This window comes from Hymenobacter setariae, assembly GCF_007713685.1.
Classification (GTDB): domain Bacteria; phylum Bacteroidota; class Bacteroidia; order Cytophagales; family Hymenobacteraceae; genus Hymenobacter; species Hymenobacter setariae.
In genome coordinates, this window is record NZ_VMRJ01000002.1 from 57672 (window position 1) to 115342 (window position 57671).

48 protein-coding genes and 1 tRNA gene (2 of these 49 cut by a window edge) are annotated in these 57671 nt (G+C 60.2%); 32 read left to right on the top strand and 17 right to left on the bottom strand.

The genetic code is table 11. The features are described from left to right. A protein-coding gene (locus FNT36_RS06790; protein WP_144845765.1) for a S41 family peptidase crosses the window boundary here: on the top strand, window positions 1–2256 show its 3' portion. 1083 nt of this gene lie to the left of the window's left edge; 2256 of the gene's 3339 nt are visible here — the last part of the coding sequence; its start codon lies off the left edge, out of view; the stop codon is at window positions 2254–2256. Window positions 2257–2400: 144 nt separating this feature from the next. On the opposite strand, the gene FNT36_RS06795 is transcribed toward FNT36_RS06790, so the two are convergent. Continuing rightward, entirely contained in the window at window positions 2401–3303 is a 903-nt protein-coding gene (locus FNT36_RS06795; RefSeq protein ID WP_144845767.1) for a DUF5694 domain-containing protein, read from the bottom strand. Window positions 3304–3514: 211 nt separating this feature from the next. Between FNT36_RS06795 and FNT36_RS06800 the strand changes: the two genes are divergently transcribed. Beyond that, window positions 3515–4573: a sensor histidine kinase gene (locus FNT36_RS06800; protein WP_144845769.1), complete on the top strand. Its 1059-nt coding sequence runs from the start codon at window positions 3515–3517 to the stop codon at window positions 4571–4573. Here FNT36_RS06800 and FNT36_RS06805 read toward each other — a convergent pair. After that, window positions 4556–5053, bottom strand: a complete 498-nt coding sequence (locus FNT36_RS06805) for a hypothetical protein (RefSeq protein WP_144845770.1) — start codon at window positions 5051–5053, stop codon at window positions 4556–4558. The two genes, FNT36_RS06800 and FNT36_RS06805, sit on opposite strands and share 18 nt — an antisense overlap. Window positions 5054–5339: 286 nt before the next feature. Between FNT36_RS06805 and FNT36_RS06810 the strand changes: the two genes are divergently transcribed. The 7 genes from FNT36_RS06810 to FNT36_RS06840 all read left to right on the top strand — a co-directional run bounded on the left by FNT36_RS06810 (window position 5340) and on the right by FNT36_RS06840 (window position 15170). Next, window positions 5340–6083: a LytR/AlgR family response regulator transcription factor gene (locus tag FNT36_RS06810; RefSeq protein ID WP_144845772.1), complete on the top strand. Its 744-nt coding sequence runs from the start codon at window positions 5340–5342 to the stop codon at window positions 6081–6083. Window positions 6084–6149: 66 nt separating this feature from the next. Beyond that, window positions 6150–6752, top strand: a complete 603-nt coding sequence (locus tag FNT36_RS06815) for a hypothetical protein (protein WP_144845774.1) — start codon at window positions 6150–6152, stop codon at window positions 6750–6752. Window positions 6753–6972: 220 nt separating this feature from the next. Further along, the gene (locus FNT36_RS06820; protein WP_144845776.1) at window positions 6973–8625 is read left to right on the top strand and encodes a TldD/PmbA family protein; all 1653 of its coding nucleotides are present in this window, start codon (window positions 6973–6975) and stop codon (window positions 8623–8625) included. A 263-nt stretch (window positions 8626–8888) separates the two neighbouring features. Then, the gene (locus FNT36_RS06825; RefSeq protein ID WP_144845778.1) at window positions 8889–10541 is read left to right on the top strand and encodes a TldD/PmbA family protein; all 1653 of its coding nucleotides are present in this window, start codon (window positions 8889–8891) and stop codon (window positions 10539–10541) included. 37 nt (window positions 10542–10578) lie between these two features. Then, complete coding sequence (locus tag FNT36_RS06830; RefSeq protein WP_144845780.1) at window positions 10579–11913, top strand: TldD/PmbA family protein; 1335 nt, start codon at window positions 10579–10581, stop codon at window positions 11911–11913. A gap of 248 nt (window positions 11914–12161) precedes the next feature. After that, on the top strand, window positions 12162–13811 hold the full coding sequence (locus FNT36_RS06835; protein WP_144845782.1) for a TldD/PmbA family protein: 1650 nt from the start codon (window positions 12162–12164) through the stop codon (window positions 13809–13811). Window positions 13812–13844: 33 nt separating this feature from the next. Next, a complete protein-coding gene (locus FNT36_RS06840; protein ID WP_144845784.1) occupies window positions 13845–15170 on the top strand; it encodes a TldD/PmbA family protein in 1326 nt (441 codons plus the stop codon). A 141-nt stretch (window positions 15171–15311) separates the two neighbouring features. Here FNT36_RS06840 and FNT36_RS06845 read toward each other — a convergent pair whose 3' ends face one another. Further along, complete coding sequence (locus FNT36_RS06845) at window positions 15312–15935, bottom strand: porin family protein (protein ID WP_144845786.1); 624 nt, start codon at window positions 15933–15935, stop codon at window positions 15312–15314. A 216-nt stretch (window positions 15936–16151) separates the two neighbouring features. On the opposite strand from FNT36_RS06845, the gene FNT36_RS06850 reads away from it, so the two are divergent. The 10 genes from FNT36_RS06850 to FNT36_RS06895 all read left to right on the top strand — a co-directional run bounded on the left by FNT36_RS06850 (window position 16152) and on the right by FNT36_RS06895 (window position 31045). After that, complete coding sequence (locus FNT36_RS06850) at window positions 16152–16775, top strand: DUF4159 domain-containing protein (protein ID WP_144845788.1); 624 nt, start codon at window positions 16152–16154, stop codon at window positions 16773–16775. A 50-nt stretch (window positions 16776–16825) separates the two neighbouring features. Continuing rightward, entirely contained in the window at window positions 16826–17803 is a 978-nt protein-coding gene (locus FNT36_RS06855) for an AAA family ATPase (protein WP_144845790.1), read from the top strand. A 131-nt stretch (window positions 17804–17934) separates the two neighbouring features. Further along, window positions 17935–18810 (top strand): DUF58 domain-containing protein, encoded by an 876-nt coding sequence (locus FNT36_RS06860; RefSeq protein WP_144845792.1) that lies wholly within the window; start codon window positions 17935–17937, stop codon window positions 18808–18810. Window positions 18811–18945: 135 nt separating this feature from the next. Beyond that, the gene (locus tag FNT36_RS06865; RefSeq protein WP_144845794.1) at window positions 18946–20544 is read left to right on the top strand and encodes a BatA domain-containing protein; all 1599 of its coding nucleotides are present in this window, start codon (window positions 18946–18948) and stop codon (window positions 20542–20544) included. Continuing rightward, entirely contained in the window at window positions 20544–22829 is a 2286-nt protein-coding gene (locus tag FNT36_RS06870) for a DUF4175 domain-containing protein (RefSeq protein ID WP_144845796.1), read from the top strand. The genes FNT36_RS06865 and FNT36_RS06870 overlap by 1 nt, the downstream gene beginning before the upstream one ends. 97 nt (window positions 22830–22926) lie before the next feature. After that, window positions 22927–24723 carry a hypothetical protein gene (locus tag FNT36_RS06875; RefSeq protein WP_144845798.1) on the top strand — a complete coding sequence of 599 codons (1797 nt, stop codon included), beginning with the start codon at window positions 22927–22929 and terminating at the stop codon, window positions 24721–24723. A 243-nt stretch (window positions 24724–24966) separates the two neighbouring features. Beyond that, entirely contained in the window at window positions 24967–25545 is a 579-nt protein-coding gene (locus tag FNT36_RS06880) for an RNA polymerase sigma factor (protein WP_144845800.1), read from the top strand. Further along, window positions 25542–27299 (top strand): PorT family protein, encoded by a 1758-nt coding sequence (locus FNT36_RS06885; RefSeq protein WP_144845802.1) that lies wholly within the window; start codon window positions 25542–25544, stop codon window positions 27297–27299. The genes FNT36_RS06880 and FNT36_RS06885 overlap by 4 nt, the downstream gene beginning before the upstream one ends. A 71-nt stretch (window positions 27300–27370) precedes the next feature. Continuing rightward, window positions 27371–28336 (top strand): hypothetical protein, encoded by a 966-nt coding sequence (locus FNT36_RS06890; protein ID WP_144845804.1) that lies wholly within the window; start codon window positions 27371–27373, stop codon window positions 28334–28336. 144 nt (window positions 28337–28480) lie between these two features. Further along, window positions 28481–31045, top strand: a complete 2565-nt coding sequence (locus FNT36_RS06895; protein ID WP_144845806.1) for a T9SS type A sorting domain-containing protein — start codon at window positions 28481–28483, stop codon at window positions 31043–31045. An 88-nt stretch (window positions 31046–31133) separates the two neighbouring features. Here the strand turns inward: FNT36_RS06895 and proS are convergent, their stop codons facing one another. Then, window positions 31134–32609, bottom strand: coding sequence for a proline--tRNA ligase (gene proS, locus FNT36_RS06900; protein ID WP_144845815.1), 1476 nt, complete (start codon window positions 32607–32609; stop codon window positions 31134–31136). Window positions 32610–32870: 261 nt separating this feature from the next. Here proS and FNT36_RS06905 point away from each other — a divergent pair, with 261 nt between their 5' ends. Beyond that, entirely contained in the window at window positions 32871–34319 is a 1449-nt protein-coding gene (locus FNT36_RS06905) for a hypothetical protein (protein ID WP_144845817.1), read from the top strand. 90 nt (window positions 34320–34409) lie between these two features. Continuing rightward, window positions 34410–35978 (top strand): OmpP1/FadL family transporter, encoded by a 1569-nt coding sequence (locus tag FNT36_RS06910; protein ID WP_144845819.1) that lies wholly within the window; start codon window positions 34410–34412, stop codon window positions 35976–35978. A gap of 153 nt (window positions 35979–36131) precedes the next feature. Here the strand turns inward: FNT36_RS06910 and FNT36_RS06915 are convergent, their stop codons facing one another. Then, window positions 36132–37166 (bottom strand): hypothetical protein, encoded by a 1035-nt coding sequence (locus FNT36_RS06915; protein ID WP_144845821.1) that lies wholly within the window; start codon window positions 37164–37166, stop codon window positions 36132–36134. A 166-nt stretch (window positions 37167–37332) separates the two neighbouring features. Here FNT36_RS06915 and FNT36_RS06920 point away from each other — a divergent pair, with 166 nt between their 5' ends. The 3 genes from FNT36_RS06920 (at window position 37333) to FNT36_RS06930 (ending at window position 38650) form a co-directional block, all read left to right on the top strand. Continuing rightward, window positions 37333–37743 carry a hypothetical protein gene (locus FNT36_RS06920; RefSeq protein WP_144845823.1) on the top strand — a complete coding sequence of 137 codons (411 nt, stop codon included), beginning with the start codon at window positions 37333–37335 and terminating at the stop codon, window positions 37741–37743. Window positions 37744–37796: 53 nt separating this feature from the next. After that, a complete protein-coding gene (locus FNT36_RS06925) occupies window positions 37797–38213 on the top strand; it encodes a hypothetical protein (protein ID WP_144845825.1) in 417 nt (138 codons plus the stop codon). Between the two features lie 77 nt (window positions 38214–38290). Further along, the gene (locus tag FNT36_RS06930; RefSeq protein ID WP_144845827.1) at window positions 38291–38650 is read left to right on the top strand and encodes a winged helix-turn-helix domain-containing protein; all 360 of its coding nucleotides are present in this window, start codon (window positions 38291–38293) and stop codon (window positions 38648–38650) included. Between the two features lie 270 nt (window positions 38651–38920). On the opposite strand, the gene FNT36_RS06935 is transcribed toward FNT36_RS06930, so the two are convergent. From FNT36_RS06935 to FNT36_RS06945, 3 genes are all read right to left on the bottom strand, one after another. Continuing rightward, window positions 38921–39508 (bottom strand): YdeI/OmpD-associated family protein, encoded by a 588-nt coding sequence (locus FNT36_RS06935; RefSeq protein WP_144845829.1) that lies wholly within the window; start codon window positions 39506–39508, stop codon window positions 38921–38923. Window positions 39509–39525: 17 nt separating this feature from the next. Further along, entirely contained in the window at window positions 39526–39948 is a 423-nt protein-coding gene (locus FNT36_RS06940) for a DUF1761 domain-containing protein (RefSeq protein ID WP_144845831.1), read from the bottom strand. A 90-nt stretch (window positions 39949–40038) separates the two neighbouring features. Next, the gene (locus FNT36_RS06945) at window positions 40039–41007 is read right to left on the bottom strand and encodes a helix-turn-helix transcriptional regulator (protein ID WP_144845833.1); all 969 of its coding nucleotides are present in this window, start codon (window positions 41005–41007) and stop codon (window positions 40039–40041) included. Window positions 41008–41223: 216 nt separating this feature from the next. On the opposite strand from FNT36_RS06945, the gene FNT36_RS06950 reads away from it, so the two are divergent. From FNT36_RS06950 to FNT36_RS06970, 5 genes are all read left to right on the top strand, one after another. Further along, on the top strand, window positions 41224–43896 hold the full coding sequence (locus FNT36_RS06950; RefSeq protein ID WP_233635741.1) for a TonB-dependent receptor: 2673 nt from the start codon (window positions 41224–41226) through the stop codon (window positions 43894–43896). A gap of 144 nt (window positions 43897–44040) precedes the next feature. Then, complete coding sequence (moeB, locus tag FNT36_RS06955) at window positions 44041–45129, top strand: HesA/MoeB/ThiF family protein (protein WP_144845837.1); 1089 nt, start codon at window positions 44041–44043, stop codon at window positions 45127–45129. A 321-nt stretch (window positions 45130–45450) separates the two neighbouring features. Then, window positions 45451–46470 (top strand): GTP 3',8-cyclase MoaA, encoded by a 1020-nt coding sequence (gene moaA / locus FNT36_RS06960; protein WP_144845839.1) that lies wholly within the window; start codon window positions 45451–45453, stop codon window positions 46468–46470. 27 nt (window positions 46471–46497) lie between these two features. Then, entirely contained in the window at window positions 46498–46740 is a 243-nt protein-coding gene (locus FNT36_RS06965) for a MoaD/ThiS family protein (protein WP_144845841.1), read from the top strand. 134 nt (window positions 46741–46874) lie between these two features. Beyond that, window positions 46875–47291, top strand: coding sequence for a molybdenum cofactor biosynthesis protein MoaE (locus FNT36_RS06970; protein WP_144845843.1), 417 nt, complete (start codon window positions 46875–46877; stop codon window positions 47289–47291). A 5-nt stretch (window positions 47292–47296) separates the two neighbouring features. On the opposite strand, the gene FNT36_RS06975 is transcribed toward FNT36_RS06970, so the two are convergent. From FNT36_RS06975 to FNT36_RS07015, 9 genes are all read right to left on the bottom strand, one after another. After that, a complete protein-coding gene (locus FNT36_RS06975) occupies window positions 47297–48124 on the bottom strand; it encodes an SDR family oxidoreductase (protein WP_144845845.1) in 828 nt (275 codons plus the stop codon). 114 nt (window positions 48125–48238) lie between these two features. Further along, on the bottom strand, window positions 48239–49144 hold the full coding sequence (locus FNT36_RS06980; RefSeq protein ID WP_144845847.1) for a helix-turn-helix transcriptional regulator: 906 nt from the start codon (window positions 49142–49144) through the stop codon (window positions 48239–48241). Window positions 49145–49180: 36 nt separating this feature from the next. Next, window positions 49181–49672, bottom strand: a complete 492-nt coding sequence (gene moaC / locus FNT36_RS06985) for a cyclic pyranopterin monophosphate synthase MoaC (RefSeq protein WP_144845849.1) — start codon at window positions 49670–49672, stop codon at window positions 49181–49183. Between the two features lie 48 nt (window positions 49673–49720). After that, window positions 49721–50989, bottom strand: coding sequence for a sensor histidine kinase (locus FNT36_RS06990; RefSeq protein ID WP_144845851.1), 1269 nt, complete (start codon window positions 50987–50989; stop codon window positions 49721–49723). Window positions 50990–51056: 67 nt separating this feature from the next. Further along, a complete protein-coding gene (locus tag FNT36_RS06995; protein ID WP_144845853.1) occupies window positions 51057–51734 on the bottom strand; it encodes a response regulator transcription factor in 678 nt (225 codons plus the stop codon). A 118-nt stretch (window positions 51735–51852) separates the two neighbouring features. Beyond that, on the bottom strand, window positions 51853–52707 hold the full coding sequence (locus FNT36_RS07000; protein ID WP_144845855.1) for a phosphatase PAP2 family protein: 855 nt from the start codon (window positions 52705–52707) through the stop codon (window positions 51853–51855). 145 nt (window positions 52708–52852) lie between these two features. Next, window positions 52853–53941, bottom strand: a complete 1089-nt coding sequence (locus tag FNT36_RS07005) for an acyltransferase family protein (RefSeq protein ID WP_144845857.1) — start codon at window positions 53939–53941, stop codon at window positions 52853–52855. A 325-nt stretch (window positions 53942–54266) separates the two neighbouring features. After that, window positions 54267–54339, bottom strand: a tRNA-Met gene (locus FNT36_RS07010). Between the two features lie 130 nt (window positions 54340–54469). After that, a complete protein-coding gene (locus FNT36_RS07015; protein WP_144845859.1) occupies window positions 54470–54664 on the bottom strand; it encodes a hypothetical protein in 195 nt (64 codons plus the stop codon). Between the two features lie 255 nt (window positions 54665–54919). Here FNT36_RS07015 and FNT36_RS07020 point away from each other — a divergent pair, with 255 nt between their 5' ends. The 3 genes from FNT36_RS07020 to FNT36_RS07030 all read left to right on the top strand — a co-directional run. Then, window positions 54920–56176 (top strand): TCR/Tet family MFS transporter, encoded by a 1257-nt coding sequence (locus FNT36_RS07020; RefSeq protein ID WP_144845861.1) that lies wholly within the window; start codon window positions 54920–54922, stop codon window positions 56174–56176. Window positions 56177–56321: 145 nt separating this feature from the next. Further along, window positions 56322–56687, top strand: coding sequence for a BlaI/MecI/CopY family transcriptional regulator (locus tag FNT36_RS07025; protein WP_144845863.1), 366 nt, complete (start codon window positions 56322–56324; stop codon window positions 56685–56687). Between the two features lie 2 nt (window positions 56688–56689). Next, window positions 56690–57671, top strand: partial view of a M56 family metallopeptidase gene (locus FNT36_RS07030; protein ID WP_144845865.1) — the 5' portion only. 389 nt of this gene lie beyond the right edge of the window; the window shows 982 of its 1371 coding nt (coding positions 1–982); it begins with the start codon at window positions 56690–56692; its stop codon lies beyond the right edge, outside the window.

Here is a 57671-nt window from a genome sequence, read left to right on the forward strand (position 1 = left end):
GCCGCCGAAAGCGACCTAGCCTGGGCGCCCGACAGCCGCCGGCTGGTATACGTGTCGGCCCGCGACGGCGCCAAGCACCTCTACAGCTACACCTTCGCCACCGGCAAGGAGACGCGCCTGACCAACGCGGCCACCAACGACGCTGCCCCGCGCTTCTCGCCCGATGGAAAGCTGCTGGCGTTTCAGCGCGATGCTAAAGAGCTGCGTGTGCTCGACCTAGGCAGCAACCAAGAGCGCATAGTGGGCACCGGCCGCCTCGACCGGCCGCCGCTGGCTGCCGAGCGCTCGGCCGTGTGGAGCCCCGATGGCAAGTGGCTGGCCTTTGCCCCGGCCGGCGCCCGCGGCTTTACCAACGTGCAGGTGGTGCCCGCCGCGGGTGGCGCGGCCCGGCCAGTGAGCTTCCTGGCCAACTCCAACAGCAACACCCTGTCGTGGAGCCCCGATGGCAAATACCTGCTCTTCGACACCGGCCAACGCACCGAAGACGCCGAAGTAGCCCGCGTCGATTTGCAGCTGCGCACGCCGCGCTTCCGCGAGGACCAGTTCCGCGACTTGTTTAAGGAAACGACACCCGGCCCGGTGTCGCCCGACAAAAACCAGAACCCGCCACAAAAGCCCGCCTCCCCGGCCACGCCAGCACCACTGCCCGTAGCCGCCGCCGACTCGGTCCGCACTAAAACGCGCACGACGGCCAAAACCAAGAAGTCGGGCAAAGGCAAAAAGGGGACTGACACTGCTGCCACCGCTACAGCGGCCAAGCCGCCGGTCAACATCAACTTCGAGGATATTCGGCGGCGCCTGAGCTTGGTGCCGGTGGGCATCGACGTGCGCGCCCAAACCATCAGCCCCGATGGCAAGTGGCTGCTGCTCACTGGCAGCGTCTTGAATCAGACTAACTTGTACATCTACCCGCTCGATGAGCTGAGCAAGGACCCCGCTACCGCCCGGCAGATTACCTCCACGTCGGGTGCCAAGCGCGAAGCCCAGTTTTCGCCCGATAGCAAGGAAGTGTATTTCCTCGACCAAGGCCGCATTCAGGTGATGCCGGTAGAGGCGGGCAAGGGTGCCTCGCGTAGCGTACCCGTGGCCGCCGAGCTCGACGTAGACTTCGAGCAGGAGAAGATGGTAGTCTTCGACGAAGCCTGGGCCTACCTGCGCGACTTCTTCAACGACCCTACCTTCAATGGTGCCGACTGGCCGGCCCAGCACGACAAATTTGCGCCCTACATCGCCGGCGCCCGCACCCCCGACGAAGCCCGCCGCCTCACTAACCTCATGATTGGCGAGCTCAACGCCTCGCACTCGGGCATGGGCCCGGCGCCCACCACCAATGGCACGGTGGCACCCTCCACGGGCCGCCTAGGTGTGCGCTTCGACCCCATCGAATACGAGCAAAAGGGCCGCCTGCGCGTGACCTCGGTGCTGCCCCTAGGCGCCGGCGCGCTGGCCGGCCTCAAGCCCGGCGATGTGCTGCTGGCCGTAGATGGCCGCCCCATCAACGGCAGCACCAACCTCGACGAGGTGCTGCAATACAAGGTGGGCCGCCGCACCACGCTCCGCGTTTCTTCTGATACCAGGGAGCGCGAGGTAGTGGTGCGTCCCCTCAGCCGCGACACCGAAAAGGCCCTCGACTACCGCCAGTGGGTAGAGGAGCGCCGTGCCTACGTGGCCAAGGCCAGCGGTGGCAAGCTCGGCTACGTGCATATGTTCGACATGTCGGCCGCCTCGCTCTCACAGCTTTACCTCGACCTTGACGCCGAAAACATGAGCCGCGACGGCGTGGTAGTAGACGTGCGCAACAACAACGGCGGCTTCGTAAACGTGTACGCCATCGACGTGCTGGCCCGCCGCAGCTACCTCACTATGGCCGACCGCGGCACGCCCACTCCGGTACCCGCCCGCAGCGCCCTAGGTCAGCGCAGCCTCGAAATCCCGACGGTGCTCGTCACCAACCAGCATTCGCTCTCCGATGCCGAAGACTTTAGCGAAGGCTATCGCGCCTCCAAGCTCGGCAAAATAGTGGGTGAGCCCACCGGCGGCTGGATTATCTTCACCTCAGGCACCACCCTGCTCGACGGCTCCAGCCTGCGCCTGCCCACCAGCACCATCCGCTCGACCCGCGACGGCAAGGTGATGGAGATGAACCCCCGCCCCGTGGACGTACCCGTGACGCGCCCCATCGGCGAGAGCTACACCGACCGCGACATCCAGCTCGACACCGCCGTGAAGGAGCTACTGGGGCAGCTAGGCAAGTAGCCTGTAGTACCGTTATAAAACGGTTATAAAAAGGCCCATCTAAACCGGCTGTCATGCTGACGAAGGAAGCATCTTATCCGGTCAGAACAACCTTGATAAGATGCTTCCTCCGTCAGCATGACAGCCGGTTTTTTTATATGTTCTTTATTTAGACTCTAGCAGCGGCAGCACCTCGGCTACTTCAAACAATGAGTTGTAGCGCAGGATAGATTTTAGCAAGGATAAGTGCCCTTGCCCGATGATGAGCACGATGGATTTGTCATGCTGCACATCCACGGCACGCAGCAAGTTGGTGTAGATGCGCACGTTGCGTTTGAAATAATCGCCACCTAGGTCAGCGCCGGCGTAGTCGGTGCCACTACCTACGCGGTTCAGGTAGAGCAGGTAAGAGTCCATGTTGCCACGGTCGGAGGCTTCGGTATTCATTCGCTTAAAATGAGTTAATAAGCTCTCGCCGCTATACTTGGGTGCTGGGGCTTGGCGGGCGCTGATGGCTTTGGTGCGCGCCTTGATGAGCAGGCCCATGCTGTCGCTAACCGGCGCTTCGAAGCCGCCCTTCAGAATGGCTTCCTGGCCGTGCTGCTTGGCCGAGGCCTGCGCGGCCTCGTAGTCGAATACGCCGTCGGCATCGGCGCAGTACACTTTGGGGCGGTTCAGCTTTTTGGACAAGCGGTAGCCTACTTGCACTACCTCGTTGTTGTTGTCGCGCTGGTTGCCCACCTCGCGCTGCCCCTTGCGGTAGAGCGCATACGTGCTATCCACGAAGCGCTGGCGGTACTCCTGCTTCCACTCCACAAATACCTTGTCGGCCTGGGTTTTCTGGAGCTTGCTCACCAGCTCGTCGAGCTCGCGCTGTTTGTCGGGCGTGCTCATGTCCACCTTAGTACCTTTTATAACGTCGCTGTCCGAGGCATTGAAGTGGAACGTGCCCACCAGATACACCTTGATTTTAGTGTTGAGCGGAGCAGCCGTTTGGGCCACGGCGGGGCGGGCGGCGGCAAGGAGCCCTAGGGCGAGCAGGGAGCGGAAGTAGGTGGCGAGCGACATGGCGGTGCGGTGGTTGAGAAGTGATGTTGCAAAGGTGCCCGACCCACTTAGGGCCCGAAATTTTATTATCCCAACCCTTCAGGCTTTTATCCCAACCCGCGGACTGCGCCACCGGCCGGGTCGTCCGGGCCTGGGCGGCGTTGGCCCCGCCTAGGTGGGGGTTGGGATAATAGGTTAGCACTGGCGCAGACCCCGCGCCTACTTTTAGCGCATGAACCGCAACCGCATTCACTTGTACCAGGGCTTGGCCTGGGGACTGATTATTGGCTACCAGCTGCTTTTTATCAGCCTCAACTACAGCCCTTCCGACAAGGTCAGCCTCGACAAGCAGCTCTTATTACAGCTTACGTTTATGCTGGCCAATATGAGCCTGTTTTACTACTGCTTCCTAGGGGTGTTTCCGCTGAGCCTACGGCGCAAAAGCTGGCCGCTGCTCGTGCTGGGGCTGCTGGGCACGCCACTGGTATTTGCGGGCAGCCGCTATGTGCTGCAAGAAATGCTGCTGCCGCTACTGTTCGGGTTTCGCAATTATTATCCCGGCACCACGCTGCTCTATTATTTACAGGACAACGCCTACTTTCTGCCGCCCACTATTGTGCTGGCGGGCGCGGCTGTGCTAGTGCGCGACGCCTTTGTGCGCGAAAAGGAGCGCGAAAACCAATTGCTCGTGCAGGTGCTAGAACAGCAAAAAACCCAGGCCGAGCTGGCCTTTCTGCGCACCCAGATAAACCCGCACTTTCTTTATAACACCCTCAACTACCTCTACGCCCAGGCCTACCCCGTGTCGGAGCCGCTGGCCGAGGCCGTGCTGCGCCTCTCCGACCTCATGCGCTACCTGCTGCACGACAGCCACGATGGCCAGATAGACCTAGGCCGCGAGGCGGAGTACGTGGAGAACTACCTTGCCATTCACCGGCTGCGCTTCGAAGAGAATTTCTGCGTCGAATTTGCCCAGACCGGCCAGCCGGTGGGCGGGCAGCGCGTGGCCACGCTGCTACTCATCCCGTTTGTGGAGAATGCGCTGAAGCACGGCGTCGTGAACCAAGCCGCGCACCCCGTGCGTATTCGACTGCACCTGCCGGCACCTAATCAACTAGAGTTCAGCGTCGAAAACCGCATCAGCCAGCATCACAAGGATGCTACTACCGGCGTGGGCCTACCCAATATCAGGCGGCGGCTGGCGCTGCTCTACCCCGACCGCCACACCCTGCACGTGCACGACGATGGACACACCTATCGCACCCAGCTTACGCTATTGCTCGGTGCTTAGGCTGAGCGCTTTGCTATCGAGGGCCGGCAGCTGCACCTCAAAATCGACCTTGGCTGTGGGCAAGATTTTGGGCACCACCACGTAGTACACCACACTGGCGGCTTTGTGGCCGCTGGCTGCCTCCAGCTTCACAGTGTAGGTATAGCCAGTGCAGGTTTGCAATACCTCCTGGGCTAGCACGCGGGTAGCGGTAGCAGTTTTAGTTTTGCCAGCCAGCAGCGTGTGGGTCATGAAGTTAACCATGGTTGGCGGCGCACAGTCAAACAGCTCGCGGTACTCGCTGATGGAGTTGACGATATAGTGGTTGGACTGCCCCACGTTGGGGATGGGCTCGGTGATGTGCGCTTGCAAGCCGGGTACTTGGGCCGTTTCTACCGGACTAGGGCCTGGGCAGGGCACCGTATCATCCTCTTTTTTGCAGCTATTGTTCATCGCCAGCAAGCCGCCGGCCACGATAGTGAGTAAACGAGTAAAACGCATTCAGAGAGCAGGTTGGGTGGGAAAGGAGGAGTGGCCGAACAGACTGGCAAAGAGTTGCTCAGCCAGCACCGACCTAGGGTAAGTAGCGCAGCGCAGCCCGAAAACCGCTGCTTCATTGAGCGCCCGCATTAGGTCGTGGCAACGACCTAGGAGCGCCCTTAGCAAACTTAGCTGTAATTCTTTGAAAATCATAGGGCCGCGCCTCGCTTTTGAGCGCCCGCCGGCCGTTTCGCCTAGTAGCCCGCGCTTTTGAGGCTACATTTCCACTTTCTCTACTTCCTTTTCTATGCTCCGCTGCATTGCCGTTGATGACGAGGCGTTTGCTACTCGGCTGCTTGCCAGCTACATCCAGAAGATTCCGACCCTAGAGCTAGTTGGCACCACTACCAACCCGCTCGAAGCCTTACAATGGGTGCAGGAGGGCCGCGCCGACCTAGTATTTCTTGACATCCAGATGCCCGAGCTCACGGGCCTACAGTTCCTCAAGATTTGTGGTACCCGCTGCAAGGTGGTGCTCACCACCGCCTACCCCGAGTACGCCCTCGACGGCTACGAGCACGACGTGGTAGACTACCTGCTCAAGCCCATTGCGTTCGACCGGTTTTTGCGCGCCGTGCAGAAAGCGCAGGCGCTTTTTCCAAGTCCCGCGCCCGCGGCGCTGTCCCCGCCGCCTGCCCCAGTAGCAAGTGCGCCGCTGGTCGCGGCCAGCGCGGACTACCTCTTTGTAAAGGGTGAGAGCAAGAATAAGTATCTCAAGCTCAACTACGCTGATATTCTGTACATTCAGGGTCTCAAGAACTACGTTTCTATCTACGTACCTGGCCAGCGCGTGGTCACGTACCAGACCCTACGCGACCTAGAAGCGCAGCTGCCACAGCCGCCCTTCGTGCGGGTGCACAAGTCGTTTATTATCTCGCTCGACCACCTGCGCATGGTGGAGGGCAATACGCTGCTCGTGGGCACTGAAAGCATCACGGTAGGCGAAACGTACCGCGAGGACTTCTTCAAGCTAATTCGGGAGAAAGGATAGGCGTGCTGCAACGCTGGCGCTGTTATTGCCACCTTCTTGCACCATCCTTCATTCTTGTTGCTTTTGATGAAACTGACTACCTCCCCTCTTCCTTACCTGGGCCTGGCCCTAGGTCTATTAACCGGCTGCGGCCGCGATGAAACGCCGGCCCCTGCTGCCGAAGCCACCTATAGCCGCACCGTCACTTATTCAGATACGGCCAGCCCAAGCCGGCTCGATTCTACTTTTAAGTCGCCTGTTATCAAGACTTTCGTGCTGCAAAATCCTACTTATTTTACGGTGTTCTTGCAGCGCCAGCCCGACCGCGAAGCTGTTACCTTCAGTTTTTTACGGGCCAAGCTACCGGCTAATCCAGTTGGCACTTACAGCTTTAAGACTAGGCAGGATGACACCCCTGACGTAAGCTTCGCGTACCAAATCGAGATACTAGACTACCGGAGCTCCAGTACTTGGGGCTATCATCTCTACGACAAGACTATCTATAGTCCAACGGGCTCCTTGACTATTACCGCGTATGATGCGGAGCGCCGCCTAGTAAGCGGACGTTTTGAGGTCACTGTCCCTAATGCGGCGGACCCCTTCGCGTTATACAGCACCAGTGTGCCACGCCGCAGCAACCTGAGCTTGCAAGGCACCTTTACGAACGCGCCCGTGCAGGACAGAGAGTAGCGACGCTGGCTGCTTCCGGGTCTACTTAGCGAGACCTAGGACAGTGCTAGCAAGCAGGCCAGGAGGATGCGGCAACTAATACCGCGCCCTCTTAGCCACTTACTTTCAAACCATTGCTGGCTTCATCGCTGCAACTTGGTGCTAGGCAGTATGTCTTTTTTGTGAAAAAGCTGCCATCTTACCGGCTGCATTTCACCTTGACATAATTTAATCCGCTGCTTTGAAACGACGCGACTTCGTCGGCCTCACTGGTTTAGCCACCGGGGCCCTGTTTTTACCCAGCTTTCCTAGCTTGGCTGGCAATCCGGTTGATGCCGCCCGCCTGCTAGAGCCCGGCCTTGATGTGCTGCAGAAAAAGCGCTTCGCCGACGCGGCCCTTAACACGGCCAAAGGGGCCGGCGCCAGCTACGCCGACGTGCGCATCGGGCGCTACCTCAATCAGAGCATTTTCACCCGCGAAAAGCAGGTGCAGAATATTGCCAACGGCGAGAGCTTCGGGGCCGGCGTGCGCGTGATAGCCAACGGCAGTTGGGGCTTTGCCTCTACCAACGATGTATCGGACAAGGGCTTAGCCAAGGCCGCTCAACTGGCAGTAGCCATGGCCAAGGCCAATGCCAAAACCCAGAAGGAGCCTGTGAAGCTAGCCGCCCAGCGCGGCTACGGCGACGTGAGTTGGAAGACCCCCATCAAAACCAATGCCTTTGAAGTACCAGTGGCCCAAAAGGTAGAGCTACTGCTGGCGGCTAATGCCAAAGCCACTGAAAACGGCGCCAACTTCGTTAATTCATCGCTCTTTCAAATCAATGAGCAGAAGTACTTTGCCAGCACTGACGGCTCGTACATCGACCAAGACGTGCACCGCATCTGGCCCACGTTTTCGGTCACTGCCATCGACCGGGCCAGTGGTAAGTTTAAGACTCGCGACGCGCTGAGCGCGCCCATGGGCCTAGGGTATGAATACCTCTCGCCCCAGGCCGCCGATAAAATTGTGGGCCCGCAAGGCACCGGCCTTATTGGCTACCGCAACAGCTACGACATTTTGGAAGACGCCGCCCTGGCCGCCCGCCAGGCCAAGGCCAAGCTCACGGCGCAGTCGGTTATCCCGGGCAAGTATGACCTCGTGCTGGAGCCCAACCACCTAGGGCTCACCATTCACGAGAGCATCGGCCACGCACTAGAGCTCGACCGCGTGCTGGGCTACGAATCCAATTACGCTGGTACTAGCTTCGCCACGCTGGAATGGAAGGCGAAGAACATTCCGTACGGCTCAAAGCAAGTCAACATTGTGGCTGACAAGCTACAACCCGGCTCCCTAGGTGCCGTGGGCTACGACGATGAGGGTGTGAAGTGTAAGGAGTGGACGCTCATCGACCAAGGCAAGCTCGTGAACTATGAGAAAATCCGCGACCAGGCGCATATTGTGGGCCAGACCGAATCGGACGGCTGCTGCTACGCCGACTCCTGGAGCTCGGTACAGTTTCAGCGCATGCCCAACGTGAGCTTGCGCCCCGGCACCGCCAAGCTTAGTGCCGACCAGCTCATCAGTCAGGTAGACAAGGGTATCTACATTGCGGGTCGCGGCTCCTACTCCATTGACCAGCAGCGCTATAACTTCCAGTTTGGTGGCCAGGTATTCTATGCCATCGAGAAAGGCAAAATCACAGGCATGCTCGATGATGTAGCTTATCAAGCCAACACGCAAGAGTTTTGGAACTCGTGCGCGGCGGTGTGCGATGCCTCCGAATACCGGCTGTTCGGCACCTTCAACGATGGCAAAGGCCAGCCCTCACAGAGCTCGGCTGTAAGCCACGGCTCGGCCACTACGCGGTTTAACGGTGTGAATGTGATTAATACGGCGCGGAAGCTGGGGTAAAACCTACTTAGCCGTTTAACCCCACCCCCGGCCCCTCCCCTCCGGGAGAGGGGAGTCAACCGCTCGCTCACGTTAAATGACGTCAGGCTCCCCTCTCTCGGAGGGGAGGGGCAGGGGGTGGGGTCATGCGTTGGCGGAATAGCCATTTCGAAAAAAGAACCCTGCGCTACGCAACTTCTCCCTGGAAGGTTAGTCCTTTTTCAAGAAAAAATCCCCATCTTGCCCCACCTCTTCACTCCTATTTCACTAAATCTACCCACATTTTGAACAGACGCGACTTCGTAGGACTAGCTGGCCTAGGGGCCGGGGCCCTGCTGCTCCCCAATTTTCCGAGCCTCGCCGGCGAGCTGGTAGACCCGGCGCGCCTGCTAGAGCCCGGCCTTGACATAGCCCAGAAAAAACGCTTGGCCGACGTAGCCCTCAACGCCGCCAAAAGCGCGGGCGCCAGCTACGCCGACGTGCGCATTCAGCGGACCCTCAACCAAGGTATTTTCACTCGCGAAAAGCAGGTGCAGAACATTGGCAGCACCGAGACCATGGGCGTGGGCATCCGGGTGATTGCCAACGGTACCTGGGGCTTTGCCGCCACCAACCAAATGACCGATGCGGGCATTGCCAAGGCCGCCCAGCAAGCGGTGGCCATCGCCAAAGCCAACTCGAAGGTGCAGAAAGAGCCCGTGCAGCTGGCCCCGCAGCGCGGCTACGGCGATGTAAGCTGGAAGACCCCCATTCAGCAGAATGCGCTGGAAGTGCCCATCAAGCAGAAGGTAGACCTGCTGCTGAACGCTAATGCGGTAGCCCTCGATAACGGCGCCTCGTTCGTGAACTCGGCGCTGTTTCAAATCAATGAGCAGAAGTACTTTGCCAGCACCGATGGCTCGTACATCGACCAAGACGTGCACCGCATTTATCCCAACTTTGGCGTAACGGTGGTAGACCGCGCCAGCGGCAAATTCCGCTCGCGGCAGTCGCTGAGCCAGCCCATGGGCCTAGGCTACGAATACCTCACGCCCAAGGCCGCCGACAAAATCGCGGGTCCGGCTGGCTCTGATGTGATTGGCTACAAGAACAGCTACGACATCTTGGAAGACGCCGCACGCGCCGCCAAGCAAACCAAGCAAAAGCTTACCTGCAAGTCGGTTATCCCAGGCAAATATGACCTAGTGCTCGACCCTGGCCACCTAGGGCTCACCATCCACGAGAGCGTGGGCCACCCGCTGGAGCTCGACCGCGTGCTGGGCTACGAGGCCAACTACGCCGGCACCAGCTTCGCCACCCTAGAGTGGAAAGCAAAGAACCTACCCTACGGCTCGAAGCAGGTTAATATCGTGGCTGACAAGCTACAACCCGGCTCCCTAGGTGCCGTGGGCTACGACGACGAGGGCGTGAAGTGCAAGGAGTGGGACCTCATCAAAGAAGGCAAGCTCGTGAACTATGAGAAGATTCGCGACCAGGCGCACATCGTGGGCCAGAAGGAATCGGATGGCTGCTGCTACTCGCAGTCGTGGCAGGATGTGCAGTTCCAGCGCATGCCCAACGTGAGCCTGCGCCCCGGCACCGCCAAAATGAGCGTGGACGACCTTGTGAAAGGAGTAGATAAAGGCATTTACATTGCTGGCAATGGTTCGTTTTCTATTGACCAGCAGCGCTATAACTTTCAGTTTGGCGGCCAGGTGTTTTACGCTATCGAGAAAGGCAAAATCACGGAGATGCTGGAAGATGTGGCGTATCAGGCCAACACCCAAGAATTCTGGGGTGCCTGCGCTGGCTCGTGCGATGCCTCGGACTACCGCCTGTTCGGCGCCTTCAACGACGGCAAGGGCCAGCCCTCGCAGAGCTCGGCCGTGAGCCACGGCTCGGCCACGACCCGCTTCAACGGCGTGAACGTGATTAATACGGCGCGCAAAATCGGGTAGCGCGCACTTTAGTATCTACGAAATAATCTCAGCTATAATGGCAATTCTTTCTCAAACCGAAGCGCAAGACATTCTTAAGAAGGTTATTAGCTTCAGCACCGCCGACGAGTGCGAGGCCAACATGCAGGGCAGCTTGCAGGGCAACGTGCGCTCGGCGCGCAACTCCATCAGCACCGCCGGCGCTACCGACAACGTGTCGCTGGCCGTGACCTCGTACTTTGGCAAGCGCTCGGGCACGGCTACGTGCAACCAGTTTGACGAGGCCACGCTGCGCCGCTGCGTGCAGCGCGCCGAAGAAATCGCGCGCCTGGCCCCCGAGAGCCCCGAATACATGCCCCTCCTAGGTCCGCAGACCTACCCGGCGTCGCCGCAGTCGTACGCGGCCAGCACGGCAGGCATCACGCCCGACTACCGTGCCACCCAAATGGCGACCAGCATGCAGTATTGCGACAGCAAGAAGCTGACCTCGGCGGGCTTCCTGAACGACTCGACCAGCTTCGTAGCCAAGCGTAATTCGAAAGGCTTGGAGGCCTACCAGCGCCTGACGAACCTCGATTTCAGCATCACGGTGCGCACGCCCGACGGGCAGGGCTCGGGCTACGCCTCGACCGACTTTACCGACATCAGCAAGTTTGACGCGGCCCGCCTCACGCGCACGGCTGCCGACAAAGCAGCTTCGTCGGTGGGTGCCCGGGCCATCGAGCCAGGCAAGTACACCGTTATTCTGGAGCCTAACGCGCTGCTATCGAACTCCGACGCCTCGCTCCTAGGTGCCCTGATGCGGTCGTTCGACGCCCGTTCGGCCGACGAGGGCCGCAGCTTTTTGAGCAAGAAAGGCGGCGGCAATCGCAAGGGCGAGAAGATGTTTGACGAGCGCGTTACCATCTACTCGGACCCCACCAACCCCGAGATACCCGACCTTACGTTCTCGGGCGATGGCCGCCCGCAGCAGCGCACGACCTGGATTGAAAAGGGTGTGGTGAAGAATTTGTACTCGTCGCGCTACTGGGCGCAGAAGACGGGCATTCCGTCTTTACCCGGCCCCGGCGGCTTCATTATGGAAGGCGGTACCCAAAGCACCGCCGACCTCATCAAGAGCACCAAAAAAGGCATCTTGGTGACGCGCCTGTGGTACATCCGCCCCGTTGACCCCCAGACGCTGCTGTACACGGGCCTTACTCGCGACGGAACGTTCTACATCGAGAACGGCGCTATCAAGTTCCCGGTTAAGAACTTCCGCTTCAACGAGAGCCCGATTATCATGCTCAATAACCTGGAAGCCATCGGCCGCCCCGTGCGTCTGTCCGGCAACCTAGTGCCGCCGCTGAAGATTCGTGACTTCACGTTCACGAGCTTGTCCGACGCAGTGTAGCGCGTGGACCCCACCCCCGGCCCCTCCCCTCCAGGAGAGGGGAGCCTGACGACCTGAATGACGTAAGCTCACGCCTGCTGACGGTCGGCTCCCCTCTCCCAGAGGGGAGGGGCCGGGGGTGGGGTCCCACACCTGACGAGCAACATACAAAAGCCTAAAAACCGTCCTGCTTAGCGTGCCTTCGCAGGGCGGTTTTTGCTTTTCATTTATTCCTGATTAAATAGCGCTTTATACATAAAACTCTACCCATGAACCGACGTGACTTTGTGGGCCTCACCGGCCTAGGTGCCACGGCCCTGCTGCTGCCCACGCTACCCGGCTTTGGGGCTAAGCGCGTGGACCCCGCCCGCCTGCTGGAGCCCGGCGCCGACACCGTGCTGAAGAAGCGCCTGGCCGACGCCGCCCTCAACGCCGCCAAAAGCGCGGGCGCCAGCTACGCCGACGTGCGCATCGGACGCTCGCTCAACCAGTACGTGTTTGCTCGCGAGAAGCAGATTCAGAATATCGTGAGCACCGAGAGCTACGGCGTGGGCATCCGGGTGCTGGTGAACGGCTGCTGGGGCTTTGCCTCCACGAGCGTGGTCACCGAAGCCAGCTTGGCTGCCACTGCCCGCCTTGCTGCCGACATTGCCAAAGCCAACAAGCTGGTGCTGAAAGAGCCCGTGCAGCTAGCGCCGCAGCAAGGCTTCGGGGAAGTGAGCTGGAAGACGCCCCTCGTGCAAAGCGCCTTTGAGGTACCGGTGAAGCAAAAGGCCGACCTATTGCTGGCCGCCAACGCCGCAGCCATGGCCAACGGCGCCAATTACATCAATTCGGCGCTATTCCAAGTAAATGAGCAGAAGTACTTTGCCAGTACCGACGGCTCGTATATCGACCAGGACGTGCACCGCCTCTGGCCCACCTTCAATGCCACAGCAGTGGATACTAAGTCGGGCAAGTTTCGCTCGCGGGAGGCGCTGAGCGCGCCCGTGGGCATGGGCTACGAGTACCTCACGCCGAGCGCCGCCGAGCAGGTGCGTGGCCCCCAGGGCACCGATACCATCGGCTACAAGTTGCGCTACGACCTGCTGGCCGACGCCGCCCTAGCCGGCAAGCAAGCTAAGGCCAAGCTGACCATGAAGTCGGTTATTCCGGGTAAATACGACCTAGTGCTCGACCCCGGCCACCTAGGACTGACCATCCACGAGAGCGTGGGCCACCCCACTGAGCTCGACCGCGTGCTGGGCTACGAGGCCAACTTTGCGGGCACCAGCTTCGCTACGCTGGAGTGGAAAGCTAAGAACCTGCCCTATGGCTCGAAGCAGGTTAACATCGTGGCCGACAAGCTGCAGCCGGGCGCGGTGGGCACCGTGGGCTACGACGATGAGGGCGTGAAAACTAAGCAGTGGGACATTATTAAGGAGGGCAAGCTGGTAGACTACCAGAAAATTCGAGACCAAGCGCACATCGTGGGCCAGAAGGAATCGGATGGCTGCTGCTACGCGCAGTCTTGGGACGACGTGCAGTTTCAGCGCATGGCCAATATTAGCCTCAAGCCCAGCCCCACCAAGATGAGCGTGGACGAGATGGTAAGCAAGGTTGATAAGGGTATTTACATTGCCGGCGCGGGCTCGTTTAGCATTGACCAGCAGCGTTATAACTTCCAGTTTGGTGGGCAGCTGTTTTTCGCCATCGAGAAGGGCAAAATCACGGAGCCGATTGAGGACGTGGCGTACCAGTCGAACACCCAAGAGTTTTGGGGCGCTTGCGCCGGCTCGTGCGACCAGTCGGACTACCGCCTGTTCGGCACTTTCTTCGACGGCAAGGGCCAGCCCACGCAAAGCTCGTCGGTGAGCCACGGCTCGGCTACGACGCGCTTTAATGGGGTGAACGTGATTAACACGGCCCGGAAAGTTTAGCGCCCGCATCTCTTACTATCAGCAACTTATCCAATGGCTATTCTCTCTAAAGACGAAGCCCAGGCTTTACTAAAAAAGGTGCTGTCCTACAGCACCGCCGACGAGTGCGCCGTCGGACTTGACGGGCGCACCACTGGCAACATTCGCTACGCCCGCAACAGCGTGAGCACGGCCGGCGCCTCCGATACGGTGTCGCTCTCCGTCGAGTCGCGCTTCGGCAAGCGCTCGGGCATTGCCACCTGCAACGAGTTTGACGAGGCTACGCTGCGCCGCTGCGTGCAGCGCGCCGAAGAAATCGCGCGCCTCGCCCCCGAGAGCCCCGAGTACATGCCGCTCCTAGGTCCCCAAACCTACCTCAACCCGCCCTCGACGGCGGCTACGCTGCTCACGCCGGCCACTCGCGCCCAGGCTGCGGCCGACAGCATTGGGCTGTGCTCGGCGAAGAACCTCACGGCGGCGGGCTTTCTGGATGGCGGCGCCCGCTTCACGGCGCTGCGCAACTCGAAGGGCCTGGAAAGCTACCAGCAATCAACCAGCACCGACTTTTCGGTGACGGTGCGCACCGCCGATGGGCGTGGCTCGGGCTACGCCATTGCTGATGCCACGGACCCTAGCAAGCTCAATTTTAAATCGTTGACCCAGCGGGCCGCTGACAAGGCAGCTTCGTCGGTAACAGCCAAGGCCATCGAGCCGGGCAAGTACACCGTTATTCTGGAGCCGGCCGCGCTGATGGCGGGCGATGACCTCTCGCTCCTAGGTGGCTTGGTGTACAACATGGGTGCCCGCGAGGCCGACGAGGGCCGCAGCTTCCTGACCAAGAAAGGCGGCGGCAACCGCAAGGGCGAAAAGCTTTTCGATGAGCGGGTCAACATCTACTCCGACCCGCTGAATGCCGAGGTACCGGGTAATGCCTTCGATGGCGAGGGCCTGCCCACCAAGCGCATGAGTTGGGTGGAAAAAGGCGTGGTAAAAAACATGTTTTACTCGCGCTTTTGGGCTCAGAAGAACAACGTGGCGCCTACGGCTTTCCCGAGCAGCTTTATCATGACGGGCGGCACCCAAAGCACCGCCGAGCTCATCAAGAGCACCGCCAAGGGCATTCTGGTCACGCGCCTGTGGTACATCCGCGAGGTAGACCCGCAAACGCTGTTGTATACGGGCCTGACGCGTGATGGCACGTTCTACATCGAAAACGGCGCCATCAAGTTCCCTATCAAGAACATGCGCTTCAACGAAAGCCCTATCATCATGCTCAACAACGTGGAGGCCATCGGCCGGCCCCAACGCTTGGCCAACTGCCTAGTGCCGCCGCTGAAAATCCGCGATTTCACCTTCACGAGTCTGTCCGACGCCGTGTAGCAACCACAAAAAACCCGCCTGTCATGCTGAGCTTGCGAAGCATCTTCTCACGTTGGAGTTACCAATCCTAGCGTGAGAAGATGCTTCGCAAGCTCAGCATGACAGGCGGTTGAGGAGCCTGATTTAGCTGTTTTTTAGCTCTTACTTGCCGAATTGGATGGCGGCGTAGAGCTGAAACACGCGGTTTTGCAACCTAGGGTCGTTCACGCCGCTGAGGTTCTTCACGTCGTTGATGTCGTTGAGGCCGGCTACGTAGCGGGCACCGATGGAGAGGGCGCTGAATTTCAGGCCCGCGCCAGCGGCTAGGCTGAAATCGCCACGCTTGTAGTTGCCGGTCGAGGACTGGTCGACCTGGCCGTAGCTAGCCGAGCCGTTGGTGTTGCTAACCTGCACTTGACCCTTCTCATTGGCGCTCACGAGGTAGCCAAACTGTGGGCCAGCCTCTACGAAAATGGGGCCTAGGGTTACTTTAGCCAGCACGGGCACCGTGAAGTAATGTAGCTTGGTTTCGTAATCGGTAAAGGCGCCTTTGAGGTCGCTGCCCTGCACCGAGTATTGCAGCTCGGGCTGAATGGACAACGGCCCTAGGATGTTGGCCTGGTACAAGATACCCACGTGGTAGAAGGTCTTGTAGCTGGCATCTTCACCCGAGCGGCCTTGCAGCTGGGCGAAGTTGACGCCACCTTTCACCCCGAACTGGGCGTGAGCTTTGGGGGCAAGGGCTAAAGTGAGCAGCGCGGCTACCGGAAGGACGAGAGCTTTCATGAGGATAATTTTTTAGTGGTAGAATACCAAAAGGGCTAACGGGATACCAGCCGAAATAGTACGGCCGCTTGCACTAACGGGCCCTCAACCAATGGAGTTATGGTGAGCTTCGGCCAGAATAACTAGAGAAAAAATGCGCTACCGCGCAACCAACCGCGTCGCTTTGTTTCATTTAGGTGCCCCGGCTGCCTTTATTTGCTAGCTTAACTTTTACGTATGCCCGCTGCTCCTTTCACGTTTGTGCGCCTCAGCTACCACTCCGGCGACTGGGACGCGGTAGACGAGCGCATGCCGGCCAACCTGCTGCACTCGCTGGTGCAATACACTACTGTGCCCGTCGAGCCCAAGGAGAAGGTGGTGGCCCTCGACAGCCCCGAGCTGTTCAACTACCCTTTTTGCTACCTCAGCGGCCACCGGCTGGTGCAGTTTTCGGCCCAGGAAAAGAAGAATTTCACGCAGTACGTGCGCAACGGCGGCTTCGTATTCGTGGACGACTGCAACCACGACATCGACGGCCTATTTGCCCGCTCCTTCGAGGAGCAGATGCGCGCCTGCTTCGGCGCCACGGCGCTAAAGAAAATCCCGAAGACCCACCCCATCTACAGCCAGTTCTTCAAATTCAAGGACGGCCCACCCAATACGGGCTTCGAGCTCAATGGCTGGGGCGACGACCTGGTGCACGATTACCTGAAAGGCGTGGAGATAAACGGCCGCCTAGGTGTCCTTTATTCCAACAAAGACTACGGCTGCGAGTGGGACTACGACTTTAGAAACAAACGCTTCTTGGCCGAGGACAACACCAAGTTCGGGGTCAACATCCTGCTATACGCACTGAGCTAGGAGCTTTTATCAAACACATTACGAAGCATTTGCATTAGAAATCTCTACGAATGACCGAACAAGACGTTAAAACGCTCCTCGCTAAGCTGCCCGTCCTCAAGGCGGAGATTGGCAAAATCATCGTAGGCCAGGAATCGGTGCTCGACGAAGTACTAGTGGCGCTGCTGGCTGGCGGCCACGCCCTGCTAGAGGGCGTGCCAGGCCTAGCCAAAACGCTGCTGGTCCGCACGCTGGCTTCGGCCACCGACTTGCCGTTTCGCCGCATCCAGTTCACGCCCGACCTGATGCCGACCGACATCCTAGGTACCGAAGTGCTGGAGGAAGACCATGGCACGGGGCACCGCTCGTTCAAGTTCAACCAGGGGCCCATTTTCGCTAGCCTCGTCCTGGCTGATGAGATAAACCGCACGCCACCCAAAACCCAAGCAGCGCTGCTGGAGGCCATGCAGGAAGGCCATGTCACCTACGCTGGCCAGGAGCACGCACTGCCCAAGCCGTTCTTCTTGCTGGCTACGCAAAACCCTATCGAGCAGAGCGGTACCTACCCACTGCCCGAGGCGCAGCTCGACCGTTTTTTGCTGTACGTGCGCATTGGCTACCCCACCGAGCAGGAAGAAATGGCGGTGCTAAGCGGCACCACTGGCGGCGCCCGCGCCGAGGTAAAGCCTATTCTGGGCGGGGCAGATATTCGGCAACTGCAACAGTTGGTACGCCAAGTCAGCCTGAGCCCCGAGCTGCTGAGCTTCGTGAACCGACTGGTACGGGCCACGCGCCCAGCCACATCCACCGTCAAGTTCATTCAGGACTACGGGCGCTGGGGAGCGGGACCTAGGGCCGGCCAGGCGCTCATTTTGTGCGCCAAAGCACGCGCACTGCTGCAAGGCCGCTTCGCTGCCACGCTCGATGATATCAAGGCGCTGGCGCCACCAGTATTGCGCCACCGGGTGCTGCTGAATTTCAACGCCGAAGCCGAAAACCTGACGCCGGACGACGCGGTGCGCGAGTTGCTGAAGGCTGTAGCGGTATAGTCAAACTGGTTGTCATTGCGAGGAGGAACGACGAAGCAATCTTTCCTTTTCGCTTAGGTCCAGTTGCTAACCTCTGAGTACTCCGAAGGAACGATTGCTTCGTCGTTCCTCCTCGCAATGACAACGGTATTATGCTCACCCCCGAACTTCTCTTTGCCCTGCGCAACCTGCCCCTCGCCGCCAAGCGAGCGGCCGAAGGCTTTTTGGCCGGTGCCCACGCCAGCCGGCGGCATGGGGTGGGCATGGAGTTCAGCCAATACCGCCCCTACCTGCCCGGCGACGACCTGCGCCGCCTCGATTGGCGCCTAGCCGCGCGCTCGGACCGCTACTACATCCGGGAATCGGAGGTAGATACTAGCCTCACGGTAAACCTCCTGCTCGACGCCAGCGCCAGCATGAACCACCGCGACGACAACGGCCTCCGCAAGCTCGACTACGCCCGGCTGCTGCTGGCCGCGCTGGCTTACTTGGCTCAAAAGCAGGGCGACGCGGTGGGCCTGAGCATCCTGAGTCCGGCCGGTTTGCAGCACCTAGGTGCCCTTTCGGATACGCGCCAGCTGCCGCGCATTTACCACGCCCTCGAAACTACCGAGGCCACCGGCGCCTTCCCGAGCACAACTACGCTAGCGCCCCTCACGGCCCGCCGCCAGCGGGCGCTCACGGTATGCGTGAGCGACTTGTACGAGGAAGACGGGGAAATAACCCGCCTCCTAGGTCGGCTGCGGGCCACCAGTGGCGACGTGTTACTGCTGCACCTGGTGGCTGGCAACGAACTAAATTTTAGCTATAAAGGCCCCGTCACGTTTCGCGACCTGGAAACTGGCCAAACCGTTCAGCTCGACGCTGACCAGCAGCGTGGGACCTACCAGCAGCAGCTACAAGCGTGGCTGCGCGACACGGCCCAACAGGCGCGGCGGCAGGGGCTCGATTACCATTTGCTGAATACCGCCGAGCCGCTGGATGGAGCACTGCGCGAGTTTCTGAAACGCCGACAACAAATGGGATAGCAGCATACAGCTGCCTGTCCTGGCGAGGAGGAACGACGAAGCAATTTTTCCTTCACGTATACCTGACGTTTACTCACGATAAGGAAAGATTGCTTCGTCGTCCTCCTTGCCATGACAGTTTTTAATTGATTTAACTTGTTCACCCTCACCTCTCCTTCTGCGCTGTTTGCCTTGCTTGGCCTGCTGGTGCCGCTGGCCATCCACCTCTGGAACCGCCGGCCGGGGCAGGAGGTAGCAGTGGGCAGCCTGCGCTGGCTAACGGCCGGCGCCAACCGCCGCCTGCGCAACCTGCGCCTCGAGCAAGTGCTGCTGCTCTTGCTGCGAGCCGCGCTGCTGGCTGTGCTGGCCGTGGCGGTGGCGGGCCCGGTGTGGCGGCAGGTGCTGCCAGGTGGCCGGGGGCAGGTGCTGGTGAGCCCCGAACTAGCGGGCACTCGCTCGCTGGCCGCCGTGCGGCCAAGCATCGACTCGCTGCGGCGGCGCGGCTACGCCCTGCGCTGGCTGGGCCAGGGGCTGCCCAAAATTTCGGGTGCCGCTTGGCGGGCCGATTCCCTAGGTCGGCTACCGGATAGTGTAGTGGCCCTACGGCGGGCTGCTACAGCGGGCTTTTATTGGGAGCGCATCAGGCAGGCAGCTGACACCTTTGCCGGCCAGCCGCTATATGTGCTGACGCCGGCCACGCTGCGTGGCGCGCAGGGCACCCACAGCAAGCTCCCCGCTAATCTGACCTGGCAGACGTTGCCACTAACCACCGAAACCACTTGGCTGCAAGCCACCAACAGTAGCCGCGACAGCTTACGCCTACTCTTAGGTAGCAGCACCGAGCGGCAAACCACTTTCCGCACGGTAGCTGTGGCGCGGCCCGCGGCGGGGCAACAGCTCGCCGGCGCCAACCTACCACCCCTGCGCTACGAAACGCCTGGCAACGGCCAGCCGCAGGTGCAACCGCTACCCGCCACGGCCGCCGATTCGGGCCGCGCGCTAGCCGCCGTGCCGGTGCAGCCCGCCGCCCTGCGCGTGTGGGTGTACACCACACCCGCTTATGTCCAGGATGCACGCTACCTGCGGGCCGCGCTGCGGGCGGCCAGCGCCGGCTTGCCCGGCCCGCTGGCCCTGACGATAGCTTCTACCTTACCCGACCCGGCGAGCGCGCCCGACTGGCTATTCTGGCTATCGGCGGCGCCGATGCCCGCGGCTTGGCGCGGGCGCGTGGGCCAAGGGCTGCACCTCTGGCAAAGTGCGGCCGGGCCGGGCGTGGCCGATACGAGCGCGCTCGCCGCACTCAGCCCCGAGGTAGCGGCCCCGGTCAGCCTTTGGCGGCGGGCTAGTCAGCAGGCTAGCGCTACCGCCGAGCCGCTGTGGACCGACGGCCTAGGTCGCCCCGTGCTCACCCGCCAGGCCCAAGGCCAGGGGGCGTCTTATTACTTTGCTACCCGCCTCCACCCCACCTGGAGCGAGCTACCCGACAGCCCAGCGCTACCCGCGCTGCTGCTCGGCGTGCTGCGGCCCGAGCCAACGGGCGCCGCCCTAGCGCGCCTGACCGTCCACGACCAGCGCCGCCTCGACCCCGCCCAGCTACCCGCCCCCGCCACCAGAGTAGCCGGGCCGCCCGCTCCCACGGCCTTCCGGCTGCTCGATTTACGGCCGTGGCTGGTGCTGGCGGCGGGCTTGCTTTTGGCCCTAGAGCGTTGGTTGGCCAGCCGTCGGGCGGCCCTTACTTTATCATCTCCGGTATAATGCAGACCGTCGATTTCGCAGCAACGACTGACCTAGGGCAGGCCCGGCAGCACATTCAGGAAGTGGGCCGGCATTATGCTTGGCGCTACGCGGCGGCAGTGTTGCTGCCTACGCTGGCGGCCGGTGTGCTACTCGGTGTACTGGCACAAGCGTGGCCAACTGGGCGGCCCTGGCTAGTTGCGGCCGGCGTGGGCGTGGTCCTTATCGCGGTGTGGCAACTGTGGCCGCTGCGGCACCTAGGGCCAGCGGCAGTGGCACGGCGGCTCGACCGGCAGTTTGCTGAGCTCGAAGACAGCACCGGTCTGCTATTGGCACCCGCCGAGCCTAATCTGCTGGGCCAGTTGCAGCAGGCGCACGTAGCGCAGCAGCTAAGTCAGCTCCTGGCGAACGGTGCGGGACTGCTGCCCTTTTCGTTTAAGAAATCACTACTCATAACCGGGTTGCTACTCGCCAGCGCGGGACTACTCACATTGGTGCACCCCGCCCAGCAAGCGGTTGCGCCCGCCAGCGTAGCCGTGCACTTCACCCCTGACCCCACCCAGAAGCCAACTGCGGCGGGCCCAGCGCGCATCACAAACGTGCGATTGCTCGTGACGCCGCCGGCCTACACGCGGCGGGCGGCGTTTGTGCCCGCGCAGGCGTCGTTTCAGTGCCCGCAGGGGTCGCGGGTACGCTGGGTAGTGGAGGTAAATCGCGCTGTGCAGTCCGCTCCCATACTAGAAATAGGGAAGCAGCGCCAGCCGCTACAGCCGGTGGCGGGACAACCCAGGGCCTATTTTACGGAGCAAACCTTGGCCGCCCCGGCTCTGTATCGGCTGCGCTACGCCGGCCAGGTGTCTGACGACTATGCCATTGATGTGCGGCCCGACCAAGTGCCGGTGGTGCGCATCCAAACCCCGAAGCCGTACACGCTTATCGCGGCTATTGGCACCAAGCCCGAGGTGCCAGTGCGCGCCACCCTGCGCGACGACTACGGCCTGAGCCACGCTGAACTAGTCATTACGGTGGCGCAGGGGCAGGGCGAGGCGGTGAAATTCAAGGAAGTGCGCCGCGACCTGAGCGCGGCCCTAGGTGGCCAGCCCACGCAGGGTACGCTCAGCAACCTGCTTAGCCTGCCCAAACTGGGCATGACCTACGGCGATGAGCTATACTTCTACATCCAAGCTCGCGATACTCACGGCCAAAGCGCCCGCTCCGACACTTACTTGGTGCAGTGGCAAGACACGGCCGCCGCTACTAGTGCCCTCGACATGGGCATGGGCGTGAATACCGCCCCCGCTTACTTCCGCAGTGAGCGCCAGATAATTATCGATACCGAAAAGCTGATTGCCGAGCGCAAAAAGCTCACGCATGCCGAGTTTACGAACCGGGCCAATGCCCTAGGCTTCGACCAGCAATCGCTACGGCTGCGCTACGGCAAGTTTTTAGGGGAAGAATCGGAAAAAGGTCTGGGCGTAACGGCTGGCCCCTCGCACTCGCCCATTGCCGAAGACGACGATGCACCAACGGCCGAGCCTGCCACCCACGCCCCCATTGCGGAGGATGACCACGACGACCATGACCACGACCACAGCCACACGGCGGCCCCGCCCCGCCCCGGCACCCTAGGCTCACAAACCGCTGAAACCGACGCGCTGATGGACCCCTACATCCATAAGCACGACGACGCCGAAACCGCCGACTTCCTGGAACCCGCCGTGAAGGCCAAGCTGCACGCCGTGCTCGACGAGATGTGGGCCGCCGAGCTGCGCCTGCGCACCGGTCAGCCCGAGGCCGCGCGCCCCTACGAGTACCGCGCCCTGCGCCTGCTAAAAGAAGTGCAGCAGCAAACTCGCGCCTACGTTAAGAAAGCCGGCGTTACGCCCCAGCCTTTCCCGGAGGCTACCCTGCGCCTCACTGGCGAGTTGAAAGGTGCCGCCGCGCCGCACCTCACCGGCACCGTGCTGGCCCCCGCCGCCCAGCCCGCCGTGCGCGGGGCCTTGCGCTGGCTGGCGACTGCCCAAGCCGGCCAGCCCGGCCGCGCCGCCGATGCCACCACCCTCGACCAGGCTAGCCAAGTGCTGGCGCAAGCCGCTCTTCAAAAGCCCGGCGCCTATCTACCCGCCTTACGTGCCCTACGCACGCTAGCCACCGATGCACGCGCTGGCCGCATGCCCTGTGCCAGCTGCCTATCGGTAGCCGAGCGCGCCCTTGCCGACCTGCTCCCCTCTCCTACCCCCACCGCCGCCCCAGCCGTGGCACCCAACCGCCTGGCGCGTCGCTACTTCCAAGAGCTAGGCCAATAAGTGTACTACTGTGGACTCGTAAAGTCCACCGCTACGCTATTAACTATAAGAAGCACGGCCTTACTGCTTATTTGACACATCATTTTCTTATCGCGTATTGATTTCTCTTTTAGCTCATTATTTGCTACTGAGTGGCTGTATACTGCTCGGCGTGTGGCTAGTAGTAGCCGCTTGGCGGCGCCCCAACCCGCGGCGGCGCCTGCTACGCGTATTAGCTAGTGCGCTGGTGCCTCTAGGGCTTTGGTTCAGCGCCTATCCACCTACGCGGGCGGTGCCGACCACACAGTCGGCCGCCATCTTGCTTACCGAAGGCTACCAGCCCGACAGTCTGCGCCAGTTGCAGCGGCGGCTCGGGATGGGCACGCCGGTGTGGAGCTACGGCGTGCCCGCGCCCGCTGGCACCCGGCCCCTAGGTAGCCTGCTAAGCCTGGCTGAGCAGCGCCCAGCTCTGCGCCAACTGCACGTGCTAGGCTATGGCCTGCCTGCCGCTGACCTAGGCGCCTTGGGTAATGTACCCTTGCAAGCGCACGGGGCACCGGCCATCGAGGGCTTTCGGCAGGCGCACTGGAACCCTCAGCTGCGCCTAGGTCAGACACTAGTAGTAGAAGGTGCAGTAGCCCCATCTAAGGCGGTGGCTTGGGTGAGCCTGCGCGCCGTTGGCACCGGGCGCGACTCGGTACGGCTGACTAAGAGCGGCACCTTTCGGCTACGCTACTTGCCCAAAGTCGCAGGGCGGCAATTGCCTAAGCTAGTGCTGCGCCAAGCTGGCCGCGTGGTAGCCACCGAGCCCGTGCCGATTGAAGTAACGACCACTGAGCAGCCGCCCGTGCTACTGCTGGCCGCTGTGCCTTCGTTCGAATTTAAATTTCTAAAAAATAACCTCGCGGCACAGGGCCGGGCCGTAGGTTTGCGCAGCACCGTGAGCAAAGGCTTGGTTCAAACTGAGTTTCTTAACCAGCCCGCCCAAGCGCTCGACCATCTTACGCCGGCCCTGCTCAATCGGTACGCCGTGGTAGTGGCCGATGCCGCCACGCTGGCCGCCCTACCTCCCACCGAAAGCCAAGCGCTGCGCGCCGCCACCCAGGCTGGCCGCCTAGGTCTGGTAGTACTGGCCGATGTGGCGCCGCTACCCACTGCCGCGCCCGCTCGCGCCGACTTCAGCATCGTGGCCCAGCCCACTACCGGCCCCAGCGCCAACCCGCAGCCGGTAACCTGGCCCGGCGGCCCGGCTGGTCTGCGCACTACCTTACCTGCCCACTTGCGGCCCATGGCCACGCTGAAGCCGCTGGTGAGTGGCCCCAACGCGGCTCTGGTAGCTGCCAGCCGGCGCTATGGCCTAGGTACCATGGTAGTCTCGGTAGTTCCTAACACGTTTCGGTGGGCGCTACAAGGCCAAGAAACGGCCTACGGCGCCTTCTGGAGCCAACTGCTTGGTGCGGCCACGCCACCACCCGCGCTGGCTGCTACCTGGCAGCTGAGTAACCGCTGGCCCCGGCCGCACCAGCCGCTGACCCTACGCCTGAGTGGGGCCATGCCCGCTCCCACTGCGCTGCCTACCGTGCACCCGTTAGCGGGCGGAGCGGCCGTGCAATTAGCCCTGGGGCAGGACACCCGCCTACCTGAGTGGAGCGCGGCGCAGTTTTGGCCAAGCGCGGCGGGCTGGCACCAAGTGCAAGGGCCCGGCCGTACGGCTTACAACTTCTTCGTTTATGACTCGGCTGCTTGGCGTGGGCCCGAATTGGCTGAGCGCCAGCAGGCACTGGCGCGGCACCTAGGGGATTTCAAGGCTGGCAGTAACGCACCTGGTGCCGTGCAGGAGCCGTGGCCCACCGGCTGGTTTTTCGGGCTGCTCCTGCTAGCTGCTGGCTTTTTGTGGCTAGAGGAGAAGCTATAATGCTGTAAAAATAGGCTTTAAGCTGCTGACTCTTGAAGAGGCGCTGTGTTTTGCACGGCGCCTCTTTAGTTATGAGCTTTCTTAAAAGGTCTTAGTCGCTGCTACTGCCTAAGGCGCGCTTTAGTCGCGGTTAGCAGACTAACTCAGAATTTTTTCTTAGCCTACGCAACCGTTAGCGCAGCCTGACGGTCAAGCCCCCGATGCCGCTGCTATCAGGTCAGGCGTCCGCTTCTATTTCTGCTTATGCCAGTTGCTACTGCTATCTCCGACTCCCTGCTCGCGGCCTGTCGCCGGGGCGAGGAGGCCGCGCAGTTTCAGCTATATAATCAGCTTTCCTACAGTCTCATGGGCGTTTGCCTACGCTACTGTTCGAGTCGAGCCGAGGCCGAAGACGCCTTGCAAAACACCTTCGTCAAACTATTTACGCGCCTCGACCAATACCGGGGCGATGGCCCTTTCGAAGCATGGGCGCGGCGGGTGGCGGTGCACACCGCGCTGCACGCCGTGGCGCAGCACCGCCTGCGCCACCCCACCAGCACCGGCGCCGACGAGCTCGACGACTACGCGGCCGACCTGCCCAGCCTAGAGCCCTCCGCTCTGGACACCCTGGCGGCCGATGACCTACTGCGCCACCTAGCGGCGCTGCCTACCGGCTACCGCACGGTACTCAATCTCTACGCCATTGAAGGCTATTCTCACTCCGAAATCGCGCAGTTGCTGGGTATTTCTGAGGGCACCAGCAAGTCGCAGCTCGCCCGTGCGCGCCAACTCCTAGCTCAGCGCCTACGCTTAGCCAACTACAAAAATCTTTATCAAGCATGAACGCAGGCCCGACCCCGCCCCGCCCCGATGACGACGCCAGCGACCCGCTGCTGGCGGCGCTGCGGCAGCGCCTGGGCGACTACGGCCAGGCCCCGCCCCCTAGCGCCTGGGCCGCTATTAGAGAGCAGCTACCACCGCCGCGCCCTTGGTGGCAACGCACACGGCCGCTGCTGCTACTCTTGCTGCTGGGAGTAGTGGCCGTTACCACCACTGCTGTTCTGCGTGGGCAGATGGGTCAGCGAGGCCATGCAACTACTGCTGAGCGGCAGCTGGCGGGCAAGATGTTAAAGCATGATTTCATCGCCCCTAACCCACCTAGGAACGCAGGTCCAAAAATAGCTCCTGCTAAATCGGGGGCCGTAGCAACTGCTAGCTCTTCTACTTCTTCACCAGTAGCTGCCTCTCCTTTTTCTGCTACCACTGCCACGGCGACAACACTTGCTGCGACCAACACCCTAGCCCAGCCAACTGTCTCTCCTAATGCTTCAGCTCACTCACCAACCGGGCGCCCTTCGCGCATCGGCAAAACAGCTTCCGCAGATGCGAGCGGACTGCCTCTCACGGCAGATATAACTGGCGACCGTGCCTATAGTGAGCGGATACTGAAGCAGCCATCATTAACACCCACTAGCACACGCCGACGTAAAACTTCCATTACTTCGACTGGGCTTTCGGCCGCGCCGGAGTCGCGGGTTAAGAAGTCAGTAAAAGCAGTAAGCCCTGATGCAGCTTTCTCGATAGAAGCCGGCCGGTCGGTCACGGCTCGCGGCAAAAGGCACCGTACTCGGGCTGAAGGTTTTCTCACTCCGCAAAGCCCCTCCAAGCAGCACCGTTCGGTACCGTACGAAACTGCTCTTAACCGAGCTAGCCGCCAAGCCAAAACCTACTCAGCTACTCAGCGGGCTAGTGCTGGTACCCGGTTGCAGCCGCAGCCAGGTAGTACTGAGCTAGCTGCTGGGCCGCGTACCTCAGTGGGCCGGGCCAGCCAACTCGATTCCCTGGCACTACACACGGTAGCGCTAGAATTGCCACTGGCCTTGCCTCAGCCAGCACTTACCGCTCGGCCCGACTCCGTGCAGCCGGCCCTACCTAGGGTGGGGCGTTGGTCGGTGCTGGTGCTGGCCGGGCCTACCCTGAGCTATCGCACCCTAGGCCCGGCGCCCACGCTGGCGGCCCGGCATCCCGATTTTGCCCGCCTCGAGCGGCCGGCGCTAGGCCTCGGCACGCAGGTGCAAGTGCGGCGAGTGCTGTCGGGCCGCTGGGCGTTGGCCGCTGGCCTAGGATACCACGAGTACGCTACCCGGCTGGCCCTTGGTATTGTTGACACCAGCGGCCGTAGCCCTAGGTCGGTGCGGCAGCGCGATGTGTACCGCGTGCTTACTCTGCCGGTGCAGGTGAGCTACGCGCTGGGCGTGCCCCGCCAGCGGCTGGCCTGGGGTCTGCTGTTTGGCGTGGAGCCCAGCTGGTACCTAGGCGGCCGCAGCACCGAGGGTAGCGACTGTGGCTGCCAGCAGCGGGTATATCCAGCTGATTCAGCCAAGACCGGACCTTATCGCCCCTTGACGCTGGCGCTCAGCTTGGGGCTCGACTTACGCTACCGGCTCGGGGGGCCAGCTTCTCGCTGGCAATGGGTAGTGCAGCCCACCGCGCGCTACATCATTACCCCTTTTGTGCGCAGCGATGCCACTGGCTTCACGCGCCGTCAGCCCTTCAGCCTGGGGCTACTCACTGGTTTTTCCTGGGATTTGCACTAAGTACCGAAGTAGGCCGGCCGGCTGCTTCTACCTAGTGCTATTGTCCTCTTCCACCTTTTTTCCTGGCTTTTATGAATCGTTTGTTTCTCTTGCTCGGCTTGGCCGGGTTGCTGCTGGCGGCCGGCTGCCGCAAAGATGACCTAGTGGAGTGCGCCCCTACGCCTACCTCCAACCTATCGCTCTCCGAATTTACGCAGCGTAACGGGGCGCCCGTCCAATCTTTCAATATTACACTTAGCCCGGGTGGGGCGCCGCAGGTCATTACTACCACGGGCAGGGCTACGCTCACCTTCCCTGCCGATGGCTTTCTGCTGCCCACTGGCGCGGCAGCCACTGGCAGCGCGCAAGTGCGGGTACGTGAAATTTACTCAGTACCTGATATGATACTGAGCAATATGCCCACCCAAACCACCGGCGACCGGCGGGTGCTGATTTCGGGTGGTGAGTTTAGCATTCAGGTCTGGCAGAATGGCACTCGGTTGCGGCTGGCCAGCGGTTTCCGCGTGGTGGTAGCTTCACCACTGCCCGCAGGCGCGAGCGCCGGCCAGCAACTGCTCTGGCAGCAGCTAGCTACTCCAGTACCCGACTCGGCGGGCTGGGCACTGCCCGCGCAAGCTGGTAATGATAGCATCCGCCTCGGTGGCATTCAGCCTACTTTCTACACGCCCATCCCGCTAGACTCAGTTAGCTGGTGGAATATTGACCGCTTGTGGTCGCTCTATCAATCGGCTCCCATAAGAACCATTGCGGTGCAGGTACCTGCTATCCCAGCAGCTAGCACTGGTTCGACCCAGGTTTTTATACGAGTTACTAGCCTCAACGGCTTAGCTCGTTTATACCCTAGCAGAACAGTCAAAACCAACTGGATAGCCCAGTTGCCGACTGGCGCCAACATGGTGGCCGCGGTACTACAATCTGTCAATGGCCAACTCTACTTTGGCTCGCAACCACTTACCACTCAGAATGGCTTGGTCGTGACGCCCACCTTAACCGCCGTAAGCGAAGCCGATGCCGTGCGGCTAATCAGGCAGTTATGATAGTAACTTAAGCAGAATAGGATACACCTAACTTGCTTTTAATCAAGCATTCTTCTTTCGTAGCTTAGCAATTCTGACATTTACAGCGAGCTCGCCCTACTCTGACCTACAACAAGCTTATCCACTTCCTAACCTCTATTTGCCATGCGCGCTTCGTTACGCTACGTACTCTTTCTACTGGTAGGGTTAGTGGGGCTGCCGCACCTCGTGCCCGCCCAAACACTGGACCCCGCTTTTCATATTCCGGAAATCTACCAGCGAGCACCCGTAGCTGATGCCGCCCAGCAGCCCGATGGTCAGTACATAGTGGCTGGCTCCTTCACGCGTACTAATGGCCAAGCCAGCAATGTATTGGTTCGCCTAACTGCTGCGGGCGCAGTAGACCAAACCTTTCGCCAAAACTTGAGTGGTGCTGTCGTGCAGGCCCGGCAAGTATATCCCATGGCCAACGGCCAACTACTGGTGATAGGCAACTATCAGGCGGGGGCTGTGCAGCGCCGCTACCTGTTTCGGCTCAATGCCGATGGCACACTCGACCCTACGCTCACGCTCACCTTTCCGGGGTCCTACGCCTACCCGAGTGTCGTGCAAGCCTTAGTGCAGCCCGATGGACGCATCCTGCTCCTAGGCTACTTCAGCAGCAGCAATGCTGAGGTCTACCGCTTATTAAGCGACGGTTCGCGCGACCCCAGCTTTGCGGTGACGGTACGAACGGGCTCCCAAGACACGAAGATGCTATTACAACCCGATGGCAAAATAGTGTTGGGGGGCGATGTGCTACAGGTCAATGGTAATTCCACCCCCTTTATTGCGCGCCTCAATAGCGATGGCAGCACCGATGCGAGCTATCAGCCCGCGGCTTATACCAATGCGCGACTATACATCAATACCATTGCCCTCGATGCCAATGGAGCGCTGCTAGTGGGCGGCGAAGCGCTCAACGTAATAGGTGGCCGCAAGCAGGCCGTTTTTCGACTGCTTCCAAGCGGCGCCCTTGACCCGACTTTTACGCTCGATGCTAGCTTGCTGCCCCGCAGCTGCTCGCGCTTGGTGGTGCAGCCTGGCGGCCAAATCGTGGCGCTGTTCGCTACTTACGCATTCAGCGCTAATGGCACAACAACCAACTACCCCCTACGCGACCAGCTCGTGCGCCTGCTGCCCAGCGGGGCTTTAGACCCTGCTTTTCAACTGGGTAGCGGGCCCGACATGACGATAACCGATATTCGCAGCCAGGCCAATGGTTCTCTATTGACGTGGGGCGGCTTTCACAATTTTTCGGGTCAGCGCCGCACACTAGCGCTGCTTCAGCCCTCAGGCGCAGTCGACACTGGTTTTGCGCCCCTACTGCAAATGCCAGGCTCCGTGCAGAAAATACTACGCCAAGCCAATGGTAATATTCTACTCACTGGCAGCTTCAATACCATTGATGGTCACTTCACTGACTGCATAGCACGCCTGCTACCCACCGGGCAGCCGGATATAACCTTTTCGTGGCGGCAGCCCGCCAGCGCCACGCTCTCGCTTAAGGCTGCCGCTGTGCAGGCTAACGGGCAAGTACTATTGGCAGGTTCTACGCTCACTAGCAATAGCGCAGTTAGTACTCAACCCTTCTTTGTGCGGCTCGCCCTCGATGGCACGCCCGATGCCAGCTTTGCACCGACCCTAGCTATACCCGCCAACTTTTTGAGCGGCATTCGACTACTCGCTGAGCAAAGCAATGGGCTCATCCTGGTGGGAGGCAGCTTTGTGGATGCCACGGGCAAGGCCAATCTAACCCGCCTCACAGCCACGGGCAGCGTCGACAACTCTTTCTCACCGCCCCGTAATCAGCCAGTTGTTTACAGCGGGTTCGTGCAAGCCGACGGAGCTATTATGAGTGTGGGACCAGCTGCGCAGACTCCAAGCTATCAGTATCAGCAAACCGTTCAGCGATTGCTCGCCAGCGGGTCACCTGACGCCGCATTTACTTATTCGCCGCTTCCACCTTCATACGAAATTGGCCTAGCTGGCATTTTTGATGCGCCTGCGCTGCGTGGCTACGTCACCAGCGGTGTGTACGAGATAAACCGGACTACTCAGGTACTATCGCGCATATCGGCAACCGGCGCTCCCGTAGCTGATTTTGCCGCGCCATTTCAAGCTATTCCGGGCCCTGCGGAGTCTACACCAGGGGTAAGTAGCGTAGCAGTGCAGGCCGATGGCCGGCTGCTGGTAGGCGGCCGTATGCGCAGCCAGTCTGCGCCCGCTACCATCGCACTAGCACGATTAGAAAGCAATGGCCAGCTCGATACTTCCTTTTCTACTACATTTATTTCAAGCTCTGCCGCTTCAGTAAGTAGTGTAGTTATTCAGCCCGACGGTGCTACCCTTGTTGGCGGCGACTTTACGGAGGCCGGTGGCCAGGCTGCCACAGGGTTAGTTCGGTTACTAGCACCTACTCTGCTGGTTACCGTTCCTGCGGGCCAGCGCAGCAGTGCCCAGTTGGAGGCGTGGCCAGTACCGGCCCATGATGTATTGCATCTGTCTTTAGCAAGCGCCTCTTCCCCACAGCGCGTGGTACTACTCAATTTACTAGGCAAAACGATGCTTACCCAAGCAGCTTTGCAAACCGAGCTAACGCTGCCTGTTGCGACACTGCCGCGCGGCGTCTATGTGCTGCGTATAGAATACGCCGATGGCTCAGCTACCCGTTCGGTAGTGCTAGACTAAATTACAGCGTTTGCTAAGCCCAAAATAGAAAGGCCCTCTGTAATCATACAGGGGGCCTTTTTAATGGGTAACTTATCAACCTAGGAGCCTAGTACGCCCGCGCAAACCAGGCGCGGCGGGTGCTCGGCTTGCCGGTCACGATGCAAACGCCGTCCTCGTCGGGTTCGTTGAGGGGGAGGCAGCGCACGGTGGCTTTGGTTTGCTCCTTGATGAGCTCCTCGGTTTCGGAAGTGCCGTCGTAGTGGGCCACTACGAAGCCACCTTCGCCGTCGAGCACCGCCTTAAACTCGTCGTAGGTGTCGACGCGGGTGGTATGGGCATCGCGGTAGCTTTTGGCTTTGGTGTAGATATTGAGCTGAATGTCATTCAGCAGCTTATCTACGCTATCTACTACGTCGGCCAGGGGCAGTTGCAGCTTCTGCTTGGTGTCACGGCGGGCCGCTTCCACGGTGCCGGCATCGAGGTCGCGGGCGCCAATGGCCAGGCGTACAGGCACGCCTTTCATCTCCCACTCGGCGAACTTGAAGCCCGGGCGCTCAGTGTCGCGAGCATCCAGCTTTACCGAAATGCCGCGCTGCGCCAGGCCCTGCTGAATGGGCCGGATGCGCTCGATGAGCGCGTCGAGCTCACCGGTTTTGTAAATCGGGATAATGACGACTTGAATTGGCGCCAGCTTGGGCGGCAGCACCAGGCCCTCATCGTCGGAGTGGGCCATAATGAGCGCGCCCATTAGGCGGGTGCTCACGCCCCAGCTGGTGCCCCACACGTGCTCCAAGCCACCTTCTTTGTTGGCAAACTGTACGTCGAAAGCTTTGGCAAAATTCTGACCTAGGAAGTGGCTGGTGCCAGCTTGCAGGGCTTTGCCATCTTGCATTAGGGCCTCGATGCAATAGGTGTCTTCGGCGCCGGCAAAGCGCTCGTTGGGCGTCTTCACGCCCTTCACCACGGGCAGGGCAATGTGCTCTTCGGCAAACTCGGCGTACACGTCGAGCATCTGGCGGGTTTCGGCTACGGCCTCGGTCGCAGTGGCGTGGGCAGTGTGCCCCTCCTGCCACAAAAACTCGGCGGTGCGCAGGAACAAGCGCGTGCGCATTTCCCAGCGCACTACGTTGGCCCACTGGTTGATGAGCAGCGGCAGGTCACGGTAGCTCTGAATCCAGTTTTTGTAAGTGCTCCAGATGATGGCCTCCGAAGTGGGGCGCACAATCAGCTCTTCTTCGAGCTTGGCGTTGGGGTCTACGCGCAGCTTGCCCGGCTTATCAGGGTCGTTTTGGAGGCGGTAATGCGTTACCACGGCGCACTCTTTGGCGAAACCTTCGGCGTTCTTTTCCTCAGCCTCAAACAGGCTCTTGGGCACAAACAGCGGGAAGTAGGCATTTTCGTGGCCGGTGCGCTTGAACATGTCGTCCAGGGTGCGCTGCATTTTTTCCCAGATGGCGTAGCCGTAGGGCTTGATGACCATGCAGCCGCGCACGGCAGAGTTTTCGGCTAGGCCGGCGCGCTTCACCAGTTCGTTGTACCAGGCCGAATAATCTTCCTGGCGGGTAGGCAACTTCTTGCTCATATCGGGCATCTAGCGACCAGCTGGTCGACCTAGGCAACTGCTAGATCGAAACTGGTACAGGTTTTGTGTCAGTAACTTCGAAATAAAGGCACCGTTTTGGGGCGAAATTACGTTATAGTAACGTGCGCTGGGGCGGAATCTTCGTTGGTACTGTATCTTGTTCGGCCGGGCTCCGTTAGCAAGGCTTCACGTAGCTTCCATACGCGCGACATTTTTTTACTATCCCACTCAGCTGCAAGCTGATTTCGCCTTTTTTCAGCCATGAAAAAAATACTCACCGCTACGCTGCCGGCCCTGGCTGCGCTCGCACTTGGTGGCTGCGCCACCACAGGGGCTATCTCCTCCACGGAGGACGACGGGGTGTATTACTCCTCGGCCGACCGCACAACCGTGACGCCGTATGCCACTAACCAGTCGAATGGCTATGGCTACGAGACGGCTCGTGCGCAAACCCAGACCACCCAAACCACTGAAGATGCTAACCCCGACTACCAGGGTGGCACGCAGGGTACGGATGCTGGTACTGATTACTACGACGATAGCTACACTTCGGCATCGCCTAGTGGCTTTGGTCAGCCCTACACTGGGCCTGGCGTAAGCAGCTACAACTACACGCCCAATTGGTCGGTGTCGCCGTCGTTCTACGGCTCGCCCTTTGGCTACGGCACTGGCTTGAGCTTCGGCTATGGCCTAGGTGGCTTTGGCGGCTACAGCCCCTTCGGTTATGGCTTAGGCTATCCGGGTTACGCTGGGTTTTATGACCCCTTCTTCTCGCCCTTCGGCTATGGCTATGGTTCGGGCTTCAGCCTCGGGTTTGGCTACGGCTTCGGTGGGTTTGGCTATCCCTATGGTTTTGGCTCGCCGTTCGGCTACGGCTACTCGCCCTACTATGCTTATGGCCGGTACCCCTACGGGGGCGGTGGCTACTATGGTGGCAACTACTATGAGGGTGGTTACGGCGGAGCCCGTCGCTACGTTTACAAAAATGCCATCGTGAATGGTGGCTATCCCAATGGCTACGACCGCGATGCTATTCGAGTAGGTCGGCGCGATGGCCGGGCCGTTAATGCGGTAGGCGCATCAAGAGGCATGAACCCTGGCAACGCAGGTTATCCTGGTAACCCTGGTGGGGCGCCTGGCTCGTCGGGTGTGATTGGAGGCCGCCGCGTGGTAGGCGGCGCTGCTTCGGGCTTTGGCAATGCCGCCGCTCCGGCCCCTGGCCAGCTTACTGGCAACGACCCCACGGCCATTACGGGGGCCCAGCCCACCACGGGTGGCCGTCGTTTCGACCAGCCTACCGTGAACCCCAACTCGCCGAACGCTGGCAACCGCGGCGGCTGGCGCTCGATGGATGCAGGCACCAACGGTGGCTACAACCAGCCGCGCACCGATGCAGCTGCTAATAACCCTGGTGCTCCGCAGCCGCGCCGCGGTGGTTTCTTCCGCGATGTATTTGGTGCCCAGCCCAATGGAGGCGGCAACAACGGTGCTCAAAACGGCTTCTCGCAGCCACAGCAACGCGCCTTCTCACAACCACAGCAGCAGCAGCGTGCTTACTCGCAGCCCGACCGCGGCTTCCAGCAGCAGCGCATGGAGCAGCGTAGCTTCCAGCCTGCTCCTTCGCCAGCCCCGTCGTTTGGCGGAGGCGGTGGGGGCGGGGGTGCTGCCGGCGGCTTTGGCGGGGGTGGCGGTGGCCGCCGCGGCCGCTAGGCCGCTTGCATCTGGCTTTTCTTTTTGCTGAAACGTGTTTCGCAGGGAGCCGGCCCCACGGCCGGCTCCTTTTTTTCTCTCCTTTTTCCTATGAAAAAACGGATTCTCTGGCTTAGCCTGCCTCTGGCGCTTGGGCAGGCCAGCTACAGCTATGGCCAGAACGCTGACGACGCGTTGCGCTACTCTCGGCTCCAATTTGGGGGCTCAGCCCGCACCCTAGGTATCGGTGGGGCCAACGTGGCCCTTGGGGCTGATTACGGCAGCGTGAGCTCGAACCCCGCCGGCCTAGGTTTATACCAAAAGTCTGAGATTCAGATTACGCCCGGCTTCAGCATTGGGCAGGGCGAAGGAACGCTGCTCAACAGCACCAAGCCTGCCGGGCCACTTAGCCAAAATGCTAACAACTTCAACTTCAGCGGGGGTGCCGTGTTTTCGTCGCGTCGCAGCCGCCTAGGCTACGGCAATGACGATAGCGCTTGGAAGGGCGGGGCGTTTGCCATTGGCTTCACGCGCATCGCTGATTTCAACGGGGGCTCTAATTACTCAGGTACCGTCAACGACAATACATCGCTGCTACAGCGCCTGCGTGAGTACCGCGTGCCCCTCACGGGTACTAACAACGGCAGCATTGAAGACCAGTACAAAAATGGGTATACTACCCTCGATGGCCTAGGTTACGGCGCATTTCTCACGGAGGTAGATACAGGGAAACGCGGCCAGGATACGCTGCTGACGCAGACACGGCGGGGTGACATTGTGCAGGGCGAGCGTATCCAGACTACAGGCTCAATGTCACAGTTTGACTTGGCCTACGGCGGCTCGTATCGCGACAAGCTTTACATCGGTTTGGGGCTGGGCATCGTAACGTCGAATTTTCACTCGCGGCGCACCCTGACGGAGTCGGAAAGTGACCAGAGTACGCCGTTTGTCAACCTCGCTCTCTACGATGATGTGCAAACTAGCGGCACCGGCTTCAATGCGCGCCTAGGGCTGATTTATCGCGTTGTGGACGCCGTGCGCATTGGGGCTTCGGTACAAACGCCCACCTGGATGCGCATGACCGACACATACAGCCAGTCGCTCACCACCAATTTTAACTCTCCTAGCAACCCATCTGAGAACTATTCCCCCAGCACTGGTACCAATCAGTACGCCTACAACATTACCACGCCCTTCCGGGCCAATGGTGGGGTGGCCGTCACGATTGGTAAGTATGGCTTTTTGACCGGCGATATAGAATATGTGGGCTACCAGCAGGCACGCCTCGATAGTAATCCCAGCAGCACCCTAGGCGACAACGCCGACTTCTCGGACACGAATGCTTACATCCAGCAGAACTATGCCAAGGCTGTGAACCTGCGCTTTGGCGGTGAGGCACGGCTTGACATCTTCCGAGTGCGCCTAGGCTATGCCCGCTACGGCTCGCCCTACACGGCTACTACGGTGCTGAATCAGAGCGCCACTAACCTTGCTCAGAACAATTATACCGCGGGCCTTGGATTACGCACTGGCAACTTCTTCCTAGACGCAGCCGGCGTGTATAGTCGCTACAATACCTACTACTCACCCTACGAGCTCAGCAATAGCGCTAGCCAGCCTACGGTGCAGGTTAAAAACGACCGCTTCACCACTACCCTCACGGCAGGATTCACGTTCTAGCCTTAGGCAGCATCGCTACAGAAAGAAGGCCCGCCGAGCATTTTGCTCGGCGGGCCTTCTTTCTGTAGCGATGCCAAACAGATATAAGCTGAAGCTCTAGCCACGTGGGAAACCTAGGGCGAACCACGTGCTGGCCGCAGTAATAGGCGCTGGCTACTTAGCCATGCGCACTTGCAGTCGCAAGCCCGTGGTGGTGGTAGTAGAGGTAGAAACGGGCACACTCACAACTAGCAGTACACCGTAGCGCGGCGTAGTATCGGCGGTGCGAAAGGCATACACCTGGCCTGCTCGCACCGGGCCGATGACTCGGCCGTCGGTGGCAGCGCCTGAAGAAGCGGCAGTGAAGGCTGCTTGGATAGCCTGATTGGTGAACAGGGCACCAAACGTGGTGTCCGTTTGGGTGGTGAGGTAGATGCGCGTGGCGCGGCGGTTGACCGCCGGCCAGCGCTGGGCGTCAAGCTTAAAAATACCAGATGCCGGCGCGTCGGGCGTTACCAGCGTCAGGCCATCGGGCAGCAAGATGAGGTCGGTCAGCTTTTGTAAAGCAGCTTGGCTGGCGGGGCGGCTGGTAGTTGTGTTTAGCACTGTATAAGCGGGCAGGGCTAGGCCGGCTCGCAAGTGCAAAAAGCGCCGGGCCCCGGGCCGGTTGGCTGGCGATACTAGCTTCAGAACGTAGTCGTGGTAAGTGTTGAGCGAGTCGGGGCGGCGCATGCTCACTAAGAAAGCACGGCTGGCTAGCACCACCGTATCGGGCGAAAGCAGCTCGTATTCCCAGCGTTCGGAGCCGGTAGTGGTGCGCACCCCAAACACCGACGTAAACAACAAGCTTTTAGAAGTGGCCGGATTGGCACTCAGCAGCGTATCGAGGTAGATGAAGCCTCCATCGGGATTTTTGTTGATAGAATCGCGGTTGAGGGAGCTCACCGGCGTAGGGTACAGAAACGGATTGCGGCGCGGCGTGTACCGCACAGTAATACGCAGGCGGGTTAGGAGCTGGCTGGGGTCGTCGGGGTTGGCCTCTGCATAGATGCGGCTGGCCAGCGTATCGCCGGGCACCGTAGTCGTTTTATTGCTCGCCGTGAAGCGGGTGCTACCAATAAAATCGAGTCGCTGGGCATTTTTTTCGGACACATCGGTGCAGGCCGCCAGCAGGGCCAGACCAAAAAACAGCAACAGAAGGCGCATCATACTAACAAAGGTCGGCAACCGGGCGCGGATGCCTCGGCGTTCACCCTTGCCCAACGCCCAGCACCGCCTACTTATTTCCACCACCTAGGTAGTAGCGGCTGGCCTCGGCAAGCCGCCCGCGCATCTTCAGCCGGCTCTCACGCCCCTAGGTTACTTTTGTGCTTCAATGACAGCTGCCTTGCCCGCTTTATTTAAGAACACCGCCGGCCAGCTCACGGCCGACCCTGCCGGATTTTTACGCATGGACTGGTCCGGGGCTGCCCGCACCCTGGCCGATACCCAGGGCCTGCTCACCACCATGGCTCAGACTTTACAGCAGCGTGGCTGGGCCAAAGTACTGGCCAACCAGACGTTGATGCAGTCGTTCTCGCCCGCCGAGCAAGCCTGGATACAGGAGTGGCTACCGCGCGCCGTGCACGAGGGTGGCTACCGCTTCGGAGCTATTGTGGTGTCTACCGATACCTACGCGCGCCTGGCCACGGCCTACATCACGACCAATGTAGGCGGCCTGCCATTGCGCTACCGCTCCTTCGACGACACGGCGCAGGCCATCGCTTGGCTCCAGCGAGTGGGCTAGCCGGCACCTAGGAGATTAGGGTACCCTGCGGCGAGCCACTATCTTTGGCCTTCATGCCGGCCGAGTCAACCCTTCTTTTTGCAAATACTGCCGGCCAGCTAGCCGCCGACCCTGCTCGGTTTTTGCGGGCGCACTGGACCGCTCAGCCGCGTACCTTGGCCGATACGCAAGCCTTATTTACCAATATGGCGCTGCTGCTACAAAAGCGTGGCTGGAGTCGCATCTTGGTAAACCAGGTGGCGATGAAGCCCTTTTCGCCGGCCGAGCAGCAGTGGATAACGCAAATATGGCTGCCCCAGGCCGTGCGCGAAGCAGGCTACCGGGCGGGAGCCGTTGTGTTATCGACCGATACCTATACGCGCCTAGCCACGGCCTACATTACTACCAATGTGAGTGGCCTGCCGCTGCGCTACCGCTCCTTCGATACCGAGGCTGATGCCGTAGCGTGGCTACTACAACAACCGACTTAGGCGCCTCGGCGTTGTAGGAAGGCATTTCATTTATTGGTTCGCTTTGCGCCTGCTGATTTACTGCTGACTTTTACTTCATGCACGAGCTTTTTGCCGAAAACCAATCGTTCCGCGCCAATGGCCGCCTCTGGATAGAAGGCCCGGCCGACCGCTTTCTAGGCATTGGGCGGCTCGAACTACTCGAGCGTATCGCGGCCACGGGCTCTATCTCGCGGGCGGCCAAGGAGATGGGCATGTCGTATAAAAAAGCCTGGGACCTAGTAAGCTCTATGAATGCTCAAGCCCGGCAGCCGCTGGTGGGCACCCAGGCCGGCGGTGCTCATGGCGGCGGGGCGGCCCTTACCGAAGCCGGCGCTCAGGCGGTGGCCGAGTTTCAGGCCATGCAAGCTCGGTTTGCGCAGTTTCTGGCCGACGAAACGGCTCGGCTGTACCAGTAGCGCCTGGAAACTATACCTGTCTCCTGAAGAAACAGAAACTTAAAAACGGGTCATGCAGAGCGTAGCGAAGCATCTCGCGTGGCGCAGTAATCTTCAACGCTTGCAGACGTAACCACGCGAGATGCTTCGTTACGCTCTGCATGACCCGTTTTTAATAAAAATTAGTTGACCAAGTCTCTTATTTTAAGAGTTCCTCTGGCCAACGAAGTAGTCGGCACGGGCGCAGCCTCGCGCCATCAGTAGATAAGGAGTACCTAGGGGCATCTTTTGCTACCGACGAAATGGCTTGGGCCTGAGTTGCTGGGCAGCTGACTCCACTATCTCGGCTATGCGCTGCTGGCGCGTAGCGGGCCGCTTGGCAAGAGCTACCCATTGCAGCACGTTTTGCCGCACTGATTTGCTCAGGCTCAGAAAGTAGCGATGGGCGGCCGGTACGCTTTCTAGAGCTAGCGCTAAGTCGGCAGGCAGCACTAGGGCAGTGGCCTCATCGAGCAGCGACCACGAGCCGTTTTGCTGAGCGACTTCGATGCTAGCGAGGCCATATGGAGTCATGCGGCCTTCGGCAAGTAGGCGCGCTACTTTGTCTTTATTGACCCTCGACCACCCGCTGGTAGGCTTGCGGCGGCTGAAATACTGCTGGTACCGCTCGCCATCTAGCGGCTTAGCCTGGCTATCTATCCACCCAAAGCACAGTGCTTCGTCCACGGCCTGGCTCCAGGTTAGGCTGGGCTGGTTGGCAGCCTTCTTATAGTAAATCAGCCACACGGCCTGCTCCGTGGCATGGTGCGCTTGCAGCCACTCGCGCCAGTGCTGCGGGCTACTAGGGCAAAAGGTTGTAGGTTGCCTGGTGAGCTTCATGGCCGGCTACAGTCGGTTTATTTCATAGCCACCAAAATCAGATTGACGAACACCATGCCCGCCAGGTGGTAGCTGCCGGTGATGAGGCCATAGAAGAACGGCCGCGGCATATTGGGGTTGATGGCAATGTTGACTGTATTGCTCACCAGGTACCCTACCCCCACCAGCAGCGCAAAGCCTAGGGCGGGACCATAGGTATTGATATGGAGCGCGTAGAGCAGTACGGCGCAGGTAATGGTGATGAGGAGCGCGCACACGGCCGGCCCCACTATGTAGAGCGGGTCTTGGCTTTGACCAGCGGCCGGCTCGTGCTCTTTACCTAGTGAGGCCCGGTAGGGCTTGGGAAACAGCACCATGTACCACAGGGCACCCAGCATAAAATACGCCGCAAAAGCGACCAGCACACTTAGCCAATTGATGGAAGTTAGCACGTTAAACATGGCATCAAGAAAAATGAAGGGTTGAACAAAAGCGTTGTTGCTTGACCCTACAAAAGTCCTGGCCTCTACTGACAGCCCTGTGTCAGCAGCCTAGTCTGAGGTGCAAAAAAAATCGTGCGCCCGTTGCGCCAGCTCGCCTAGGTGGGTGCGCAGCGCGGGCGGCTCCACTACGGCCACGGCCCCCGCGTAGGGCAGCAGCCAGGCGGCTAGGTAAGGCAGCGAACCCAGAAACAAGGTCATTTCCAGGCTGCCATCGGGCAGCGGCTGCTCATGAGCCCAGCCATACTGGCGCTTGGTATCGTGAAGGCGCCGCGCGGCCTCGGGCATCATAGCGGCGGGCTGGAAGCGCAGCACGACTTTTTCCTTGGCTCGCCCGCGCTCGGCCTGGGCGGCCCAGTAGTGCTGCAAGGTTTCGGGGCGGGCCGCAAACACTTCTGCACCTAGGGCCAGGTGCTCGATGCGGTCGAGGCGAAACTCCCGAAAGGCCTGTCGCAGCCGGCAGTAGGCCACCACGTGCCACTGCTGGCTCAGGTACAGGCCGATAGGCTCGATGTCGCGCTGGCTGGGCGCCTCGGCGGCCGCGGCCTGGTAGCGCAGGTGCACTACTCGCTGCGTGGCTACGGCCGTAAGCAGCAGTTGGTGGGCATCGGCGGGGTGGCCGGCCCGGCTGGTGGGGCCGAGCACCTGGATGTGGGGCGCAAGGGTTTCGAGGTGGTCGCGGTCGGGGCGGCGCAGCACGGCGCGCAGCTTGTCCATGGCCGCGCCGGTGAGCTGCGCCGTGGGCGCATCGGTGAGGCGGGCAGCCAGCTTTTCGGCCGTGAGCAAGGCGGTAGCCTCTTCGCGGGTAAATAGCACGGGCGGCAGCCGGTAGCCCTCGGCCAGCGAGTAGCCTACGCCCGCCTCGCCGAAGAGTGGCACACCGGCCAGTTCTAGCGTGCGCAAGTCGCGGTATATCGTGCGCAAACTCACGCCAAACCGCTCGGCTAGGGCCGGGCCACTCACCACGCGTTTGGCTTGCAGCTGAATAAGAATGGCCGTGATGCGGTCGAATCGATTCATAAGGAAAAGGCACCTAGGCGGCAGCGCGATGCTAAGTCATTGCTTAGCATACTACTGATAGGTTAGCTCCCCCTACCGACGCCAACCTAGGGCAAAACAAAAAACGGCATGCCCCGTTATATCTTTCAAAATATAACGAAGAAGCCTATTTTGAAATTGGTACTTTCTACAGTTCGCTATCGGCTTTTAGCGCTCGGTGCAGTTGCCACTTCGCTGGTGTTTGTAGCCGTTAGTGCGCCAGCGGCTTACGCTCAGAGCCCTAGGGTGCCCCGCCCGCCCGTGCCCAAAGACACCCTGCACACCGACCTCAACGAGGTGGTGGTGTCGGCCTCGCGGGTGGAGGAGAGCTTTTTGCAATCGCCGGTGACGGTGGAGAAACTCAACCCGCGGGCCATTCGGCTGTCGGCGGCGCCGTCGTTTTTCGATGCCATCGAGAACCTGAAGGGCGTGCAGGTTATCACGCCCAGCCTGGGGTTTAAGGTGATAAACGCCCGGGGCTTCACGAATACGACCAATGTGCGCTTTGCTCAGCTCGTGGATGGCGTGGACAACCAGGCGCCCCACATTGGCGGGCCCATCGGCAACGTGCTGGGGCCGAGCGACCTCGACATTCTGAATGTAGAAGTGGTGCCCGGCACGGCCGCCGCGCTCTACGGCCTCAATGCCATTAATGGCCTGGCCAATTTCACGACCAAGAACCCGTTCACTTACGAGGGCCTGAGCGTGCGCCAGCAAACGGGCGTGAATCACCTCAACGACCCCAACGTGAAGACGTTTGGGGAGAAGGGCGGCTCTTCGACTAGCTACTCCGAAACCAGTGTGCGCTACGCCAAGGTGCTGCTGGCCGACAAGCTGGCTTTCAAGGTGAATGCTACTTATCTGCGGGCCTTCGACTGGATAGCCAACGACCAGACCGACATCAACGGCCAGGGCAACGCCACCACGGGCCTCTTCGGGGCCGACAACCCGGCTCGCGACCCGGTGAGCAGCTACGGCAACGAGTCGTCGGACCGCTCGACGCTGACCCTAGGCGGCAAGCAGTATTCGGTGGCCCGCACCGGCTACAACGAGCGCGACTTGGTGGACTATAACATTCGGACGCTCAAGGCCGATGCGGCGCTGCACTACCGCTTTCGGCCGGGCGTGGAGCTGGCGTATACCTACCGCGTGGCGGGCTTCGACAATGTGTACCAGCGCTCAAACCGCTTCCGGCTGCAAGACTACCACTTGCAGCAGCACGCCCTGACCCTGACGACGCCCGTGGTGCAGGCCCGCGCCTACCTCACCCAGGAGAACACCGGCCACAGCTACAACCTGCGCTCGATGGGCGAGAACATCGACCGCAGCTACAAGCCCGATGCTACCTGGAACGCCGACTACACTAGCGCCTGGAACGCCACCGCTGGCGGAGCCAGCGTAGCAGCCGCCCATGCCACCGCCCGCCAAGCCGCCGATGCCGGCCGCCTCCAGCCCGGCACCGAGGCCTTCAATCAGCGCCTGAGTCAGCTACAAAACATCAACAACTGGGACCAGGGCGCTGCCCTGCGCGTGCAAGCCAAACTGCTGCACGGCGAAACCCAGGTAAATATTGCGGAAGCCCTACGCCGCAGCGGCAAATCCTTGACGGACAAGCTAGACCTGCTGGCAGGCGCCGACCACCGCACCTACCTCGTGGTGCCCGATGGCAACTACTTCGTGAACCCAGAGCCGGGTAAAGACGCCCTAGGTGATAACCTGACGTACTCTAAAACCGGGGGCTTTGTGCAGGCGGGAGGACGGCTTTTTCAGGAGAAAATACGCTTGACGGCCACGCTGCGCGTTGATAAAAATGACTACTTCAACGTGAAGTTTAACCCGCGCTTCACAGCTGTGTATTCGCCTACGCAGCGCCAAAACTTTCGCCTTAGCTACCAGAGCGGCTACCGCTTCCCGAGCTTGTTTGAGGGCTTCTCAAACGTGAACAGCGGCCAGGTAAAGCGCATTGGCGGGCTGCGCGTGATGAGCGATGGAGTATTTGAGAACAGCTACACCCGCGCTAGCATCGACGCGTTTAATAATCAAGTAACGGCTGCTGTTAACGCCAACACTTCTTCGCAAACCACTGCCCAAAAGCGGGCCGCCGCCATCCTGGCCAATCAGGGCACCTTGCAGAAAAACCCTTACACCTACATGAAGCCCGAGTACATTAAGTCGCTCGAAGTGGGCTACAAAGCGGCGTTTGGGGAAGGTGGCCGGCTGCTGGTCGATGTCGATTTCTACTACAACTCGTACCGCGACTTTATCGCCCAGGTCGAGGCCTACGTGCCAATCGGCACGGCCAACGCCGCCAATTCACCCCTGCGCGACCCGCAGCAAGCCAACTACTTACCCATTACGGCCGACAACAGCCTGAACGCCGTGGCTACCGCTCTCAACACCCGCGCCACCCAAGCTCGCTACCGCCTCTGGACCAATTCGCGCAGCCAGGTGTACAACTACGGCGGCTCGGCGGGCCTTCGCTACAACCTGGCCGGCGGCTACTTGCTGGGCACCAACGCCACCTACACCCGCCTCGACCGCACCGAAAACGGCGACGGCCTCGAAGACGGCTTCAACACCCCACGCTGGATATACAACGTCAGCCTGGCCAACGAAAACGCCTACCGCAACTTCGGCTTCGGCTTGAATTTTCGCCACCAAGTCAGCTACTACTCGCAGACCTTTCTGGTCAATGGCGACGTGCCGGCCTACAGCACGCTCGATGCTCAGTTGAGCTACCAGCTGCCGGCCGCGCCCCAGGTACGCCTCAAGCTCGGTGCCAGCAATGTACTCAACCAATACTATGTGAGCTACCTAGGAGGCCCCAGCGTGGGCGGCCTCTACTACCTCACCGTGACCTATGGGCTGTAAACTGAATGCTTAAGCAGACAGTTTAGCAATAACAGCCGTTTGTCATTGCGAGCGTAGCGAAGCAATCGCACCTGTTCAGCCGCGCCATTCTGGTGCGATTGCTTCGCTGCGCTCGCAATGACAAACGATTTTAAATTGCTTACTATGTCTACTTTCTCTCCTGCTGAGCGCCAGCGCTACCGCCGCCACCTCCAACTCGCTGAAATTGGCGAGGCTGGCCAAGAACGCCTGCGCCAGGCGCGGGTGCTAGTAGTGGGTGCCGGTGGCCTAGGCTGCCCCATCCTGCAATACCTAGCCGCGGCCGGCGTGGGTACCCTAGGGCTGGCCGACGCCGACCAAGTAGAGCTGACCAACCTGCCGCGCCAAATTTTGTACGGCCCCGCCGACGTGGGCCAGCCCAAAGTAGAAGCCGCTGCCCGTGCCCTAGGTCGCCTCAACGACCTCGTAGCGTATGAAGTGCACCGCGTGCGCGTGAGCCCCGACAACGTGCGCGAGCTAGTAGGTGCCTACGACGTAGTGGTCGATGGCTCCGACAATTTTCCGACCCGCTACCTGCTCAACGATGCCTGCGTGAGTTTGGGCAAGCCGCTGGTGTCGGGCGCTATCTACAAGTTTGAGGGGCAAGTTTCGGTGTTCAATTACCAAGGCGGCCCTACCTATCGCTGCCTCTTCCCCGAGCCGCCGAGCGCCGCCGAAGCGCCCGATTGTAATACCACCGGCGTGCTCAATGTGCTGCCCGGCCTCATCGGCACGGTGCAGGCTACCGAGGCACTGAAAGTAGTCCTAGGGCTCGGCGACGTGCTCAGCGGCCGCCTCTGGATACTCGATACGCTGAGCTTTCAGAGCCGCACGCTACGCTTCAAGCGCGACGCGGTACAGAGCCTCATCAACCTCGACACGGCTAACCCCGCCGATTATATCGACGCCAGTTGTGCACCTACCCCGGCTAATAGCTTGCTCACTAGTAGCGAACTACGAGCGCTGCTAGCCGCGCCAGAGCCACCGCTACTGCTGGATGTGCGCAACCCGCTGGAGTACCAGCGCCGCCACCTGCCGGGCGCCGTGCTACTGCCGCTGCCTCAGCTCGCCGACCGCGCCACCGAGGTGCCGCGCCAGGGCCCGGTAGTGGTGTACTGCCAGAGCGGCGTGCGTAGCGCCCAAGCCGTGGCCCTGCTCCAAAGCCTAGGCTACGACAACGTGCGCACCCTCAGCGGTGGAATAGAAGAGTATTGAGTTAGCTGTCAGTAAACTCTCTAGCATGGCCTTCATCAGGTCATGCAGAGCGTAGCGATGCATCTCGCTCGCTGCAGTAATTCCTAACGTTTTTGAAGTTAGTGCAGCACGCGAGATGCTTCGCTGCGCTCTGCATGACAAACGCATTTTTTTGCGATTTCATAAGGCAGCTTTGATACCTAGGTACTCGCAACTGACAACTATCCACCCCCGTTATTCCCAACCTTATATAACGGTATTGGGTTGAAATGAATGAAAACCCCCACTTAGCGTTTAGGGTAGTACATAGCCTGGCAATCCCAGGCTTCTTTAGGTTTCCGCATGAGTAGTTTTTCCACGCCCACCCCGTTACTAGACGCCCACGGCCGGCCCCTGGAATACCTGCGCCTAGCTGTAACCGACCGCTGCAACTTGCGGTGCTTCTACTGCATGCCCGAAGAGGGCATTAAGTACATGCCTAAGCACGAGCTGCTTAGCTATGAGGAAATGCTACGCCTGGTCAGCATCATGACCAGCCTGGGCGTGCGCAAGGTGCGCCTCACCGGTGGCGAGCCCTTTGTGCGCCGCGACCTAGTGCCTTTCATGGAGCGCCTGGCCGCAATCCCTGGCATCAACGACCTCAGCCTGACGACCAATGGTGTACTCACCGCGCCGCACGTGCCCACCATGGCCCGCATTGGTGTGAAGGCCGTCAACCTCAGCCTCGATACCCTAGACCGGCAGCGCTTCTTCGACATCACGCGGCGCGACGAGCTGCCGCAGGTCATGCGCACGTTTCATGCACTGCTCGATGCCGGTATTCAGCTCAAAATCAACGCCGTGGTGATGAGCGACCGCAACATCCAGGACCTAGTGCCGCTAGCCGAGCTCACCCGCGAGCTACCGGTGGAGGTGCGCTTCATCGAGGAAATGCCCTTCAATGGCGGCAGCCACGTAGCCACGCCCGAGTCGCTGCCCTGGAACCACCGCCGCATTCGGCAGCACCTGGAGGCCCACCTAGGGCCGCTAGTGCCCGCCTATGCTGGGGCCGGCGCCACCGCCGACGAGTACACCGTGGCCGGCCACGTAGGCCGCATTGGCATCATTGCGGCGTACTCGCGCACCTTCTGCGGCACCTGCAATCGCCTGCGCCTCACGGCCGAGGGTGGCATCAAAACCTGCCTCTACGACCAAGGCGTGCTCGACCTGCGCGCCCTGCTGCGCGGCGGCTCCTCCGACCAAGAGATTGCCGAGGCCCTAGGTCAGGCGTTTTACCACCGCGCGGCCAATGGCTTCGAGGCCGAGCGCCAGCGTCCCGTGCACCAGCTCAACTTTGAGAGCATGGCCACGATAGGCGGCTAGTATTATCGCTTCAATCAACCTGTTATCGTGAATATTAACATTGCCCTTTTTGGCATTGCCCGCGAGATAGTAGGGCAGTCCTCCCTGACCCTCGACGCACCCGCTGGCCAATCGGCTGCTGGGCTGCTCGCCGACTTGCGCCGCACCTACCCCGAGCTGGCGGGCTTGCGCAGCCTCGCCGTAGCGGTCAATAATGAGTACGCTGCCGACGATGTCGTGCTGCATGAGCGCGACGAAATCGCGCTGATTCCGCCCGTAAGCGGGGGTTAAGAACTAAAAACGTCTGTCATTGCGAGGAGGCATGACGAAGCAATCGCACCTGGTGGGCTCGTCCTGGTGCGATTGCTTCGTCGTGCCTCCTCGCAATGACAAGCGCTATTGCTTATCAACTAACACTTTATTTCATGCAAATCGACCTCACCGACCAGCCCATTGATGTAGCGGCCGTGCTGCAAGCCGCCGAGTCGGAAGAAGCCGGGGCCGTTAATGCTTTTATCGGCACAGTGCGCAATCGCAGTGAGGGCCGCCGCGTGGTGCGCCTGCACTACGAAGCCTACCCGCCCATGGCCCTGCACCAGTTGCGCCGCGTGGCCGAGATGGCCCAGGAAAAGTGGCCCATGCTACGCAAAATAGCCGTCTCGCACCGCCACGGCACCCTAGAAATTGGTGATGTAGCGGTAGTAGTAGCCGTGTCCACGCCCCACCGGGCCGACTCCTTCGCTGCTTGCGAGTACATCATCGACACCTTGAAGGAAGTCGTACCCATCTGGAAGAAAGAGGAGTACGAAGACGGTACCGTGTGGGTCGCCGCGCATCCCTAGGTAGCTCAGGCATCGGCCTTGACCGACAGGGCTAGGTCTTGCTGCGCATCAAGGGCGGCCAAGCGCGCTACCAGCGCGGCGCGCACATCGGCGTAGGTATCAGGGCCGAGCGCTAGGCGCAGCGGGGCCGGGTGTTGGCTAGCCGAGTCGAGCATGGCTTGCGCTATTTTATCGGCATCGTTGGGAATGGGGAAGTCGCCATTGAAGAGGCCCCGGCGAACGTCGCCGGCCGGCGTCTGGTCGTATTCGGGCATAGCAGGAGCGCTCACTAGGCCCGTGCCGAAGCCGGTGGGCGTGGCACCAGGCTCCACAATGGTTATCTCGATGTTGAAAGGCGCTACTTCCTTGGCCACCGTTTCAACAAAGCCTTCAATGCCCCACTTGGTGGCGTGGTAGAGGCTAAAATTGGGATAAGTCGTTTGGCCGCCGGCCGACGATACCTGCATGAGCCGGCCGCCACCCTGCGCCCGCAGGTGCGGCAGGGCCGCCCGAATGAGTTGCATCGAGCCGATGAGATTGGTATCAATCTGGTGGCGAATTTGCTCGTCGGTTACTTCTTCGGCGGCGCCAAATAGGCCGTAGGCGGCGTTGCTCACAACCACGTCGATGCGGCCTAGGTCGGCAAAGGCCGCATCAACTACTTGGCGAATGGCGGCGGTATCGGTAAGGTCGAGCACGGCTACCCAGAGGCGGTCGCCGTACTCCGCTTGTAGCGCATCGAGCGCGCTGGGCTGACGCACAGTGGCGGCCACCCGGTCGCCACGCTGCAAGAGTTTTTCGGTGAGCAGGCGCCCGAAGCCGGTCGAAGTGCCTGTGATGAACCACGTTTTCATGAAAGAGAAAGTAGGGGTGAAGCCCTTCGGGAAAACTCTTCCCCGAAGGCACTACAAAGGTCCCCTAGGTGGCCAGGGGCCGGCTAATACGATTCAAACGGATGCTGACCCCAATCAAACCGAGCGCAGCGACGACGGCGAGCAGTGCGCATACTTGCGAAACAAACGGGTAAAATGCGTCGGCTCCTCAAAGCCCAGGCAGTGGCTGATGTGGCTGATAGGCCAGTCGGTATGCCGCAGCAACGTGCGTGCCTCTTGCACCAGGCGCTCGGCCAGCAGCTGCGTAGTGGTCTTGCCAGTGGCAGCTTTCAGGGCCCGGTTGAGGTGGTTGACGTGCACGGCCAGGGCGTCGGCAAAGGCCTGGGGCGTGCGCAGCGCCAGCTGCCGCGCGGGCGTGATGATGGGGTACTGGCTCGCCAGCAATGAGCCGAAGGCCGCCGCCAGCCGGGTAGCAGCCGTGGCCCCGTGTGGCTCGGCCACGGGCTCCAGCTTCAGTGCCCCATGAATGCACTCCATGAGGTAGTGGTACAGCAGCTCGTACTTGTAAGGATAGTCTGAGGCCTGCTCGGTCAGCATCTTTTCGAACAGCTCGCCAAACGCCCTGGCCTGGGCAGCCGTGAGGCGAAAAAATGCGGGCTTGTCGGGCGCAAACACGGCCCAGTCGGCTGGCCGCAGGTGCGTGTGAGCGGGCAAAAATGCCTCGGTGAACACGCAGCAGTAGCCGCGGCACGCGCCATCTGCGGGCACGTCCCAGGTGTAGGGCACCTGCGTATTGGTGCACACCAGGGCTTGCTCGCCGGGGGCCAGTGTCAGGCGCTGGTCGGCGCAGAGGTAGGTGGCTGGCCCAGTAGTCAGGGTTATTTTGTAAAAATCCTTGCGGCTATACACGCCCACCAGTGCCATATCGGCGAGAAAATCTTCTAGCCGCCACGCGCTGAAAGCCCCGCCCCGCAGCCCATCGGGCTGAAGCAGGGGCAGCCGGTCGGCGTAAAACGCTGCTAAGGTTTGAAGCCCAATCATGGCGCAAAAGAACTAGCTGGCAGCACCTAGGGCACGCTAGTCGGCGTGATGGAAATCAGACTTGCCACCGGTTTTATCCAGCAGTCTAATTTCTTCAATCACAATATCGTGCGACATGGCTTTGCACATGTCGTACACGGTGAGGGCAGCCACGGAGGCGCCAGTCAGGGCCTCCATCTCGATGCCGGTTTTGCCGGTGACGCGGGCGGTGCACTCGATTACCAAGCTGTCGGGCTGCACAGTCTCGATGGTGATTTGGCAATCGTCCATCCCTAGGGGGTGGCAGAGCGGAATGAGGTCGGCCGTTTTCTTAGCGGCCATCACCCCCGCAATAATGGCTGTCTGAAACACCGGGCCTTTGCGGGTGGGCAAGTCGCCGGCCTGCACCAAGGCCAGGATATCGGCCCCGAGGCGCACGCGGGCGCGGGCGCGGGCCAGGCGGGCCGTCATGGCTTTCGGGCCAACATTGACCATGGCGGGCTGGCCAGCTTCGTTGAGGTGGGTGAGCTTGGGAGCTAAATCGGACATGAGAGCAGCGTAAGATTGCTGCAAGGTACGTAGCCCACCTAGGGGCAGTTAGGCTGCTGCGGGCCGAAACGCTACCCGCAGCGTATGGCGCTGCCCCGCCGCCGCGTAGCAATAGGTAACCGCGAACCCATAGTAAGCGCCTATCTGCTGCACGATGCTCAGGCCCAGGCCCGGCGACTCAGTAGCGGCGTGGTGCTTGCGAAAGCGCTCAAAGAATCGGCTAGGGTCGCCCTCAATGGCCGGGCCGGGGTTGCTGATTTCCAAGGCCTCGGCACTGAGGCGCACCGTAATGTCGCCGCCCGGCTGGTTGTGCTTGATGGCATTATACAGCAGGTTGTGCAGCAGCGAATCGGCTAGGCCTGGGTGCATGGCTAGCACAAGGGCCTGTTCCAGGTGCCGGTGCAGCTGCAGCCCGCGAGCTTCTAGCAGGGGCGCTAGTTGGTCTACTTTCTCGTCGAGCACGGCGGCCAGGTCGAGCGGCTGCGCCTTGGCAAACTGCCGGTTTTCAATCTTACTGAGCAACCCGAGGGCCTGGTGCAGGCGCGACAGACGGCGCGTGGCGCCGTACAGGTCGGCCAGCAGCGGCGCTGCAGTGGGATTCTCGCTCAGGGCAGATACTTGCAGCAGCTGCTCGAGCTGGGCCTGCATGATGGCCAGGGGTGTCTGCGTTTCGTGGGCTGCGTTGGCTGTGAATTCGCGCAGGTTTTCGTAGTCGGCCACCAAGCGCTCGCTTAGGTGGGTCACGGCCAGGTTTAGCTCGGCAAACTCCTCAATGCGTGGCCTAGGCAGGGCCAGTGGTCGGTGCTGCTGCAAATCGTAGCGGCGCAGGGCGTCCAGGGTGTGATAAAACTGCCGCCACAGCCGCACGCTCAGCCAGCGATTAAGCAGCAATACACTCAGCATCAGCACTACCAGTACCGCCAGCATGATGCCCAGCACCACAGCCAGCAGGTCGTTGGTTTCGACCAGCGACTTGCGCAGTGTCACCCACCTAGGTTGGCCCTGGGCCTGCAGCCGAAACGTAAGCTGCCGGTGGGGCACCCACGTGTGCTCGTTGTTGTCGCGCAAGATGGTATCGGTCAGGCCCAGGCGCCGCGGCCGGGCGCTCACCACAAACTGGTCGGCAAAGGGGGTAGACACGAGTGGCTGCCCAGCTTGTACCAGCGCCGCTATCTGCCGCTTGTGCAAACCGAGCTGCTCATCTACTTCATGGCGCAGCGCTGCATTCACGCCGTAGTACAGCGCCCCGCTCGCCAGCGCAAACAGCACCGCCACCAAGCCTAGGTAATAGCGATTGGTGGCGGCGAGGAGCTTCATTCAAGAAAACAGTAAATGGCAGGCGCACGAGCAAGGTAGGGCAAAAGCCGTTGACTGGCCTTCTGCCTCACTCCCCACTTAGCTTGTAGCCAACGCCGTACATCGTCCGGATATAGTTATCAGCACCTTTTTCCTGTAGCTTCTTGCGCAGGTTTTTGAGGTGAGTATAGATAAAATCAAACGTGTCGGCCGTGTCTACGGCATCGCCGCAGAGGTGCTCGGCAATGGCCTCTTTGGTGAGCACCCGGCCAGGATTGGCCAGCAGATACAGCAACAGGTCGTATTCTTTGCGGGTGAGGGCTACTGACTCGCCGTGCACCAGCACCTCGGCCCGCTCGGGCCACACCAGCAAGTCGCGAAACACAATGTGATGCTGCCCCTGAAACTGCCGCCGCCGAATGATGGCTCGCAGCCGGGCATTGAGCTCCGACAGGTGAAAGGGCTTGACCAAGTAATCGTCGGCCCCTAGGTCGAGGCCCGCCACCCGGTCTTCGAGTGTATCGCGGGCTGTGAGAATGAGCACACCCGCCGCTGGGTTTTCGGCCTTGAGGGCACGTAGCAAATCGAGGCCATTGCCGCCAGGCAAGGTGAGGTCGAGCAATACACAGTCGTAGCGATACAACCGGATTTTTTCGTAGGCCTGGACAAAATCGGGGGCGACTTCAACGACGTAGCCACTCTGTCGCAGCGACTCGATGAGCGTGCTGCGCAGCGCCGGCTCATCTTCAACAAGAAGTAGTTTCATGTGAGTAGGTGGGTGGGAAGGGAAGGGGTGAATGCGTGAAAAACGGCAGGAAATCTAAAGGATTCTTGTAGCTCCCTCTGTTATCCGTCCCAGTTCATCCCCTAGGTCTCCACCTTGCCTACTTAGGCCGCCAAGTGAGCGTGAGGCCGGGAGTGCTGCCAAAAAAGGTGGGCATCACGCCCACATCGCGCCCGATGGCCTTGCGTCCCCAGCGGTTACGGTGCGTGAGGTAGGCCAAGTGCGCCGACAAAATGCCGAAGCCCGCGCCCGCCACTACATCGCTCTGCCAGTGCTTATCGACCACCATGCGCAGCACGCCTACGCCAGTAGCCAGCGTATACGCCCCAATGCCGTACCACTGGCTTTTGTCGCGTAGCTCGGTATGCACAATGCTGGCCGCCAAAAAAGCCTGCGCCGTGTGCCCCGATGGAAAAGATAAATTGTCGGAGCCATCGGGCCGCTCTTCGTGGCTCAAGGCCTTCACAATGAAGGTACTACTGAGCATAATGGCCTCGCTTTTGGCGATGATAAGCAAGACGTTGATGCGGTCGTTGCGCGACTGTACCCCGGCCAGCGCCACGGCTCCTAGCTCGACGTAGGGCGCAAAAATGAGGTAGTCGGCAATACGGCTATCGTTTTTAGGAAACAGCCGGTGGATGTCGCGCCGGGCCTCCTGGTTGGTGTAGAAGCCCCCCCCATTGAAGGTGTAGGCGCCATAGCCAATAAGCACCGCTGGCACGATGGCCGCCTTAAAGACTTTGCTCTTAAAAAACGGCTTCTTAACGGGTGACGATACCCCCGCGGGGTTTTCGTATTTGTGCGTAGTATCGGCCGCGGCCGGCGCCGCCGGGTTGAGCGGCACCTGGGCCTGGGCAACCGGGGCCAGCCCTAGCCAGGCACTTAGTACCAGCATGCACGACAGCCCCCACGAACGACGCGCACGGGCAGCTATAGAAGTAGTAAAAGAGGACATGCTGCCCTCTACGGTAAAACGGTGCTCGCCTTTGCCTCTCTGCCTACAAAAGAATCGCTATTCAAGCAATATCTTTTGATTATTAATTAGTTAAAATCTTCCAGCAGCCTCTGTTGAGTAGCTATACTGGCAGTGCGCCGGTATCCTACGCTCGCGCCAATAACCGCTGCAACCGCTGCCCTAGGGGCCTGCTGTAGCGCCGCTCCACTAAGGTGTGCAGCCCGTAGGCTAGCCCCCCTAGGGCCAACAGCATTCCTGCCAGTAGCACGTGCTTGTTTACACTACTACCTAGTCGCTGCAACACGATGTAGCCCATATTGTGGTGCAGCAAGTAGATAGGATACGTGAGGGCGCCCGCCCACGCCAGCCACGCCCTATGAGGCAGCTGAAACTTGTGGTGCGTGAGCAACAGAAAGAGCCCGAAGAATAAGGCGATGACGCCACAAACGAGAGGTACCGAAAATGCATCCTGGAATAGAGTAGCATACTCCATTGCTACAGTTTTGCCGCTGCGCATGCTCAAGGCAAAGGCCCCGGCGAGCAGCGCATACAGCTGCCAGCGCCGTCCTTGATTAGTTTGGAGTAGATAAAATACCATGCCCGCGCTGAAGAACGGAGCAAAACGCGGAAACAGAACAATCATAAAGATGCCCTTGCCATAGCCCGTGCCAGCCAGCGCCGCGTAGCCCAGCCACACAGCCAGCACCAGCGGCAAATGTCGAAGCCAGCCGAACGCAATGGCTACTGCTATCCAGAAGTAGAACAGCAACTCGATGGTCAACGTCCAGTACACACCATCTACGTGCGGATAGCCCATGAAGTCATTTAGCATCAACATATTGGGCAAGTAGGCCTGAACTGACGCGGCGAGTATGGGCGACCAGCCCGCCGCTTGCGGCCGCGGCCCTAGCAGCCACACCACCAAAAACGTGAGCGTACACGCCACCCAATAGGCTGGGTAAAGCCGCGTGACGCGGGAAATAAAAAACTGGTTGACCGTCTTGCCCTGCGCCGACATCAATACCACGTACCCCGAGATGATGAAAAACAGTTCGACGCCTAGGTACCCGTATTTGAAAAAGGACCCTAGCCGTGGATATTCTACCGGGCTGAGGTGGTCGGCATGGAAGCCACGGTAGGTGAAGTGGTAAAGCACAACCGCCAATGCGGCCAGAAAGCGTAGCAGGTCTATTCCGTAGTATCGGATTGGTTTTTGGCGTACTTCCGGCTCCATGTGCAAACGTAGGTGAGCCAGTTGTTTCGTGGACTCAGACCTCAACAATGCCGCAAGGCAGTAGTTTTCCTACGAAGAATCAAATTTTAATTAAAATATATCCTATTCATAAAAAGCGAACGTACTATTCAGTCTAGGTTCTGAAATATTACCCTATAATCGTAAGCATCACCCAGCTAACTGAATAAAATATATAAGCAGCCCTAGTGACACTACCCAGTGTGACTCAGATGCCATTGTTTTATGGATAGTACCGCTCTTTTGAAGCCGTAGATTTATGAAAAAGAAAAGGCCGTCTTCGGTAAGAAGACGGCCTTTTGCTTAGTAGCGGGGACTGGACTCGAACCAGTGACCTTTGGGTTATGAGCCCAACGAGCTACCAACTGCTCCACCCCGCATTGTTTGGGAGTGCAAAGGTAGGATGAATTTCTGGAATGGCAAGGGGTTGGATGAAAAAAGCGCTTCTATTAGCATTTCTACCTGATTAGCAAGGGCTTTATTTTTTACTACATCCCATCCAACCTATTTTTAGGCGCGGTCGCTGGTAGTCTTTACCAGGTTGATACCAGAGAAAAAGAAGATGAGACCCACAACAAAGGGCACAATAGAGTTCATTTTGCCTAGGTGCAGGCCGCCGATACCCAAAAAGCCCAAAGCCCCGATAATGATGCCAATGATGCCGAGTATGGTAAGAATGCTGCCGAAAGTGCGTTTCTGGTTCATGTAATGAAGAAATGAAAGGTGTTGAAGGGGAAGAGTGGACAAGCCGAAAGCGGCAATAAGCTTGATACGGATGTCCGGGCTAAAGGTGCTGCGTTAGCGCTACTACTGTGCGGCTAAGCACCCTGACACTTACCTAGGCCTTACGCGATTAAGCTACACTGACCTAGGTCCGCGCACCCTAAGCAGTGGCAGGCAACCAGGCTAGCAGCCAGGTTTATTAGCAATATTTGCTAAGGTTTTTTTACTTTATCTGGTATGTCGCCCAAACGCCCGGCCGCACTGGCTTTCATCTTCGTCACGATTCTCATCGATGTTATCGGGCTGGGGGTTATCATTCCGGTGCTGCCCACGCTCATCGAGCAGCTCACGGGCGAGGGCGTGAGCCGGGCCTCGCAGTATGCGGGGTGGCTGTCGTTTGCTTACGCGGCGGCGCAATTCTTCTTTGCGCCGGTGGTGGGCGGCTTGTCCGACCGCTACGGACGGCGACCAGTGCTGCTGGCTTCGCTGCTGGGGCTGGGGTGCGACTACATTTTTCTGGCTTTGGCGCCGAGCATTGCCTGGCTCTTTGTGGGGCGCGTTATAGCGGGCATAACGGGGGCCAGCTTCACCACCGCCACGGCCTACATCGCCGACGTGAGCACTCCTGAGAAGCGGGCCCAAAACTTTGGGCTGGTAGGGGCAGCCTTTGGGTTGGGCTTCATCATTGGGCCGGTCCTAGGTGGGTTATTTGCGCACTTTGGGCCGCGGGTGCCCTTTATGGTAGCGGCCGTTCTTAGCTTATGCAACTTTCTCTACGGCTTCTTTCTGGTGCCCGAGTCGCTGCCTACCAGCCAGCGGCGGCCCTTCGAGTGGGCGCGAGCCAATGCCGTGTCCTCACTACTGCGCCTAGGTAAGTACCCCGCCATTATCAGCTTGGTAGTCGCTTTGGTGCTGCTGTACCTGGCTGGCTCGGCCACGCAGTCGGTGTGGACTTTCTACTCTATTCTGAAATTCAATTGGGATGAGAAGCTCATTGGCTACTCGCTGGGCGCGGTGGGCCTGGGGGCGCTTATTGTGCAGGGCGGCTTGGTGCGCGTGCTCATCCCCAAGCTTGGCACGGCCCGCGCTATTACCCTAGGGCTGCTGTTTTATGTGGTAGGCTTCGTGCTGTACGCGTTTGCTTCGCAGGGCTGGATGATGTTTGCCATCACGGGTATCTATTGCCTAGGTGGGCTGGCGGGGCCGGCGCTACAGGGCTGCATTTCGGGGCAGGTGCCAGCTTCTGAGCAGGGCGAGCTGCAAGGTGCGCTCACGTCGCTCATCAGCGCTACGGGCGTGGTAGGGCCGCTATTCATGACTAATTTGTTTGCGGCGTTCACGAGCTCGACGGCACCGGTTTACTTCCCAGGGGCGCCCTTCTTGACTGGGGCCGTTCTGACCCTACTAGCACTGCTAGTAGCCGCGGGCACACTACGCCGGCTGCCCGCCGATGCGGCCGTGGTAGTGCCAAGCCCAGCCGAAGCACACGGCTAAGCGAAAATATTTTCAGGACATAAAAAGAGCCTTTGCCCTGCATGGTAAAGGCTCTTTTTATGCCTTGTGCTTTCAGGCGTCGGCAACCTTTTATTGATTATTTACGAAAAAATCGTAGTATTACGAAAAAATCGTAAATATTCTTATGGAACGCCTCACCCAACCCGAAGAAGATGCCCTGCGGGCGCTCTGGCGCACTGGCCCCGGCTTTGTGAAAGATGTGCTCGAGCACCTGCCCGAGCCGCGCCCTCCCTACACTACCCTGGCCTCAACGCTGCGCAACCTAGAGCGCAAAGCCTACGCCAGCGCCGAGAAGCTAGGCAACTCGTTCTGCTACACGCCGCTGGTAAGCGCCGAGGACTACCAGCGCCGCTCGCTGGGTGCGCTAGTACGCGAGCACTTCCGCGATTCTTATAAGGAGCTCGTTTCCTTTTTTGCGAAAGAAGAAAAAGTTAGTGCTGCTGACTTGCAAGAGATTATCAAGCTCATCGAGAACCAAAAGCCCGAGTAGCTATGGAAGCCGCTTTGCTCTATCTGCTGAAGGCCAACGTGGTGCTGGCACTCTTTGCAGCAGCGTACTACGGGCTGCTGCGCCGGCTCACGTTCTTTGGGCTGAATCGGGTGTACTTATTAGTGGCCTTGGTTTTTGCGGCGGTGTATCCGGCCTTGCCCGTACCTGCGCTGCTGCCCGCTGTGGCGTTGCCGGCACTGCCAATTACAGTCCTAGGTGCTACAGGTGCGGGCAGCGAGACTGCGCACCTAGAAGCCAGCCCATTTCTCAATTGGCAACTACTAGTGTTGGGCACCTATGCCCTAGGTGCGGGCCTGCTGCTACTGAGGCTACTAGGGCAGCTGCTCAGCCTAGCCTGGGTGCGGCGCCACACGCAGCCCGTGGTAGTGCTGGGCCAGCCGGTGCGCCGGCTGGCGGGCGAAGGCGGTCCATTTTCCTTCGGTAGCGACATTTACTTGAGTGACAGTACCCTGGCTGATACGCAGCACTTAGCTGCTGCGCTACGCCATGAGCAGGCCCATGTGCGCCAAGGGCACACCTTAGATGTGCTAGTGGCGCAGATAGCCACAGCCCTGGCTTGGCTAAATCCTGCCGCTTGGCTACTGCGCCGCGCCGTGCTCGACAACCTCGAATACCTGGCAGACCACGCTGCGTTGCAGACCGGTCTCGACCGCCGCGCCTACCAATACAGCCTGTTGCACCAGCAGCCCGGTGGCGTGCCTGCGCCAGCCTTGGCTTTCCATTTCTCCTTTCTTACCCTCAAGAATCGCATCACGATGCTCAACCAACCGGCCTCTACCCCCGGTCAGCTCGGCCGCTATTTGCTGGCTGCGCCGCTTGTGATAGCGCTGGCCTTAGGGTATACAGGGACTTATGCACAGGCGCCAGCTACTATCGTCCTCGACGGACCTCCCGCCAAGGGCCCAATTCCAATTTACTACATTGATGGCAAGCGCATCGAGCCGCTTACGACCGCGCCACTGG

Bases quoted from the DNA above. Each gene is read 5' to 3' on its own strand.
- moaC (WP_144845849.1), bottom strand. From the start codon at position 49,672: ATGTCCGATTTAGCTCCCAAGCTCACCCACCTCAACGAAGCTGGCCAG.
- FNT36_RS07000 (WP_144845855.1), bottom strand. From the start codon at position 52,707: ATGTCCTCTTTTACTACTTCTATAGCTGCCCGTGCGCGTCGTTCGTGG.
- FNT36_RS07005 (WP_144845857.1), bottom strand. From the start codon at position 53,941: ATGGAGCCGGAAGTACGCCAAAAACCAATCCGATACTACGGAATAGAC.
- moaA (WP_144845839.1), top strand. From the start codon at position 45,451: ATGAGTAGTTTTTCCACGCCCACCCCGTTACTAGACGCCCACGGCCGG.
- FNT36_RS06940 (WP_144845831.1), bottom strand. From the start codon at position 39,948: ATGTTTAACGTGCTAACTTCCATCAATTGGCTAAGTGTGCTGGTCGCT.
- FNT36_RS06800 (WP_144845769.1), top strand. From the start codon at position 3,515: ATGAACCGCAACCGCATTCACTTGTACCAGGGCTTGGCCTGGGGACTG.
- FNT36_RS06795 (WP_144845767.1), bottom strand. From the start codon at position 3,303: ATGTCGCTCGCCACCTACTTCCGCTCCCTGCTCGCCCTAGGGCTCCTT.
- FNT36_RS07015 (WP_144845859.1), bottom strand. From the start codon at position 54,664: ATGAACCAGAAACGCACTTTCGGCAGCATTCTTACCATACTCGGCATC.
- FNT36_RS06920 (WP_144845823.1), top strand. From the start codon at position 37,333: ATGACAGCTGCCTTGCCCGCTTTATTTAAGAACACCGCCGGCCAGCTC.
- FNT36_RS06990 (WP_144845851.1), bottom strand. From the start codon at position 50,989: ATGAAGCTCCTCGCCGCCACCAATCGCTATTACCTAGGCTTGGTGGCG.
- FNT36_RS06910 (WP_144845819.1), top strand. From the start codon at position 34,410: ATGAAAAAACGGATTCTCTGGCTTAGCCTGCCTCTGGCGCTTGGGCAG.
- FNT36_RS06890 (WP_144845804.1), top strand. From the start codon at position 27,371: ATGAATCGTTTGTTTCTCTTGCTCGGCTTGGCCGGGTTGCTGCTGGCG.
- FNT36_RS06980 (WP_144845847.1), bottom strand. From the start codon at position 49,144: ATGATTGGGCTTCAAACCTTAGCAGCGTTTTACGCCGACCGGCTGCCC.
- FNT36_RS06845 (WP_144845786.1), bottom strand. From the start codon at position 15,935: ATGAAAGCTCTCGTCCTTCCGGTAGCCGCGCTGCTCACTTTAGCCCTT.
- FNT36_RS06815 (WP_144845774.1), top strand. From the start codon at position 6,150: ATGAAACTGACTACCTCCCCTCTTCCTTACCTGGGCCTGGCCCTAGGT.
- FNT36_RS06970 (WP_144845843.1), top strand. From the start codon at position 46,875: ATGCAAATCGACCTCACCGACCAGCCCATTGATGTAGCGGCCGTGCTG.
- FNT36_RS06885 (WP_144845802.1), top strand. From the start codon at position 25,542: ATGAACGCAGGCCCGACCCCGCCCCGCCCCGATGACGACGCCAGCGAC.
- FNT36_RS06870 (WP_144845796.1), top strand. From the start codon at position 20,544: ATGCAGACCGTCGATTTCGCAGCAACGACTGACCTAGGGCAGGCCCGG.
- FNT36_RS06905 (WP_144845817.1), top strand. From the start codon at position 32,871: ATGAAAAAAATACTCACCGCTACGCTGCCGGCCCTGGCTGCGCTCGCA.
- FNT36_RS06925 (WP_144845825.1), top strand. From the start codon at position 37,797: ATGCCGGCCGAGTCAACCCTTCTTTTTGCAAATACTGCCGGCCAGCTA.
- FNT36_RS06975 (WP_144845845.1), bottom strand. From the start codon at position 48,124: ATGAAAACGTGGTTCATCACAGGCACTTCGACCGGCTTCGGGCGCCTG.
- FNT36_RS06895 (WP_144845806.1), top strand. From the start codon at position 28,481: ATGCGCGCTTCGTTACGCTACGTACTCTTTCTACTGGTAGGGTTAGTG.
- FNT36_RS07020 (WP_144845861.1), top strand. From the start codon at position 54,920: ATGTCGCCCAAACGCCCGGCCGCACTGGCTTTCATCTTCGTCACGATT.
- FNT36_RS06930 (WP_144845827.1), top strand. From the start codon at position 38,291: ATGCACGAGCTTTTTGCCGAAAACCAATCGTTCCGCGCCAATGGCCGC.
- FNT36_RS06840 (WP_144845784.1), top strand. From the start codon at position 13,845: ATGGCTATTCTCTCTAAAGACGAAGCCCAGGCTTTACTAAAAAAGGTG.
- FNT36_RS06935 (WP_144845829.1), bottom strand. From the start codon at position 39,508: ATGAAGCTCACCAGGCAACCTACAACCTTTTGCCCTAGTAGCCCGCAG.
- moeB (WP_144845837.1), top strand. From the start codon at position 44,041: ATGTCTACTTTCTCTCCTGCTGAGCGCCAGCGCTACCGCCGCCACCTC.
- FNT36_RS06850 (WP_144845788.1), top strand. From the start codon at position 16,152: ATGCCCGCTGCTCCTTTCACGTTTGTGCGCCTCAGCTACCACTCCGGC.
- FNT36_RS06835 (WP_144845782.1), top strand. From the start codon at position 12,162: ATGAACCGACGTGACTTTGTGGGCCTCACCGGCCTAGGTGCCACGGCC.
- FNT36_RS06860 (WP_144845792.1), top strand. From the start codon at position 17,935: ATGCTCACCCCCGAACTTCTCTTTGCCCTGCGCAACCTGCCCCTCGCC.
- FNT36_RS06915 (WP_144845821.1), bottom strand. From the start codon at position 37,166: ATGATGCGCCTTCTGTTGCTGTTTTTTGGTCTGGCCCTGCTGGCGGCC.
- FNT36_RS06945 (WP_144845833.1), bottom strand. From the start codon at position 41,007: ATGAATCGATTCGACCGCATCACGGCCATTCTTATTCAGCTGCAAGCC.
- proS (WP_144845815.1), bottom strand. From the start codon at position 32,609: ATGAGCAAGAAGTTGCCTACCCGCCAGGAAGATTATTCGGCCTGGTAC.
- FNT36_RS06995 (WP_144845853.1), bottom strand. From the start codon at position 51,734: ATGAAACTACTTCTTGTTGAAGATGAGCCGGCGCTGCGCAGCACGCTC.
- FNT36_RS06855 (WP_144845790.1), top strand. From the start codon at position 16,826: ATGACCGAACAAGACGTTAAAACGCTCCTCGCTAAGCTGCCCGTCCTC.
- FNT36_RS06830 (WP_144845780.1), top strand. From the start codon at position 10,579: ATGGCAATTCTTTCTCAAACCGAAGCGCAAGACATTCTTAAGAAGGTT.
- FNT36_RS06810 (WP_144845772.1), top strand. From the start codon at position 5,340: ATGCTCCGCTGCATTGCCGTTGATGACGAGGCGTTTGCTACTCGGCTG.
- FNT36_RS06805 (WP_144845770.1), bottom strand. From the start codon at position 5,053: ATGCGTTTTACTCGTTTACTCACTATCGTGGCCGGCGGCTTGCTGGCG.
- FNT36_RS07025 (WP_144845863.1), top strand. From the start codon at position 56,322: ATGGAACGCCTCACCCAACCCGAAGAAGATGCCCTGCGGGCGCTCTGG.
- FNT36_RS06880 (WP_144845800.1), top strand. From the start codon at position 24,967: ATGCCAGTTGCTACTGCTATCTCCGACTCCCTGCTCGCGGCCTGTCGC.